Origin of the sequence: Achromobacter aegrifaciens, from assembly GCF_902859965.1 — a bacterium.
GTDB classification, from domain to species: domain Bacteria; phylum Pseudomonadota; class Gammaproteobacteria; order Burkholderiales; family Burkholderiaceae_B; genus Achromobacter; species Achromobacter aegrifaciens.
Map to the genome: position 1 here is coordinate 2205543 of NZ_CADIKO010000001.1, position 56250 is coordinate 2261792.

55 protein-coding genes (2 of these 55 running past the window's edge) are annotated in these 56250 nt (G+C 66.8%); 15 read left to right on the forward strand and 40 right to left on the reverse strand.

Going from position 1 to position 56250, the window contains the following annotated elements; all coding sequences use genetic code 11:
• The 9 genes from HV793_RS10270 to HV793_RS10310 form a co-directional block, all read right to left on the reverse strand.
• Nucleotides 1-128, reverse strand: partial view of a VOC family protein gene (locus HV793_RS10270; RefSeq protein ID WP_054458926.1) — the start only. It extends 364 nt beyond the left edge of the window; the window shows 128 of its 492 coding nt (coding positions 1-128); the start codon lies at nt 126-128; its stop codon lies beyond the left edge, outside the window.
• The gene (locus tag HV793_RS10275; RefSeq protein WP_175213085.1) at nt 125-2308 is read right to left on the reverse strand and encodes an alpha-ketoacid dehydrogenase subunit alpha/beta; all 2184 of its coding nucleotides are present in this window, start codon (nt 2306-2308) and stop codon (nt 125-127) included. Before HV793_RS10275 ends, HV793_RS10270 begins: the two co-directional genes overlap by 4 nt.
• 38 nt (nt 2309-2346) lie before the next feature.
• Entirely contained in the window at nt 2347-3135 is a 789-nt protein-coding gene (locus HV793_RS10280) for an SDR family NAD(P)-dependent oxidoreductase (RefSeq protein ID WP_054458930.1), read from the reverse strand.
• A 34-nt stretch (nt 3136-3169) separates the two neighbouring features.
• Nucleotides 3170-3889 (reverse strand): ABC transporter ATP-binding protein, encoded by a 720-nt coding sequence (locus HV793_RS10285; protein ID WP_175213086.1) that lies wholly within the window; start codon nt 3887-3889, stop codon nt 3170-3172.
• Nucleotides 3886-4638: an ABC transporter ATP-binding protein gene (locus tag HV793_RS10290; RefSeq protein ID WP_054458933.1), complete on the reverse strand. Its 753-nt coding sequence runs from the start codon at nt 4636-4638 to the stop codon at nt 3886-3888. The genes HV793_RS10285 and HV793_RS10290 overlap by 4 nt, the downstream gene beginning before the upstream one ends.
• Nucleotides 4635-5903, reverse strand: a complete 1269-nt coding sequence (locus HV793_RS10295) for a branched-chain amino acid ABC transporter permease (protein WP_175213087.1) — start codon at nt 5901-5903, stop codon at nt 4635-4637. The genes HV793_RS10290 and HV793_RS10295 overlap by 4 nt, the downstream gene beginning before the upstream one ends.
• Nucleotides 5900-6841 carry a branched-chain amino acid ABC transporter permease gene (locus tag HV793_RS10300; RefSeq protein ID WP_054458937.1) on the reverse strand — a complete coding sequence of 314 codons (942 nt, stop codon included), beginning with the start codon at nt 6839-6841 and terminating at the stop codon, nt 5900-5902. The genes HV793_RS10295 and HV793_RS10300 overlap by 4 nt, the downstream gene beginning before the upstream one ends.
• 167 nt (nt 6842-7008) lie before the next feature.
• Nucleotides 7009-8244 carry a branched-chain amino acid ABC transporter substrate-binding protein gene (locus HV793_RS10305; RefSeq protein ID WP_175213088.1) on the reverse strand — a complete coding sequence of 412 codons (1236 nt, stop codon included), beginning with the start codon at nt 8242-8244 and terminating at the stop codon, nt 7009-7011.
• A 42-nt stretch (nt 8245-8286) separates the two neighbouring features.
• Nucleotides 8287-9105, reverse strand: a complete 819-nt coding sequence (locus HV793_RS10310; RefSeq protein ID WP_119450286.1) for a shikimate dehydrogenase family protein — start codon at nt 9103-9105, stop codon at nt 8287-8289.
• 240 nt (nt 9106-9345) lie between these two features.
• Here HV793_RS10310 and HV793_RS10315 point away from each other — a divergent pair, with 240 nt between their 5' ends.
• The gene (locus HV793_RS10315; protein WP_013396517.1) at nt 9346-10083 is read left to right on the forward strand and encodes an SDR family NAD(P)-dependent oxidoreductase; all 738 of its coding nucleotides are present in this window, start codon (nt 9346-9348) and stop codon (nt 10081-10083) included.
• Between the two features lie 107 nt (nt 10084-10190).
• On the forward strand, nt 10191-10937 hold the full coding sequence (locus HV793_RS10320) for a FadR/GntR family transcriptional regulator (RefSeq protein WP_054458942.1): 747 nt from the start codon (nt 10191-10193) through the stop codon (nt 10935-10937).
• Nucleotides 10938-10970: 33 nt separating this feature from the next.
• Here the strand turns inward: HV793_RS10320 and HV793_RS10325 are convergent, their stop codons facing one another.
• The 6 genes from HV793_RS10325 to HV793_RS10350 all read right to left on the reverse strand — a co-directional run bounded on the left by HV793_RS10325 (nt 10971) and on the right by HV793_RS10350 (nt 16263).
• Nucleotides 10971-12308, reverse strand: a complete 1338-nt coding sequence (locus HV793_RS10325) for an NAD(P)H-dependent oxidoreductase (protein WP_054458944.1) — start codon at nt 12306-12308, stop codon at nt 10971-10973.
• 71 nt (nt 12309-12379) lie between these two features.
• On the reverse strand, nt 12380-12940 hold the full coding sequence (locus HV793_RS10330; RefSeq protein WP_175213089.1) for a 5'-3'-deoxyribonucleotidase: 561 nt from the start codon (nt 12938-12940) through the stop codon (nt 12380-12382).
• Nucleotides 12941-12987: 47 nt separating this feature from the next.
• Nucleotides 12988-13539 carry an RNA 2',3'-cyclic phosphodiesterase gene (thpR, locus tag HV793_RS10335; RefSeq protein WP_225590533.1) on the reverse strand — a complete coding sequence of 184 codons (552 nt, stop codon included), beginning with the start codon at nt 13537-13539 and terminating at the stop codon, nt 12988-12990.
• Nucleotides 13540-13565: 26 nt separating this feature from the next.
• Nucleotides 13566-14312: a chemoreceptor glutamine deamidase CheD gene (cheD, locus tag HV793_RS10340; protein ID WP_175213090.1), complete on the reverse strand. Its 747-nt coding sequence runs from the start codon at nt 14310-14312 to the stop codon at nt 13566-13568.
• Nucleotides 14313-14599: 287 nt separating this feature from the next.
• Complete coding sequence (locus tag HV793_RS10345) at nt 14600-15508, reverse strand: cell division protein FtsX (RefSeq protein WP_175163493.1); 909 nt, start codon at nt 15506-15508, stop codon at nt 14600-14602.
• On the reverse strand, nt 15505-16263 hold the full coding sequence (locus HV793_RS10350) for a cell division ATP-binding protein FtsE (protein WP_054458951.1): 759 nt from the start codon (nt 16261-16263) through the stop codon (nt 15505-15507). Before HV793_RS10350 ends, HV793_RS10345 begins: the two co-directional genes overlap by 4 nt.
• Nucleotides 16264-16554: 291 nt before the next feature.
• Between HV793_RS10350 and HV793_RS10355 the strand changes: the two genes are divergently transcribed.
• The 6 genes from HV793_RS10355 (at nt 16555) to HV793_RS10380 (ending at nt 22773) form a co-directional block, all read left to right on the forward strand.
• The gene (locus HV793_RS10355; RefSeq protein WP_054458953.1) at nt 16555-17571 is read left to right on the forward strand and encodes an amino acid ABC transporter substrate-binding protein; all 1017 of its coding nucleotides are present in this window, start codon (nt 16555-16557) and stop codon (nt 17569-17571) included.
• A gap of 130 nt (nt 17572-17701) precedes the next feature.
• Nucleotides 17702-18892 (forward strand): amino acid ABC transporter permease, encoded by a 1191-nt coding sequence (locus HV793_RS10360; protein WP_054458955.1) that lies wholly within the window; start codon nt 17702-17704, stop codon nt 18890-18892.
• A gap of 1 nt (nt 18893) precedes the next feature.
• A complete protein-coding gene (locus HV793_RS10365; RefSeq protein WP_054458957.1) occupies nt 18894-19994 on the forward strand; it encodes an amino acid ABC transporter permease in 1101 nt (366 codons plus the stop codon).
• Between the two features lie 60 nt (nt 19995-20054).
• Nucleotides 20055-20795, forward strand: a complete 741-nt coding sequence (locus HV793_RS10370) for an amino acid ABC transporter ATP-binding protein (protein ID WP_042795434.1) — start codon at nt 20055-20057, stop codon at nt 20793-20795.
• A gap of 166 nt (nt 20796-20961) precedes the next feature.
• Entirely contained in the window at nt 20962-21978 is a 1017-nt protein-coding gene (locus HV793_RS10375; RefSeq protein ID WP_175213091.1) for a Bug family tripartite tricarboxylate transporter substrate binding protein, read from the forward strand.
• A gap of 432 nt (nt 21979-22410) precedes the next feature.
• Nucleotides 22411-22773: a glyoxalase superfamily protein gene (locus tag HV793_RS10380; RefSeq protein ID WP_054458962.1), complete on the forward strand. Its 363-nt coding sequence runs from the start codon at nt 22411-22413 to the stop codon at nt 22771-22773.
• Here the strand turns inward: HV793_RS10380 and HV793_RS10385 are convergent.
• From HV793_RS10385 to gtdA, 12 genes are all read right to left on the reverse strand, one after another.
• The gene (locus tag HV793_RS10385) at nt 22770-23462 is read right to left on the reverse strand and encodes an ABC transporter ATP-binding protein (RefSeq protein WP_175213092.1); all 693 of its coding nucleotides are present in this window, start codon (nt 23460-23462) and stop codon (nt 22770-22772) included. The two genes, HV793_RS10380 and HV793_RS10385, sit on opposite strands and share 4 nt — an antisense overlap.
• Nucleotides 23462-24214, reverse strand: a complete 753-nt coding sequence (locus HV793_RS10390; RefSeq protein ID WP_054458966.1) for an ABC transporter ATP-binding protein — start codon at nt 24212-24214, stop codon at nt 23462-23464. Before HV793_RS10390 ends, HV793_RS10385 begins: the two co-directional genes overlap by 1 nt.
• Nucleotides 24207-25175: a branched-chain amino acid ABC transporter permease gene (locus tag HV793_RS10395; protein WP_054458968.1), complete on the reverse strand. Its 969-nt coding sequence runs from the start codon at nt 25173-25175 to the stop codon at nt 24207-24209. Before HV793_RS10395 ends, HV793_RS10390 begins: the two co-directional genes overlap by 8 nt.
• An 11-nt stretch (nt 25176-25186) precedes the next feature.
• Nucleotides 25187-26101 (reverse strand): branched-chain amino acid ABC transporter permease, encoded by a 915-nt coding sequence (locus HV793_RS10400; RefSeq protein WP_082401347.1) that lies wholly within the window; start codon nt 26099-26101, stop codon nt 25187-25189.
• Nucleotides 26102-26163: 62 nt separating this feature from the next.
• Complete coding sequence (locus HV793_RS10405) at nt 26164-27339, reverse strand: ABC transporter substrate-binding protein (RefSeq protein ID WP_054458970.1); 1176 nt, start codon at nt 27337-27339, stop codon at nt 26164-26166.
• 29 nt (nt 27340-27368) lie between these two features.
• Nucleotides 27369-28580, reverse strand: coding sequence for a 3-hydroxybenzoate 6-monooxygenase (locus HV793_RS10410; protein ID WP_054458972.1), 1212 nt, complete (start codon nt 28578-28580; stop codon nt 27369-27371).
• 18 nt (nt 28581-28598) lie between these two features.
• Nucleotides 28599-29951, reverse strand: a complete 1353-nt coding sequence (locus HV793_RS10415) for an FAD-dependent oxidoreductase (RefSeq protein WP_054458974.1) — start codon at nt 29949-29951, stop codon at nt 28599-28601.
• A gap of 46 nt (nt 29952-29997) precedes the next feature.
• Nucleotides 29998-30987, reverse strand: coding sequence for a Bug family tripartite tricarboxylate transporter substrate binding protein (locus tag HV793_RS10420; protein WP_175213093.1), 990 nt, complete (start codon nt 30985-30987; stop codon nt 29998-30000).
• Nucleotides 30980-31363: a chorismate mutase gene (locus HV793_RS10425; protein WP_054458979.1), complete on the reverse strand. Its 384-nt coding sequence runs from the start codon at nt 31361-31363 to the stop codon at nt 30980-30982. Before HV793_RS10425 ends, HV793_RS10420 begins: the two co-directional genes overlap by 8 nt.
• Nucleotides 31360-31998 (reverse strand): maleylacetoacetate isomerase, encoded by a 639-nt coding sequence (gene maiA, locus HV793_RS10430; RefSeq protein WP_054458981.1) that lies wholly within the window; start codon nt 31996-31998, stop codon nt 31360-31362. The genes HV793_RS10425 and maiA overlap by 4 nt, the downstream gene beginning before the upstream one ends.
• A gap of 17 nt (nt 31999-32015) precedes the next feature.
• The gene (locus HV793_RS10435; RefSeq protein WP_175213094.1) at nt 32016-32714 is read right to left on the reverse strand and encodes a fumarylacetoacetate hydrolase family protein; all 699 of its coding nucleotides are present in this window, start codon (nt 32712-32714) and stop codon (nt 32016-32018) included.
• Nucleotides 32715-32792: 78 nt separating this feature from the next.
• Nucleotides 32793-33845, reverse strand: coding sequence for a gentisate 1,2-dioxygenase (gene gtdA / locus HV793_RS10440; protein ID WP_175213095.1), 1053 nt, complete (start codon nt 33843-33845; stop codon nt 32793-32795).
• Between the two features lie 167 nt (nt 33846-34012).
• Between gtdA and HV793_RS10445 the strand changes: the two genes are divergently transcribed.
• Complete coding sequence (locus HV793_RS10445) at nt 34013-34948, forward strand: LysR substrate-binding domain-containing protein (RefSeq protein WP_054458988.1); 936 nt, start codon at nt 34013-34015, stop codon at nt 34946-34948.
• Nucleotides 34948-35493: a hypothetical protein gene (locus HV793_RS10450; protein WP_175213176.1), complete on the forward strand. Its 546-nt coding sequence runs from the start codon at nt 34948-34950 to the stop codon at nt 35491-35493. Before HV793_RS10445 ends, HV793_RS10450 begins: the two co-directional genes overlap by 1 nt.
• Nucleotides 35494-35696: 203 nt before the next feature.
• On the opposite strand, the gene HV793_RS10455 is transcribed toward HV793_RS10450, so the two are convergent.
• The 13 genes from HV793_RS10455 to mpl all read right to left on the reverse strand — a co-directional run bounded on the left by HV793_RS10455 (nt 35697) and on the right by mpl (nt 52819).
• A complete protein-coding gene (locus HV793_RS10455) occupies nt 35697-36530 on the reverse strand; it encodes a symmetrical bis(5'-nucleosyl)-tetraphosphatase (protein WP_054458990.1) in 834 nt (277 codons plus the stop codon).
• Nucleotides 36527-37705, reverse strand: a complete 1179-nt coding sequence (lptG, locus tag HV793_RS10460; protein WP_054458992.1) for an LPS export ABC transporter permease LptG — start codon at nt 37703-37705, stop codon at nt 36527-36529. The genes HV793_RS10455 and lptG overlap by 4 nt, the downstream gene beginning before the upstream one ends.
• A 79-nt stretch (nt 37706-37784) precedes the next feature.
• Nucleotides 37785-38507 (reverse strand): monofunctional biosynthetic peptidoglycan transglycosylase, encoded by a 723-nt coding sequence (mtgA, locus tag HV793_RS10465; protein ID WP_054458994.1) that lies wholly within the window; start codon nt 38505-38507, stop codon nt 37785-37787.
• A 5-nt stretch (nt 38508-38512) separates the two neighbouring features.
• The gene (aroE, locus tag HV793_RS10470; RefSeq protein WP_054458996.1) at nt 38513-39376 is read right to left on the reverse strand and encodes a shikimate dehydrogenase; all 864 of its coding nucleotides are present in this window, start codon (nt 39374-39376) and stop codon (nt 38513-38515) included.
• Nucleotides 39373-40272 (reverse strand): TonB family protein, encoded by a 900-nt coding sequence (locus HV793_RS10475; RefSeq protein WP_119450721.1) that lies wholly within the window; start codon nt 40270-40272, stop codon nt 39373-39375. The genes aroE and HV793_RS10475 overlap by 4 nt, the downstream gene beginning before the upstream one ends.
• 129 nt (nt 40273-40401) lie before the next feature.
• Nucleotides 40402-41490 carry an ABC transporter ATP-binding protein gene (locus tag HV793_RS10480; protein ID WP_119450718.1) on the reverse strand — a complete coding sequence of 363 codons (1089 nt, stop codon included), beginning with the start codon at nt 41488-41490 and terminating at the stop codon, nt 40402-40404.
• On the reverse strand, nt 41483-43255 hold the full coding sequence (locus tag HV793_RS10485) for an ABC transporter permease (RefSeq protein WP_175181757.1): 1773 nt from the start codon (nt 43253-43255) through the stop codon (nt 41483-41485). The genes HV793_RS10480 and HV793_RS10485 overlap by 8 nt, the downstream gene beginning before the upstream one ends.
• Before the next feature lie 144 nt (nt 43256-43399).
• Complete coding sequence (locus HV793_RS10490) at nt 43400-44497, reverse strand: ABC transporter substrate-binding protein (protein ID WP_054459002.1); 1098 nt, start codon at nt 44495-44497, stop codon at nt 43400-43402.
• A 152-nt stretch (nt 44498-44649) separates the two neighbouring features.
• Nucleotides 44650-47136, reverse strand: a complete 2487-nt coding sequence (locus HV793_RS10495; protein WP_054459004.1) for a sensor histidine kinase — start codon at nt 47134-47136, stop codon at nt 44650-44652.
• Nucleotides 47123-47794, reverse strand: a complete 672-nt coding sequence (locus tag HV793_RS10500; RefSeq protein WP_054459006.1) for a response regulator transcription factor — start codon at nt 47792-47794, stop codon at nt 47123-47125. Before HV793_RS10500 ends, HV793_RS10495 begins: the two co-directional genes overlap by 14 nt.
• Before the next feature lie 1045 nt (nt 47795-48839).
• On the reverse strand, nt 48840-50744 hold the full coding sequence (locus HV793_RS10505; RefSeq protein ID WP_175213096.1) for a ribonuclease catalytic domain-containing protein: 1905 nt from the start codon (nt 50742-50744) through the stop codon (nt 48840-48842).
• A gap of 72 nt (nt 50745-50816) precedes the next feature.
• Nucleotides 50817-51419, reverse strand: a complete 603-nt coding sequence (locus HV793_RS10510; RefSeq protein ID WP_054458319.1) for a YqiA/YcfP family alpha/beta fold hydrolase — start codon at nt 51417-51419, stop codon at nt 50817-50819.
• 29 nt (nt 51420-51448) lie between these two features.
• Nucleotides 51449-52819 (reverse strand): UDP-N-acetylmuramate:L-alanyl-gamma-D-glutamyl-meso-diaminopimelate ligase, encoded by a 1371-nt coding sequence (mpl, locus tag HV793_RS10515; protein WP_175213097.1) that lies wholly within the window; start codon nt 52817-52819, stop codon nt 51449-51451.
• 94 nt (nt 52820-52913) lie between these two features.
• Here mpl and HV793_RS10520 point away from each other — a divergent pair, with 94 nt between their 5' ends.
• The 5 genes from HV793_RS10520 to prmA all read left to right on the forward strand — a co-directional run.
• The gene (locus HV793_RS10520; RefSeq protein ID WP_054458322.1) at nt 52914-53447 is read left to right on the forward strand and encodes a TlpA family protein disulfide reductase; all 534 of its coding nucleotides are present in this window, start codon (nt 52914-52916) and stop codon (nt 53445-53447) included.
• An 89-nt stretch (nt 53448-53536) separates the two neighbouring features.
• Nucleotides 53537-53971, forward strand: a complete 435-nt coding sequence (aroQ, locus tag HV793_RS10525; RefSeq protein WP_013391376.1) for a type II 3-dehydroquinate dehydratase — start codon at nt 53537-53539, stop codon at nt 53969-53971.
• Nucleotides 53972-54058: 87 nt separating this feature from the next.
• Entirely contained in the window at nt 54059-54517 is a 459-nt protein-coding gene (accB, locus tag HV793_RS10530) for an acetyl-CoA carboxylase biotin carboxyl carrier protein (protein ID WP_175213098.1), read from the forward strand.
• 9 nt (nt 54518-54526) lie between these two features.
• Nucleotides 54527-55873 (forward strand): acetyl-CoA carboxylase biotin carboxylase subunit, encoded by a 1347-nt coding sequence (gene accC, locus HV793_RS10535; protein ID WP_054458326.1) that lies wholly within the window; start codon nt 54527-54529, stop codon nt 55871-55873.
• A gap of 103 nt (nt 55874-55976) precedes the next feature.
• Nucleotides 55977-56250: the beginning of a 50S ribosomal protein L11 methyltransferase gene (gene prmA / locus HV793_RS10540; RefSeq protein WP_054458328.1), read on the forward strand. Its footprint extends 656 nt past the window's final position; 274 of the gene's 930 nt are visible here — the first part of the coding sequence; its start codon is at nt 55977-55979; its stop codon lies beyond the right edge, outside the window.

Here is a 56250-nt window from a genome sequence, read left to right on the forward strand (position 1 = left end):
GCCGGCACGCTCACGCGGTTGACGAGCTTCAGGCCCAGGACGCCGGTATAGAAGGCCAGCAGCGCGTCCAGGTCGGCGCAGCAGATGCCGACTTCCATCGGCACGGTCATGTGCAGGGATGCGCTCATGCCTGTTCTCCCAGGTCGGCCAGCACGTCGGCCAGGCCGGCCATGACTTCCTCGGTGTCCGCGAAGGCGGCGCGCTCCAGCACCTTGGAGATGCTGGGCGAAGCTTCGCCGCCGGTCACGCGCTTGACTGGCTGGTCCAGCCAGTCGAAGTAGCGGCGCTGGATCTCGTCGGCCAACATGGCGCCGTAGGAGGTGCCGCGCGCGCCTTGCTCCACGATCAGCACGTTGTTGGTCTTCATGATGCTGGCGCCGATGGTGTCCCAGTCCAGGCTGGCGCGGTCCAGCGTGCGCAGGTCGATGACCTCGGCGTCCACGCCGGCGGCTTCCGCCGCCTTGAGCGCGCGGCTGACCATGGACAGATAGGTCAGGATGGTGACCTTGCCGCCCTCGCGGCGCACGCGAGCCTTGCCAAACGGGATCGCATAGTCCAGGTCGTCCGCGGGCACCTCGCCCGAGGAGGCGTACAGGTCCACGTGCTCGATCACCAGCACCGGGTCCTTGGAGGCCAGCGCGGTGTTCATCAGGCCGACGTACTCGTAAGGCGTGGACGGCGCGACCACGCGCCACCCGGGCGCGGTGGCGAAGATGCCGGCCGGATCCATCGAGTGCTGCGAGCCGTAGCCCGTGCCCATGGCGACCTTGGTGCGCAGCACGAAGGGCACGTCGATGTCGCCGCCGAACATGTGGCGGGCCTTGCCGATCTGGTTGAAGATCTGGTCGGCCGCGACCCACATGAAGTCGGGGTACATGAATTCCACGATAGGGCGGTAGCGGCCGTCCATGGCCAGGCCGCCGCCCAGGCCGGCGAAGGCGTTCTCGGAGATCGGGGTGCCCAGCACGCGGTCGGGATACTTGTCCTTCAGGCCGCGCGTGGCCCCGTTGGTGCCGCCCTTCAGGCGGTGCACGTCTTCGCCCAGCACCACCACGCCGGCGTCGGTTTCCATGCGGCGGTCCAGCACGTCGGCCACCGCGTCCACGAACTTGCGCTCGGCGGACTGGCCTGCGTAGTCGGCGGCTTCCTGGTAGCGCAGGCCGGCCAGTTCCGAGCCGTCGCTGCGCAGGCCCACGTCGCGGAAATCGGGGCTGGGCCAGAGGTCGGCGCGCACGCGGCGCTTGCCGCCGTCGGCGGCTTCGGTCAGGCGGCCGGAAACGTCCTTCATGACGTCCTTGCAGCGCTGACGCAGGGCGTCCACTTCGGCTTGCGTGATCAGCTTGCGGGCGATCATTTCCGTGGCGATCTTGTCCAGTGGATCGCGGCGGCGCCATTGCGCTTCCTCGTCCTTGCTGCGGTAGCCGAAGGCGCTGCCAGGGAACGGGCCGTTCTGGTGGAAGAAACGGTACACGTCCACTTCGACGATGGTGGGGCCGTTGCCCGCGCGCATGTGCGCCACGGCTTCGGACATGGCCAGGTGGACCGCCAGCGGGTCCATGCCGTCCACCTTCCACGACGGGATGTTGAAGGCCAGGCCGCGCGCCGACAGACGCGGTTCGGCGGTGGACTCTTCGACCGTGGTGGACACCGCGTAGCGGTTGTTCTCGATGAAGAAGCACAGCGGCGTCTTCCAGGCCGCGGTCAGGTTCATGGTTTCCAGCACCGAGCCAATGTTGACCGCGCCGTCGCCGAAGTAGGTCACGGCGACGCGGTCGGTGCCGGCATGCTTGTGCGCCCAGCCCGCGCCGGCGGCCAGCGGCACGCCGCCGCCGACGATGGCGTTGGTGCCCAGCGCGCCGGCTTCGAGCCAGCGCAGGTGCATGCTGCCGCCACGGCCGCGGCAGTAACCCTGGGCCAGGCCCATGATCTCGGCCAGCGTCTTCTGCAGGACTTCATCGATGGCGGGCGTGAGCGGATCGAGCGGGTCCAGGCCCAGCGGGGCGACGTGCTGCAGCGCCTTGGCCAGGAACTGGTGGTGGCCGCGGTGCGAACCGTTGATCTGGTCGCCGGCGCCCAGCGCCAGCACGGAACCGACCGCGCCGCCTTCCTGGCCCACGGACGAGTGCGCGGGGCCGTGCACCAGGCCTTCGGCGGCCAGGTCGAGCACGGCTTCTTCAAAGGCGCGGATCCAGTGCAGCTGGGTCAGCATGGTGCCCAGCAGGGCCGGGTCCGCCTGTTGCCAGTCCTTGGCGTCTACCGTCAGTTGCCGCCAGGGCGCTTGGGACTCAAGCGGTTGGTGGGTGGCCATGAGTGAATCTCCAGAGATGTGTGTATGCGTTCTTGCGATTAGAGGTAGCTGTAGCGGCTCCAGCCGCCGTCGGCCACCAGGGTGTGTCCGTTGACATAGGCGGCCTGGCGCGAGGCCAGGAACACCGCCAGGTCCGCCATTTCGGCGGGTTGCGCCAGGCGGCGCAGCGGCGTGCGCTGCTTGAGGCGTTCGGGGTCGAGCCGGCCGCGCGCGGCCAGGTCGCGCACCAGGTCCGTTTCCACGTAGCCCGGCGCCAGCGCGTTCACGCGCACGCCCATGGGGCCCCATTCCACGGCCAGGGTCTCGGTCAGCAGCACCACCGCGCCCTTGGTGGCGCAATAGGCGGCGCGGTCGGGCGCCGCCACCACGCCGTACATGGAGGCCAGGTTGATGATGCTGCCGGCGCCAGCGGGCACCATGCGGCGGCCGGCGGCCTGGGCGCACAGGAACACGCCGGTCAGATTGATGTCCACGGCGCGGCGCCACTCGTCCACGGTGACTTCCAGCGTGGGCTTGTTGGCGGAGACGCCGGCGTTGTTGACCAGCACGTCGATGCGGCTCCAGGCCTTTTCGACCTGTGCGAAAGCCTGCTCGACCGCGTCGGCGTCGGTGACCGACGCTTGCACGGCCAGCGCCTCGCCGCCCAGGGCAGTCAGGCCGGCGACGGCTTCGTCCAGCGCCGTGGCGTCCATGTCCAGCAGCGCCACGCGCGCGCCCTGGCGCACGAAGGCCTGCGCCGTGGCCAGGCCGATGCCCTTGGCGCCGCCGGTGATGACGACGCTCTGGCCGCGCAGGTCGGGATGGATGACTTCCGGAGTTTGGTCCAAGATGTTTGCCTCTTAGCGATGTATATGCCGGCGCTCAGACCGCCAGCCATTCCTGGACCACGTCCTGGCGCTCATGCAGCTGCGCGGGCGGTCCTTCGAAAACGATGCGGCCATGGCCCATCACGCTGACGCGGGTGGAGACCTTCAGCGCGATGGTCAGCTTCTGCTCCACCAGCACCACGGACACGCCGCGCTTGTGGATGTCGCGGATCACGTCGGCGATCACTTCCACGATCTTCGGCGCCAGCCCTTCGGTGGGTTCGTCGATCAGCATGACCTTGGGGTTGCCCAACAGTGAACGGCACATGGTCAGCATCTGCTGTTCGCCGCCCGACAGGTTGCCGGCCTTGGTGCCGCGGCGTTCCTTCAGGCGGGGGAAGTAGTCGAACATTTGCTCGGTTGACCAGTAGGGCGAGTCGTCGCGCTTGGGCTGTTCGCCCATGCGCAGGTTTTCGTCCACGGTCAGGTTGGCGAACACCTCGCGCTCTTCCGGTACGAAGCCCAGGCCGGCGCGGGCGATCTCGAAGGGACGTTTGTTGGTGATGTCGCGGCCTTCGATGGCGATGCTGCCGCCGGTCACGTCCACCAGGCCCATGATGCTTTTCATGGTGGTGGAGCGGCCGGCGCCGTTGCGGCCCAGCAGGCTCACGACCTCGCCGCGGCCCACGGTCAGGTCGATGCCGTGCAGGATGTGGCTCTTGCCGTAGTGGGCATGCACGCCTTGCAGGCTCAGCAAGGGGGATTGCGTCGTCATACCGTTTCCTCTCCCAGGTAGGCTTCGCGCACGCGGGCGTCGCCGCGGATGTCGGCCGGCGTGCCGGTGGCGAGGATCTCGCCGTAGACCAGCACGCTGATGCGGTCGGCCAGCGAGAACACCACCTGCATGTCGTGCTCCACGATCAGTAGCGTGCAGTCGCGGGTCACGTCCTTGATCAGTTCGACCGTGTAGTCCACCTCGTGCTGGGACATGCCCGCCATGGGCTCGTCCAGCAGGATGACCTTGGGGCGCGAGGCCAGCGTCATGCCGATTTCCAGCGAACGCTGTTCCGAGTAGTTCAGGTCGCCGGCGGCGGTGTCCTGCTTGGCGGCCAGGCGCACTTTCTCCAGCAGGCGGTCGACGTCTTCGTTGACGGCGCGGTTGCGGGCGATGGGACGCCAGAAGTTGTAGACCAGGCCGTGCATGCGCAGCACCGCCAGTCGCAGGTTTTCGCGCACGGACAGACGCGGGAACACATTGGTGATCTGGAACGAGCGCGCCAACCCCAGGCGGTTGATGCGCTCCGGCGGCAGGCCGCCGATGGAGCGCGCACGCAGGCTGATGTCGCCCGAGGTCGGCGCGAACGAGCCCGACATCAGGTGGAACAACGTGGACTTGCCGGCGCCGTTCGGGCCGATGACGGCATGGCGTTCGCCGGCCTCGACCTTCAGGTTCACGCCGCGGATGATCTGCGCGTCGCCAAAGGACTTGCGCACGTCGGTCAGGGTCAGGATTTCGTGGCTCATTGTGCAGCCTCCAGCGCGGGAGCGGCTTGTTCGTCGTCGCGCCACAGGGCCAGCGCCCAGCGGCAGGCGGCGAGGCCTGCCAGGAACAACACCAACGGAATCAGCCAGGTCGACAGCGCCAGCGGCGCCCAGTCGTGGCCGAATAGCGGAATGTCGGGCCAGCCGGCCCCGGGATTCATGGCCAGCAGCGACCGGTAGTCGCGGGCGAACATGCGTTGCAGCAGCTCCACCGTGAAGACCGTGGCGCAGGTCAGCAGCAGGCCGCCTGCCACCGAGACCGCGGCGCGCGGCAGCCAGTTGCCCAGGCCGCGCTCGCGCAGCGAACGGGCGGCGCCCTGCACCAGGCCGACCAGGCCGTCCGGCACGAACAGCATCACCAGCACGAACAGGATGCCTTGGTACAGCAGCCAGGAGCGCGTGATGTCGGCCAGCGTCTGCGACAGGAAGGTCAGGATGGACGCGCCCAGCACCGGACCGAGGAAGGCGTTGACGCCGCCGATGTAGGCGAACAGCACCGCGTCGGTGGACAGCTTGACGTCGAACAGCACGTAGTTGCCGGCTTCGATGTTCAGCGCCTGCAGGCCGCCGGCGATGCCGGCGAACATGGCGGACAGCGCGAACACCAGGGTCTTGAGCGTGTGCGGCCGATAGCCCAGGTAGCGCAGGCGGTTGGCGTTTTCGCGCAGGCCCAGCGTCAGCCGGCCCAGCGGCGTGCGAGTGAGGCCGTAAAGCGCGGCCAGCGACACCAGCACCCAGGCCAGCACCAGGAAATAGACCTCGATGTCGGAACCGAAGGTGAAGCCCCAGGCCGGCATGCGCATGGCGGACACGCCCGCCTCGCCGCCGAACACGCCCTTGAGGTGCGGCGCCAGCGCATGCAGCAGCTCGGCCAGCGCCAGCGTGATCATGGCGAAATAGACGCCGGCGCGCATGGTGGCGAACCAGCCCGCGACCAGGCCGAACAGCAGGCCGGCCACGCCGCCTGCCAGCGGCATCAGGGGCGTGGGCAAGAGGCCCGCGCCGCCCAGCGCGTTCATGGCATGGATGGTGGCGAAGGTGCCCACGCCGAAGTAGGCGGCGTGGCCGAAGGACAGCATGCCGCCCTGGCCGGCCAGCAGGTTGAAGGCGCAGGCGAACAGCGCGGCGATCAGCATCTGCACGGCCGCCACCAGCTGGCCCGGGGGCAGCAGCCAGGGCAGCGCGCAGAGCGCGGCCACGCACAGGACGAGGAGCAGGAGGACGGAAGTACGGCGGGTCTGGCTCATGCCTGTTCTCCCTTCAGGCCCGAAGGCTTGACCAGCAGCACCACCAGCATCAGCAGGAAGGGCAGGGTGGCCGCCAGGCTGGAAATCTTCACGGTCATCAGGCCGCCCACGCTTTCGGCCCATTCCCCGGCGCCGAACAGGCCGAACAGGGTCGCCAGGCTGGCGTCGATGCCGACCGAGAACGAGCTGATCAGACCGATCAGCAGCGAGGCGATCATCGCGCCTTCGAGCGAGCCCAGGCCGCCCACCACGACAACCACGAACACCAGCACGCCCAGTTCCAGCGCCATGTTCGGATTGGTGGTGTAGAAAGCGCCCGCGACCGCGCCGGCCAGGCCGGCCATGGCCGCGCCCACGCCGAACACGCTCATGAACACCAGCGGCACGTTATGGCCCAGCGCTTCGGCCATGCGCGGGCGGTAGATGGCCGAGCGCACCACGATGCCGACGCGGGTGCGCGACAGCAGCAGATAGATAACGGCGAACATCGCCAGCGACACGCCGCCCATCAGCAGGCGGTAGAAGGGGTAGTCCGCGTCGAACACGCGGAAGGCCGCGAAGTTGAGGAACTGCGGCACGCGGTAGTCGACCGGAAAGTCGCCGTAGAACAGCTTGATCAGCTCCGCCACGATGAAGGCCAGGCCGAAGGTCACCAGCAGTTCCTGCGCATGGCCGAACTTGTGGACGCGGCGCAGGAAGTAGCGCTCCACGCCCATGCCCAGCAGGCCGGCGATGATGGTGGCCAGGACCAGCGCGGTCCAGAAGCCGGTGACGGGCGTCAGGGTGTAGGCGGCATACGCGCCTATCATGTAGAACGAGGCGTGCGCGAAGTTGAGCACGCCCATCATTCCAAAAATCAGTGTCAGGCCTGCCGACACCATGAATAGCAGCAGGCCGTAAATCACGCCGTTCAACAGCGAGACGGTAAAGTATTCCATGTCCGCTCCAGGATTCTTGCGCTAAGACGACGGACGTCTTGCGAGCGATGCGCACCAGGGTTTTTCCGGCCCGCGCCGGGGGTGCGCTTATTGATCTGCGACGAATGGATGGGCAAGCGCGTCCGTGGCGCCATGCGCAAGCTGGCGACGGACGCGCTTGCAACCCATCAGTTCGGCCGCTGCATCTTGCAAGTGGCTTGCGGCGGCGCCGACACGTCGGCCGCGGCCAGCACCTTGACCGGCTCGAAGCCCATGTCGGTGCCGTCGGCCTTGTACTTGGCGTTCTTGCCGACCTTGGACACCACCATCGGCAACTGCACCTGGTGGTCTTCCGCGCGCATCGTGTAGGTGCCCAGCGACGAGGTGTAGGTGACCTTCTCCAGCGCGCCGGCCAGTTGCGGCACGGACAGCTTGCCGTCTTGCGGCTTCACCTGCTTGAGCGCTTCGCCCAGGAAGCGGATGCCGATCACGGTCTGCGGCTCGGTATAGCTGGGGTAGTGGCCCGTCTTGGCCTTGTAGTCCTCGGCGAACTTGGCGCCTTCCTCGCCCGCGGCCTCGATGTTGTACGGATGGGCGATGTAGTGGCCCAGCGCGACTTCGCCGGCATTGGCCAGGTTGCCCACCTGGTCCAGGAACACGGTGGCGAAACGGACCTTCAGGCCGGCGGCCTGCGTGGCCTTCATCAAGAGCAGCAGGTCGTTGGACCAGTTGCCCGTGATCACGGTGTCGGGCGTGGCCGAGCGGATGCGCGCCACGTAGGGGGCGAAGTCCTGGATCTTGTTGACTTCGTGCAGCGTCTTGCCGACCACTTCATAGCCATACTGCTTGGCAAAGCGCTCGGTGGCGCCTTCCATGTCCTGGCCCCAGGAGTAGTTCTGGTTGATGGCGTACACGCGCTTGCCCAGCGTGCCGTCGGCCGACATGACCGAGGCCAGCGCCTTCACGCGCAGGTCGGCGTTGGTGGTGAAGCGGAAGTGGTAGAAGTGGCACTTCTGGCCGGTCAGTTCCAGCGCCTCGCCGCCCACGTTCAAGAACACGACTTCCTTGCCCGGGTTGCGCAGGTTGTGCTTGCGCACGTCTTCGGTCAGCTGGCCCGAAATCGCCGACGAGGACCCTTGCACCAGGATCTGCACGCCTTCGGCCGCGGCTGCGCGGAAGCGGTCGGACGCGCCCACCGGGCCGCCCTGGTTGTCGAACTCGACCAGTTCCAGCGGCTGGCCGTTCCAGCCGCCGGCGGCGTTGATGCGGTCCAGCTCATACTTGACCGCGGCGCGGAACATCAGGCCGGTCGAGGCCTGCGGGCCGGATAGCGTCTCGATCAGGCCGATCTTGATGGGCGCGGCCTGGGCCGATGCGGCGATGCCGGCCAGGCACAGCAGGCCAGTGGTGAAAGCCAATTTCATGCGTGTCTCCTCCGTGGGACGGGAGTGTGGTGAATCTGTTGATCAGGCAAGCGCGCGGGCGGGCTTGCGCGGCTCTTCTATGCCCAGGAAGCGGGCAATTTCGGCAATCTGCCCTTCCAGCATGTACAGGCCCGGATGCGTGCGGCAGCCGCGCGCGGCGGCGGCGCGCAGCAGGGGCGTGTCGACGCGGCTCATGACGGCGTCGGCTACGACGGTGCCGGCGGCAAGCGCGTCCAGCTGGAAGGGCAGGGGATCGGTGTCGTTCAGGCCCAGCGAGGTCGCGTTGATGGCGATGTCGCAAGCCTGGGGCGCGGCGCTGGCCACGCTGATGGCCAGGCCGGGATATTGGCGGCTCAGATGAGCGGCGAAGGAGAGCGCCTTGTCGGCGCTGCGGTTGTACAGGCGCAGGCTGGCGGGGCCGGCGTCGGCCACGGCACAGGCGATGGCCTTGCCCGCGCCGCCCAGGCCGGCCAGGTAGACGTGGCGGCCGGCCGGATCATGGCCCTGGCTGCGCAAGCCGGCGACGAAACCCAGCCCGTCGAAGTTGCCGCCGGTGAGCACGCCGTCGCGCAGGCGCACCGCGTTGACCGCGCCGCTTAGCTGGGCCGAGGGCGTCAGCGCGTCGCACAGGGCGGCGGCATTTTCCTTGTGGGGCACCGTCACCACGATGCCGCCCAGATTGGCCAGCCCGCGGATGCCGGCGAACAGGCCGGGCAGGGCGTCGGGGGCCACATGGAACGGGACCATGACCGCGTCCACGCCGCGCTCGCGCAACAGGGCGTTGAGCCGCTGGGGCGTCTTGACGTGCGCGATCGGGTCCGCCGCGATCGCGAAAACGGTAGTGCTGCCGGTGATTTCCACCTGTTTGTCCCCTGCCTGGGTAGCGGCTTGCCGCCGTGTCGTTCCCGACTCTCTTGCCTGAAAGCGCCAGTTGCTTTACGCTTTCGGAATAAGTTGTCAGGCAACTTTATTAAGTTGTCCGATAAATCATAGGGCAAGCGTTTTTCCCGTGTCAAGCGGCGGTTTCGGGAGTCCAATCGGAATTCCAGGGTCCGCCGGAAAGGCGCTCAGCCCGCGTACGAGCGTGCTACAGGAGACAGAATGATTTCGTTCGAAGGAAAGGTTGCCGCCATCACCGGCGCGGGCAATGGCATCGGCCTGGCGACGGCGCGGCTGATGGCGGCGCATGGCGCGCGGCTGGTGCTGACCGACATCGATAACGCGCGCCTGGAAGAGGTGGCGGCCGAGCTGGACCCCAGCGGGCAGCGCGTCTACACGCGGGCGCTGGACGTGTCGGCGTCGGCCGACTGCGAACGCGTGTTCGAGGCGGCGGCCAAGCATTTCGGCGGGCTGGACCACCTGGTGCATTGCGCCGGCATCTATCCGGAGCAACTGGTCAAGGACACCAGCGACGAGGCCTGGCGCACGCTGATGCGCGTGAACCTGGACGGCACCTTCTATGTATGCCGCGCCGCCCAGCGCCATTTGCGCCACGACGGCTCCATCGTGTTGCTGACCTCGCTGGCGGCCCAGCGCGGCAGCTATGCGCACGCGGCCTATTCGGCTTCCAAGGGCGCGGTGCAGAGCTTCACGCGCAGCCTGGCGCTGGAGCTGGCGCCGCAGATCCGCGTGAACGCGGTCGCGCCGGGCATCATCGCCACTTCCATGACGCAGGACCTGATCGGACAGAAGGGCGCGCAGCTGCTGGAAAGCACGCCGCTGCGCCGCTACGGCACGGCGGAGGAAATCGCCGGCTCCATCGCGTTCCTGTGCTCGCCGCTTGCCGGTTTCGTCACCGGCGAGGTCATGCAGGTCAACGGCGGCATCTATATCGCGTAAAGTCCCAGGATGGCGCGCCTGTCCATGCCGCGTCCGGTCCGCCAGGCATTCCCATAAACAAGAGGCGGCGCGTCTGCGCGCCGCCCGCAAGTTTCCACCATTCGACCATGCAGCCCAACCAAGAACAGGATCCGCCGCGCGCCGCGCCCAAGAGTTCGCTTTCGGCGGCGCTGGGCGACGCGTTGGCGGAGCAAATCCGCCAGGGGACGCTCGCACCCGGCGATCGCCTGCCCACGGAAAAGCAGCTGACGGAAACCTATTCGGTCAGCCGCGCCGTCGTGCGCGAAGCGCTGGCGCGCCTGAAGTCCGAAGGCCTGATCACGTCGCAGCAAGGCAGCGGAGTGTTCGTCGATCCGAACTTCCAGAAGAACGCGTTCCGCATCGCCGCGCCCACCCCGGGCGACAACCAGGAACTGGAACATATCCTGGAGCTGATGCTGTCCATCGAAGTCACCGCCGCGCGCTACGCTGCGCAGCGCCGCACCGACGCGGATCTGAAGAAGATGCGCCAGGCGCTGGTGGGCATGGAATACGCGCTGCTCAACGACAAGCTGGGCGACGAAGAGGACTACCAGTTCCACCATGCCATCGTGCAGGCGACCCATAATCCGCACCTGGTAGCCCTGAACGATTACCTGGAAGCCAATGTGCGCCGGGTCATCCGCAGCGCGCGCAACAATACGGCGCGCATGTACACCGAACGCATGGCCGCGGTGCAGAGCGAGCATCAGGCGATCTTCGCGGCCATCGACGCAGGCGATCCGGACGCCGCCGGACGCGCCGCCGACCAGCACCTGCGCAACGCCGCGGACCGCTTGCGGCTGTTCCAGGCGGAGCGGCCGGCGCCGGTCTAGGGCGCCGGGGACTGCCTGCCGCGCGGGTAAGTCCTAGGCGAAGGTCTGTTCCATTTCGCGGCGGAACTGCACGGCCGTGGACCTTTCGTCGTACTCCACGTCGGCCCAGCGGATCGCCTGCGATTGGCGCACCGGGTTCTTCAACTTGACCTGGTGCGACAGGCCCAGCGGCAGATAGCCCTCGTCCACCGAATCGCGCGCCGGCATCAGCCGGCCGTACACCGTGTAGCCGCCTTCGCCGTCCAGGATCTGGCCGGCCGGCAGGTCGCGCTTGGCGGTGGCGACGACGTCGCCATGCCAGCCCGCGGGCGCGCCGGTGGGTTCGCGGCGCAAGCCCACGCTGGCCACGCTGATGCCCAGCTCCAGGCCGATCAGGTGATAGGGCTTGTACATGGCGGTGTAGTTGCCGCTGGGGTCCGTGACCAGGCCGTATTCCTTGAAGCAGCGGCGCACGTAGTCGCTGTCGGCGGCCAGGGTCACGTACACGCCCCAGCGCAGGTCGCGGAACACCGGGCGGCCGTCGCGCTCCAGCGAGGAAATCACCTCGACCTGGCCGCGATGGTGCAGGATGCCGCCGCTTTCGCGCGGCCGCAGCACGCGCGCCAGATCGTCCACGCCGCAGGGCGGGAAGTGCAGGCCGGATGGCGAGGGCAGCAAGCCCGTGGCGTTGGACACCGCGGCCATTTCGATCGCGCTCTTGGTGCCGTCCAGGAAACTGTTGAACATCTGCGCGTTGAAGTCGCCCGCCGCTACCATCTCGGCGGTGAAGCCGTAATAGGGCCAGACGGTGTCCGGCGTGGAGGTATGGAATTCCGGCAGATACTTGGTGCCCTTGCCCGCGGCCATGACCTCGAAGCCGCTGGCGCGGGCCCAGTCCACCATTTCGCAGATCAGGGCCGGCTGGTCGCCGTAGGCCAGCGAATAGACGATGCCGGCCTCGCGCGCGCGCCGCGCCAGCAGGGGGCCGGCCAGCGCGTCGGCCTCGACGTTGACCATGATGATGTGCTTGCCGTATTCGCAGCAGGCCAGCACGTGGCTGATGCCGGCGGCGGCCTGGCCGGTGGCGTCGATGACGATATCGACATCGGGACTGGCGATCACGGCGTGGGGATCGTCGCTGAAGTAGACCTTGCCGTTCTTCAGCGCATCATTGGTGCTGCTGGCGTTGAGCGCGCTGGCGGGCCAGCCCACCCGGGTTAGCGCCGCGCGGGCCCGGTCGGGCGCCAGATCGGCCACGGCGACCAGCCTCATTCCCGGCGTGCGCGGGGCTTGGCTCATGAACATCGCGCCGAACTTTCCGGCGCCCAGCAAGGCAACACGCAAGGGCTTGTGATCGGCTTCTCGCTGCTTCAGCAGGCGGTACAGATTCATGGCGCGGGCTCCTCCGGGGTGGGGGGTACTGCAACACAGAATAGTCCCAAATCGCGGCTACTGAACAGGACTCACTCGTCTGCCGTATACAGCTCTCCGGCCAGCACGTTGCGCCAGTTCTGCCAGCTGATGCGGGGGCGGTCCGACACCTCGCGGTTGTAGGGGGCGTCGAACAGGATGTGCTTCCAGCGCGGCTTGACCGCGCCTTCGATCAGGGGCTTGTCGTCGATCAGCAGGTGGCCGTGCACCAGGGTCTTGTCCTTGGTCAGGATCAGCCGGTTGGTCGCTTCGCGGCCCAGGTGTTTTTCCACCCACAGGTACTTCTCCGCCACGCAGTTCTCGAACTGCGACAGGGGCGAGGAGCAGATGCGCACGTCCATGCCCAGCGCCAGCAGTTCCTGTATGGCGTCCAGCGCGCCGGGCACCGGCGGCAGGTCGCGGATGAAGCCGGGCGCCGTGTAGATGGCCTCGGCCATGCCGCGCAGCTCGGGGGCGTAATCCTGGCGGATGTAGAAAGACTTGCGGTCCTCGAACGCCACCGGCGGGATGTCCGGATGGCGCGCGCGCCAGGCGTCGATGAAGGCGTGTTCGAAATCGGCGAGCACGCCGTCTTGGTCCAGCAGGATGATCATGGCGGTCCCGGGTGATGGCAACCGGCTGATTGTGCCAGAGCGGAACGTCAGGAGTCTTGCGGCCGGGACTGCGCCACGATGCGGTAGCGGCTGCCGCCCGATTGCGATTCGGAGGCGACCAGCACCATGCGGTCGTAGCGCCAGGGCAGGGGGGCGGGCGCTTCGGCTGGCGGACTGGAGTGCTCGATGTTGCGCAGCAGGGTGACGTGCGGGCGGAAGGGCTGCGGCGGCGCGGCCAGGCCAAAACCCGACAGCCATAGCCACAGATCATCGTGGGCGGCCTGCAGGCCTTCGGGCGTGTCGCCGGGACCGGCCCACAGGATGCGCTGGCGACCGAAGACGCCGTAGCGGTCCAGCATGATGTCCTCGGGGGCGAGGCGGCGTTCAGGTGTCGCCGCGGCCAGCTCATCGGCGAGCGCCGCGTCCACCGGCCCAAGGAAGGCCAGGGTCAGGTGCAGGGTTTCCGTGCGCATGGCGCGCCCGCCGCAGCTGGGCCGAGCCTGCTCTGCCCAGGTCGCGAGCTGGGCGGCCAGCGAGGGGGCGGGCCACAAGGCGTAGAACAGGCGGACGGTGGACATGCGCTGATTGTAGGGGCGCATGCGGCGCAATGCGCGTGCGCGGCCCTTCAGTCGCTTGTGGTTTCGGTGCGGCGCCGGCGGGTCAGGGCGGTGTCGAAACGTTCCACGCCTGGGCGGGCTGGACGGTCGAAGCGTTCCACGCCGGGACGGGCCGGGCGGTCGAAACGCTCCACGCCGGGACGGGTGAAGCGCTCGACGCGCTGCGGGGTTTCGGTCTTGGCCTGCACGCTCTGGGCGGCCGCCTGTTCGCGCTTGGCGATGATTTCCTCGGCGCGCTGATGATGCGGCGCCATCTTGCGGACCATCACCCGGCCGTCGCGCGGGAAGTAGTTGATGCGGCGCGCGTGCACGTCGCCCAGGTCTTGCGCCTTGACGGGAATGCCTTCGGTTCTGAGATAGTTCAGCACGAACTGGCCGTTGCGTTCGCCGATGTTCATCTGCTGCATGGCGGACAGCACGGCGCCGCCGCCGAATACCTTGGCTTCAAGCCGGTCGCGCGCCGCGCCGGCCTTCAGCAGTTCGTTGATCAGCACTTCCATGGCGAAGGCGCCATAGCGCATGGTGGCCGAGGCGGGCGACTGCATGTCGCCCTCAGGCAACATGAAATGGTTCATGCCGCCCACGCCCGTGATCGGGTCGTGGATACAGGCGGCGACGCAAGACCCCAGGACGGTCGAGATCATCAGGTCTTCGTGGGTGACGTAGTACTCGTTGGGCAGTACTTTCACCGCCTGACACTGGAACGCGCTGTCGAAATAGTGGCGCGTCGCACGGGCTTCAAGACGGGCGGCCATGGGACTCGATTAAGGGCAAGTACAACGATTGGGACACGAAGGTGGCAGCTCGAGAACAGAAATGTATCAAAGTATGTAAGAAAATGTCGCTTTATTCTTGCATACTCAAGCTTCCAGCGGGTGAATTGCTATGTAACGGGCGCAGTAATGTGTCCTGTTTTTGCAGCCCGGCCCAAAGCCGAAGACGCCCGCAGGCAGGCATGCAAGCATCCTACACAGGCGGGCGGAAGTCGTTCCCCGGATCACGGGGAAGAAGGGGCTTTATACGGAGCTTTAGGCGCTGCGCGTCAGAAGCGCGTGCTGCGGGTGACCGACCAGCGGGCCGACAGGGCGCCCAGGGCGGCCGAAGCCACCACCGCGCCGATCAGCACGGACGGGCCCGGAAGGTGCAGGGCGAATTCGGCCCCGTAGCTGCGGGCCAGCCCCACCAGGGCGTCGTTCAGTGGCGACAGCGCGACCGCCGCCACGCCGATGGCCAGAAGCGAGGCCACCGCGCCCGATAGCGCGCCCAGGTAGAGGAAGGGGCGGCGCACGAAGGATTCGGTGGCGCCCACCAGCCGCGCCACGCCGATTTCCTCGCGTTGCGACAGCGCCTGCATGCGCACGGTATTGAAGACCGTCGCCAGCACCACCACCGCCACGCAGGCGGCCAGGAAGGCCAGGCCGATGCGGGCAAAGCGCAGGATCGCCTCCAGGCGCTGCACCCAGGCGCTGTCCAGCTGCACCAGGTCTACGTGGTTCCATTGTTTCCAGGAGGCGGCCAGCTTGTCTGCCCGGCCGGCGAGGTTGTCGCCATCGGCCAGCGTCACCACCACTGCGTCCGGCAGCGGGTTGCCCGGCAGCACGGCCAGCGCCTGCTGCCAGGCCGGGTTGGCGCGCAGATCCGCCAAGGCGTCCTCGCGGCCCACCACGCGCACGGCGCGGACGTCGTCCTTGAATTCGTCCTGGATCCGTTTGGCCACGTCCGCGGCGGCGCCCGAGGGGGCGTCCACGCGCATGAAGACGGTGACTTCGGGGGTGACCGACATCTGGCGCGCCACCGGCTGGACCGAGACGAGGATGGCACTGCCCAACAGTGGCAGGGCCAGCGCCAGGGCCATGACCAGCAGGTTGGCCAGGGAGGAGAACGGTTGCTTGACCAGCCGGCGCAGGGTGACCAGCAGCGCGTAGCGGTGTTGCCGCAGCCAGGCGTTCATGCGGACTCTCCCGGGTAGGCGCGGCCGGACGCGGCGCCCGGCTGCTGCCCGATACCGGATTGTCCCGCGCCGGCCTCAGGCTGCGGCGTTGCGGAACCCTGGGAGTCGGCGAACTTGCCCGGGTCGATGCGCAAGGTGCGGGTGGCGTAGCGCGCCATGAGGTCCTGGTCGTGCGAGGCGATCAGCGTGGTCACGCCGACGCGGTTGAAGTCGCGGAACACATTCATGATGCGCTGCGCGTTGTCGTGGTCGAGGTTGGCGGTGGGTTCGTCGGCGATCAGGATGGCGGGCCGGTTCACGATGGCCCGCGCGATCGCCAGGCGCTGCTGTTCGCCGCCGGACAGTTCGATCGGATTCAGGTCTTCCTTGCCGGACAGCCCCACCTTGTCCAGGGCGGCGCGGGCGCGCGCCGCGGCCGAGTCCCAGGCGTGGCCCGTGACCGCCAGCGGCAGCATGACATTTTCGAACGCGCTGCGATCGAACAGCAGGTGCGTGTCCTGCAGGATCACGCCCACGGCGCGGCGCAGGTACGGCCGGGCGCGGGCGGGCAGCTTGTCCAGCCGCTGGCCGTTGACCTGGATCGACCCCCGGCTGGCGGGCTCCAGTCCGCCGATCAGCTTGAGCAAGGTGGACTTGCCCGCGCCGGACGGCCCGGATACGAAAACGAACTCTCCCGCGCTCACGCGGAAGTTGATGTCGGCCAGGATATTGCGGCCGCGACCATATGATTTGAATACGTGCTGGAATTCGATCATGGCGGCTGTCAGATGAAGCCGCAATAGTAACTCGGGGACACTAAGGTGGCCTAAACCGCCTGGACGATGCGCGGACAAATATTTGCGCGCAAGGCGTCCGGGCGCGTTTGTCCTGGCGCAAACAGTGCCCCCATTTTCGACAGGAAACAGCGTTTCATTTCACCCAGTGTCCCTATATTTCAAGGGAATTCCCGGATGCGCCGCGAGCGGCGCGGACGCTACCATCCGCCCCATACGTCGGCCCAACCCGGCCTGCGTTGCGACTTCGCTTTATCCCACACGGAGAACACGATGAAAGTACTGAAACTCGCTGCGATCGGCGCCGCTTTGTTCGCTGCATCCGCGGCTGCCAATGCGGGCGCAACCTTCGATAACGTCAAGAAAAAAGGGTTTGTCCAGTGCGGGGTTTCGACGGGCATCCCGGGGTTCTCCATCGCTGACAGCAAGGGCGAATACAAGGGCATCGACGTGGACCTGTGCCGCGCCATCGCCTCGACCATGTTCGGCGACGCCACCAAGGTCAAGTTCACCCCGCTGAACACGCAGCAACGCTTCACCGCGCTGCAGTCCGGCGAAGTCGACGTCCTCACCCGCAACACCACCGTCACGCTGACGCGCGACACCACGCTGGGCCTGATCGGCGTGGGCGTGAACTACTACGACAGCCAGGGCGTCATGGTCTCCAAGGACCTGAACGTCAAGAGCGCCAAGGAACTCAACGGCGCCACCATCTGCGTGCAGCCCGGCACCACCACCGAACTGAACCTGGCTGACTGGTTCCGCGGCCAGAAGATCGAATTCAAGCCGGTCGTGATCGACAAGTACGACGAAATCATCCGCGCCTTCTCGGCCGGCCGCTGCGACGCCTTCACCACCGACAAGTCGCAACTGGCTTCCACCCGCACCACGCTCGAGAACCCGGACAAGTACGTGATCCTGCCGGAAGACTTCTCCAAGGAGCCGCTGGGCCCCATGGTCCGCCAGGGCGACGAGCAATGGTTCAACATCGTGCGCTGGTCGCTCAACGCCATGCTCGAAGCCGAGGAATACGGCATCACCAAGGCCAACGTCGCGGAAATGGCCAAGAGCCCCAACCCCAACATCCAGCGCATCCTGGGCGTGACCCCGGGCATGGGCAAGAACCTGGGCGTGGATGACAAGTGGGCCTACAACATCATCAAGAACGTGGGCAACTACGGCGAAAGCTTCGAAAGCACGCTGGGCAAGAGCAGCGCGATGAAGCTGGAGCGCGGCTTGAACGCTTCCTACAAGAATGGTGGCTTGATGTACGGCTGGCCGGTGCGCTAACACACGGCTGCCTGGAAAAACGGAGCCCGGCGCTCCGTTTTTCCTCTCCCGCCCTCGGGCGGGTGGCAGGAGTGGGTGGCGCGGCCCTACCGGCTTCGCCGCCCGGTGTCCGACTTCTGTAGATTTACTCATGAATACTCCCAATAAAAGCGCGCCTGCATCGGCACCTCCCCGGCGTCTGAACTGGAACGATCCCGGGGTGCGCTCCGTGGTCTATCAAGTCCTGGCGCTGGCCGCGGTGGCCTGGGCCGTGTGGTTCCTGGTTTCAAACACCCTGCACAACCTGTCCGTGCGCAACATCGCCACGGGCTTCGGCTTCCTGGACCGCGAGGCCGGCTTCGCGATCGGCGAAACGCCCATCGCCTATACCCCTGCGGACACCTACGGCCGCGCCATCCTGGTGGGCCTGCTCAACACGCTGCGCGTAGCCGTCATCGGCATCGTGCTGGCGACCATCCTCGGTACGCTCATCGGCATCGGCCGCCTGTCCAAGAACTGGCTGGTCGCCAAGATCACCTCGGTCTATGTCGAGATAATGCGCAACGTGCCGCTGCTGCTGCAGCTGTTCTTCTGGTACGCGCTGATCACGGAAAACATGCCCGGTCCGCGCCAGGCGCACAATCCGCTGCCCGGCGTCTTCATCTCCAACCGTGGCTTGAAGGTGCCGGGGCTGGAAGGCAATTCGCTGGACTGGATGCTGGCCGGACTGGGCCTGGCCATCGTGGCGATCATCCTGCTGGGCCACTGGGGCAAGAAGCGCCAGGAGGCCACCGGCCGCGTGTTCCCGCTGGGCCGCGCCGCCATCGGCCTGCTCATCGGCTTTCCCATCATCGGCTGGCTGGTCAGCGGCGCTTCGCTGACCCTGGACATGCCGGAGCTCAAGGGCTTCAACTTCTCGGGCGGCCTGACCTTGTCGCCGGAATTCGCCGCCCTGATGGCGGGCCTGGTGATCTATACCTCGGCCTTCATTGCCGAGGTCGTGCGTTCGGGCATCCAGGCGGTCAACAACGGGCAATGGGAAGCTGCCGGCTCGCTGGGCCTGCGCCGCAAGCAGGTGCTGCGCCTGGTGGTGCTGCCGCAGGCGCTGCGCGTGATCATCCCGCCGATGACCAGCCAGTACCTGAACCTGACCAAGAACAGTTCGCTCGCGGTGGCCATCGGCTACCCCGACATCGTGTCGGTGGTGAACACCACGCTGAACCAGACCGGGCAGGCCATCGAGGGCATCCTCATCATCATGGCCGCGTACCTCACGGTCAGCCTGTCGATCTCGATATTCATGAACTGGTACAACAAGCGCATCGCGCTGGTGGAGCGTTGATATGAGCAGCACTTCGCATATCCCCGCCGAAGGCCTGCCGCCGCCCAGCACCCAGGTGGGCGCCTGGGCCTGGATCAAGTCGCGCCTGTTCTCCTCGCCGCTGAATATCCTCATCACGGTGCTGCTGGCGTGGTTCCTGCTGATGGCAGTGCCGGCGCTGGTGGAATGGGCCTTCATCAAGGCGAACTTCTCCGCGGCCAACGCGCAGGAGTGCCGCGCTTCCGGGGGCGCCTGCTGGGCGTTCATCATCGAGAAGCACCGGCTGATCCTGTTCGGCACCTATCCCTACGACGAGCAATGGCGTCCGCTGATCGCAACCATCATCCTGGTGGCCGTGATCGTCTGCAGCGGCATCCGCCGCTTCTGGAACTGGAAGCTCGCCGTCATCTGGACCGTGGGCCTGACGGCCGTGGCGCTCCTGATGTGGGGCGGCGTGTTCGGCCTGACCTACGTGGAAAACGCACGCTGGGGCGGCCTGCCGCTGACGCTGATCCTGTCCACGTTCGGCATCGCCTTCGCCTTCCCCATCGGCGTGCTGCTGGCCCTGGGCCGGCGCTCCAAGATGCCTGCCATCAAGGCGCTGTGCGTCGTGTACATCGAGCTGATCCGCGGCGTGCCGCTGATCAGCCTGCTGTTCATGTCCTCGGTGATGCTGCCGCTGTTCCTGCCCGAAGGCTTCTCCATCGACAAGCTGCTGCGCGCGCAGATCGCCATCATCATGTTCGCGGCGGCGTACATCGCCGAAACGGTGCGCGGCGGCTTGCAGGCGATTCCCAAGGGCCAGTACGAGGGCGCGGATTCGCTGGGCCTGAACTACTGGCAGCAGATGCGCAAGATCATCCTGCCGCAGGCGCTGAAGATCGTGATCCCGCCGCTGGTCAGCATTTTCATCGCGCTGTTCAAGGACACCTCGCTGGTGGTGATCATCGGCATCTTCGACCTGACGCTGGCGGCCAAGGCGGCCTTGTCCGACGCGGCATGGCGCGGATTCGGGGTGGAGGCGTACCTGTTCATTTCGCTCATCTACTTCGTCTTCTGCTTCTCCATGTCCAAGTACAGCCAGGCGCTGGAAAAACGCCTGGCCACGGGACACGCACGCTAGAACTTTGCAGCGCGTCCGCCCCGGGCGGACGCGCACCGCGATACTTACGGGAGTACAGGCATGTCTGATGCCATCATCAAATTGCAGGACGTGAACAAGTGGTACGGCCAGTTCCACGTGCTGCGCAACATCAACCTGGACGTCGCGCCGGGTGAGCGCATCGTGGTGTGCGGGCCGTCGGGCTCGGGCAAATCCACCATGATCCGCTGCATCAACCGCCTGGAAGAGCACCAGAAGGGCCACATCATCGTGGACGGCACGGAGCTCACCAACGATCTCAAGCACATCGAGACCATCCGCAAGGACGTCGGCATGGTGTTCCAGCACTTCAACCTGTTCCCGCACCTGACCGTGCTGGAAAACCTGACGCTGGGGCCCATGTGGGTGCTGAAGAAGCCGCGCGCGGAAGCCGAGGCCACGGCCATGAAGTACCTGGAGCGCGTGCGCATTCCGGACCAGGCCAAGAAATTCCCTGGCCAGCTCTCGGGCGGCCAGCAGCAGCGTGTGGCGATCGCGCGTTCGCTGTGCATGAGCCCCAAGATCATGCTGTTCGATGAGCCGACCTCGGCGCTGGACCCGGAAATGGTCAAGGAGGTGCTGGACGTGATGGTCAACCTGGCGCAGGAAAGCGGTATGACCATGATCTGCGTGACCCACGAAATGGGCTTCGCGCGCAAGGTCGCCAACCGCGTGATCTTCATGGACCGCGGCGAGATCATCGAGCAGAACAGCCCGGACGAGTTCTTCGACAATCCGCAGAACGACCGGACCAAGCTCTTCTTGAGCCAGATCCTGCACTGATGTTTCAAAACCGCCTTCGGGCGGTTTTTTCTTGGGGCGGCGGGTTGCTGCGACGGGGCAGCGGCGTGAACAGCCGGGGGTTCTGCTGGTATCTCTTTGTTACGCCTTATTCCTCGCTGCGGTATGCTACTGACCGCTATTGATCCGAAGCGAGGAGAACAACATCATGACGCAGACCCCCCGCAGCGCTGTGCGCCGCGCCCTGGTGCGAGGCGCCGTGGCGCTGGCCGCCACCCTGCCTTTCGGCGCCCCGGCGCTGGCCCAGGCCACCGATTTCCCGACCAAGCCGCTGCGCTTCGTCGTGCCTTACCCGCCTGGCGGCCCGCTGGACACCATGGCCCGCATGCTGGCCGAGAAGGTGCGCGGCTCGCTGGGCCAACCGGTCATCGTGGAGAACCGTTCGGGCGCGGGCGGCAACATCGGCGCCGACCTGGTGGCCAAGGCGCCGGCCGACGGCTACACGCTGGTGATGGGCGCGGTCGCGACCCACGCCATCAATCCCTGGCTGTTCGCCAATCTGCCGTATGACCCGGTGAAGGACTTCGCGCCGGTGACCATCGTGGCCTCGGTGCCCAACGTGCTGGTGATGAACGTCGAGTTCGCGCAGAAGAACAAGATCGAGAAGCTGGCCGATCTGATCGACTACGCCAAGAAGAATCCGGGCAAGCTGAACTACGGTTCGGGCGGCAACGGCAGCGCGGGCCATCTGTCGGGCGAGCTGCTGAAGGCGCGCGCGGGGATCAATGTCGAGCACATTCCTTACCAGGGCGCGGCGCCTGCGCAGTTGGCGCTGCTGTCGGGACAGTCGGATTTCATGTTCGACAACCTGGCGGCTTCGGCGCCGCTGATCAAGGACGGCAAGGTCAAGGCATTGGCCGTGACGACTGCCAAGCGTTCTTCGCTGCTGGCGGATGTGCCTACGGTGGAAGAGTCGGGGATCAAGGGCTTTGACCTGGGGACCTGGTTCGGGGTGTTCACGACGGGCGGCACGCCGGCGCCGGTGGTGGCTAAGCTGAACAAGGCTTACTCGGAGGCGATGCAGCAGGCGGATGTGAAGCAGCGCTTGCTGACGATGGGGTCTGAGGCTGCGCCGATGACGCCTGAGGCGTTTGCTGAGTTCGTTAAGGGGGAGAAGGCGAAGTATCAGGAGATTGTGAAGATCTCGGGGGCTAGTTTGAATTGATGTTTGTTTAGCGCCGGGTGGTTCTTTAGACGCCCGTCGCGTCGGCGGCCCGCGGTGTGCGGGGCTGCGATTGCGGTCCGGAGCGTTCGCTCCGGACTTGCCTCGGCGGCCCCCCCTTCGTCATCTTCGTCACCGCCTGCGGCGGTTCCTTCAGATTCCCTCGGGCTTATCGACGCCCCGCACACCGCGGGCCGCCGACGCGACGGACTCCGGCGGTTGAAACTTGACGTCGGCTGGGGCGATTGGGGTTCTTCTGGTTCTTGCCGACATCTGTGTGGGGGGCGTGTCTTGCGGGGCCCGCCCCAGGCCGGCCGCGCGGGCGGCCTTTTGGGGCTTACGCGGTGGCTTGCGTCGTGATGCTGTGTGCGTTGCGCTTTGCGGTGCGGCTTGTGGTCTATGCTGAGAGTCCTTGCTTACTGACCAGAGGGCGTCATGCACCTGCAAGCTGCCATTCCCATTCTGCGTATTTTCTCCGTCGAAAAGGCGCGCGAGTTCTATCTGGATTTTCTCGGGTTCGAATGGGACTGGGAGCATCGCTTCGAGCCGGGCATGCCGCTGTATGCGCAAGTGCATCGCGGTGACCTGACGCTGCACCTGAGCGAACACCACGGTGATGCCACGCCCGGATCCGCGGTGTTCGTGCGGATGCGGGGCGTGGACGAGTTCCAGGCCGAGGTGAATGCCAAGGGCTATGGCTATATGCGGCCCGGCGTGGAAGAGATGCCGTGGGGGCGGGTGATGGCGGTCATCGATCCGTTCGGGAATCGGTTGAGCTTCTGCGAATCATCCGACTAGACGCCCAGGTAGCGCTGCGCGAGTTCGGGCTGCGCGGCGAGCTCCGCGGGGCTGCCTTGCCAGACCACGCGGCCTTTTTCCAGGACGTGGTGGCGGTCGACGAGCGTCGCCATTTCCTTCAGGTTCTTGTCTATCACCAGGATGGTCTGGCCTTCTTCCTTCAGGCGGCGCAGGCAGTTCCAGATTTCGTGGCGGATCAGCGGCGCCAGGCCTTCGGTGGCTTCGTCCAGGATGAGCAGGCGCGGGTTGATGAGGAGGGCGCGGCCGACGGCGAGCATTTGTTGTTCGCCGCCGGACAGCGTGCGGGCGGATTGGGCGCGGCGTTCCTTCAGGCGCGGGAACAGGTCGAAGACGCGGCCGACGTGCCAGCCGGCGCGGGTGTTGCGGGCGGTGGCGATCAGGTTTTCTTCCACCGACAGCGAGCCGAAGACGCGGCGGCCTTCGGGTACCAGGCCGATGCCCAGCTGGGCGATGCGGTGCGGGGCCTGGCCCGCGATGGGTTGGCCGTCGAGCAGGATGCTGCCGCCCTGGGCGGGCAGCATGCCCATGATGGTCTTGACGGTGGTGGTCTTGCCCATGCCGTTGCGGCCGATCAGGGATACGACCTGGCGCGCGGCGATGTCCAGGTCCACGCCGAACAGCACTTTGCTCGCGCCGTAGCCGGCCTGCAGTTCCTTGAGTTGCAGCATCAGTCCTCCTCGCCCAGATAGGCGGCGCGCACGTCGGGATGGTGGCGCACCTCGTCCGGCGTGCCTGTAAAGATGGTCTTGCCGTAGACCAGCACGGTGATCCGGTCGGCCAGGGCGAAGACGGCGTCCATGTCGTGTTCGACCAGCAGGATGGCGTAGCGGCCCTTCAGCTCCTGCAGCAGGGCGGTCATGCGTTGGGATTCCTCGGCGCCCATGCCGGCCATGGGCTCGTCCAACAGCAACAGCGAGGCATCCAGCGACAAGGCCATCGCCAGTTCCAGCTGGCGCTTTTCGCCGTGGGCCAGTTCCGAAACCCGTACGTGGGCGCGGCCGCTCAGGCCGACGCGTTCCAGCGCCTCTCTGGCGGGTTGGCGCAGTTGCGGCAGGCGGCGGGCGTTCTTCCACAGGTTGAAGCCGCCGGGGCTGTGCGCCTGCACCGCCATGGCGACGTTGTCCTCGGCGCTGAAGGCGGGGTAGAGCTGGCTGATCTGGAACGAACGCGCCAGCCCGGCCGCGGGCCGCTTGTGGGCGGGCATGCGGGTGATGTCGCGGCCATCCAGCAGGATGTCGCCCGAGTCCGGCAGGATCTCGCCGCTGATCTGCGACAGCAGCGTGGTCTTGCCCGCGCCGTTGGGGCCGATGAGCGCATGCAGTTCGCCGGGCCGGACCTGCAGGTTGACGCCTTGGGTCGCGCGCACGGCGCCGAAGGATTTCTGCAGGTCGCGGATTTCCAGCTTGGGATGATCAGTCATGGTGCTTGCCTCCCACCAGCCAGCCATAGACGCCGCGCTTGCCGAACAGCACCACCAGCACCAGCACAGGCCCCAGGATCAGCATCCAGTGTTCGGTCCAGGCGGTGGCGACCTGTTCCAGGCCCAGGTACACGGCCACGCCCAGTACGGGGCCAAAGATGGACCCCATGCCGCCCAGGATCACCATGGCCATGAGTTCGCCGGACTTCTGCCAGGACGACATGTCGGGGCTGACGAAGAGCGCGTAGTTGGCCCACAGGGCGCCCGCCAGCCCGGTGCCCGCGGCCGACAGCACGAAGGCGGTGAGCCGGTAGCGCAGCGGTGCCAGGCCCAGTCCGATACTGCGGCGCGGATTCTGCTTGATGCTTTGCAGCGCCATGCCGAAGGGCGAATTGACGATGCGGCGGCAGGCCAGGATCCATGCCGTCATGAGCGCCAGGCAGACGTAATAGAAGGCGGTGGGGTTGTTCATGTCCAGGCCGGGCAGGGTGTTGCGCGTGTCGATGGACAGGCCATCGTCGCCGCCGTAGACCATCAGGCCGACCAGGATGAAGTACAGCATCTGTCCAAAGGCCAGCGTGATCATGATGAACTGCACGCCCGAGGTCCGCAGCGACAGAAAGCCGACCACCAGGCCGGCGAGAGCGGCGGCAGCGATGGCCAGCGGCCACATCACCAGCGCCGCGTTGCTGCCGCTCCAGCCGAACAGTGTGTCGCCCTGGCTCAGGTGAAAGCCCGCGATGCCGATCACATAGCCGCCCAGCCCGAAGAAGGCGGCATGGCCGAAGCTGACCATGGCGCCGTAGCCCAGAATCAGGTCCAGGCTGACGGCGGCGATGGCGTAGATGAGAAAGCGGGTCATCAGGTTGATCAGGAAGCTCTCGCCCGTGGCCGACGCGATGGCCGGCACCAGCACGAACAGCAGCAGTCCAATCGTGTTGACGATGGTTTTTCTGGTCATGGGTATCGTTCCTATCGCTGCGCGGGCACCAGGCCGCGCGGCTTGAACAGCAGCACGATGGCCATCAGGATGTAGATGCTGGCCGAAACCAGGCTGGAACTCGCCGAGTCCGACAGCTCCGGCGGCAGCAGCCGCGACATCCAGAACGGGATGTAGGCGCGCCCCAGCGCATCGGTCATGCCTATCATCAGAGAACCGACCAGCGCGCCGCGCACCGAACCCACGCCACCCACCACGATAACCACGAAGGTGGTGATGAGGATGCGCTCGCCCATGCCGATCTCCACCGCCAGGAGCGGCGCGGCCATCACGCCGGCAAAGCCGCAGAGCAGGGCGCCTAGCGTGAAGATCAGCGTGAACAGGCGCTGGATGTTCACGCCCAGCGCGTCGACCATTTCGCCGTCGTCGGCGCCCGCGCGTACCAGCATGCCGACGCGCGTGCGCGAGATCAGCAGCCACAGCCCCAGCGCCACCAGCACGCCAGCGCCGATAAAAGCCAGCCGCATGAGGGGATAGTTCAGGCCGGGCAGGATCTCCACCGAGCCCGACAGGAAGGGCGGGATGTCCATGAAGGGCGGGCTGCGGCCGAACAGCACCGTCACCATCTCGTTGGTGAACAGCGTCAGGCCCAGCGTGGCCAGCACCTGGTCCAGGTGGTCGCGGCGGTACAGATGGCGGATCACCAGCAACTCCACCACCAGGCCATAGAGCGCCGCGCCCGCCAGCGCCGCCAGCAGCGCGGCCAGGAACGATCCGGTGGCCGCCGCGGCGCTGGCCGCGCAGAACGCGCCGACCATGTAGAACGAACCGTGCGTCAGGTTGATGACGTTCATGATGCCGAACACCAGCGTCAAGCCCGCCGACAGCAGGAACAGCAATGCGCTGTACTGCAGGCCATTCAAGACCTGCTCCAGGAACATCAGCATTGGGGACTCCTCGTGGAGTGGACCCGGCGGACTGCGCGCAATCCGCCGGGCGTCGTGCGGACTTACATCTTGCAGTCGGCGGCGTGCACGTCGGTATGGTCGCGGGCGATGACCTTCAGGTTCTTGTAGACCAGCTTGCCGTCGGGGCCGGCCTCGATGTGCAGCAGGTACCAGTCCTGGATCGGGTGCTGGTTGGGGCCGAACTTGAACTTGCCGCGCACGCTGGGGAAGTCGGCGCGGCGCAGCGCGTTGCGGAAGTCGTCAGCGCGGCCGGTGATGTCGCCGTCCACGGCCTTCAGTGCGGAGCCGATCAGGTTGGCGGTGTCGTAGGCCTGGGCCGCATAGGCGGTGGGCGCGCGGTTGTAGGCCTTGGTGAAGGCTTCGACGAAATGCTTGCTCTGCGGGTTGTCGAGATCCGCGCTCCACAACGAGCTCAGGTAGAAGCCCTTGCCGGCATTGCCGGTCGCGGCCAGCATGCGGTCGTCCATCGAGTAGATGGGCGTGATCATGCGGATCTTGTCGGCCAGGCCGGAGTTGGCGAATTGCTTGGTCAGGTTGATGCCCGCGCCGCCGGGGTGGAACTGGAAGATGGCGTCGGGATTGAGCGAGCGGATGCGCGCCAGTTCCACCGAGAAGTCGGCCTGTTCCAGCTTGGTGTAGATCTCGTCGGCGATCTCGCCCTTGTAGGTGCGCTTGAAGCCGGCCACCGCATCGCGCCCGGCCTGGTAGTTGGGCGCCATGATGACCACGCGCTTGGCGCCCAGCTCGTTGGCGGCAAGGCCCGCGGTGTCGGCGTAGGAGTCGTTCTGGAACGCCACCGAGAAGTAGTTCGGGTTGCAGGCCTTGCCGGCGTAGTTGGAGGGGCCCGCGTTCAGGCTGACATAGAAGCCGCCCGCGTTCAGCACGGTCGGCCCCACGGCCGCCATGACGTTGGAGAAGTTGATGCCCGTGAACAGCCGCACGCCGCCCTGCACCATCTTGTCGGCGATCTGCTTGGCGTTGGCGGGCTTGAGCGCGTCGTCCTCCACGCGCACATTGACCGGCACGCCGCCGAGTTTGCCGCCGCCTTCCTTGACCGCCAGCATGAAGGCGTCGCGCTCGTCTTCGCCGATGTAGCCGGCGGGCGTGGACAGGGTGCCGATGAAGCCGATGTCGACCGGCTTTTGCTGCGCGCCGGCCGCGAACGCGGTCAGCGCAAGCACGAGGGCGGCGCTGCCGCGGATTGCGGTTTTTCTCATGGTTGTCTCCTTGGGTGCCTGCATTTTTTCTATTGAGAGGATTGCCCCGCGAGGCAGTTTTCCACCTTCCAGCCATACAGCCACTGCAACGCGTCGTAGAACTGGGACTGGCTGCGGCCGGTCCACAGCATGTTGCGCACGGTGCGTTCGACGCCCCGCGCGTGATAGAGCCTGCCCATTTCGCGCGTGGACCACACCACCCGCGCGCTGCGCGGGATGCGGACGGATTCGTACAGGCGGAACGCGGCCTCCAGGTCTTGGCCGCATTGCTTCACGGCTTCGCCCAATGTCACCGCGTCCTCCAGCGCCATGCAGGCGCCCTGGGCCATGTATTGCGTCATGGGATGGGCGGCATCGCCCAGAATGGTCACGCGCCCCTGGCCCCAGCGTTCCACGGGCTCGCGGTCGGCGGTGGCCCAGCGCTTCCAGGACGTGGGGCGGTCCAGCATCTGGTGCGGACGCGGGTGGATGCCCTGGAAGTAGGACAGCACTTCTTCCTTGCTGCCCTCGCGCACGCCCCATTCTTCCTGTTCGCGGCTGTGGAAAGTCACCACCAGGTTGTATTGCTGGCCGCCGCGCAAGGGGTAGTGCACCAGATGGCAGTGCGGGCCAGCCCACAGCACGGGGGCGTTGATGCGCAGCTCCTCGGGCATGTTCTCGCGTTCGACCACGGCGCGGTAGACCACGTGGCCGGTCACACGCGCCGGGTCGCCTACCATGCGTTCGCGGATCACGGACTTCACGCCGTCCGCGCCTACTACGGCGTCGGCGCGATAGCGGTTGCCCTGGGTGTCCACGACTTCCACGCCCTTGTCGTCCTGCGACATGGAGGCGATCTGGGTGGAGGTGCGAAAGCTGATCAGCGGATTCTGCTGCACGGCCTCCAGGATGGACAGGTGAATGTCGGCGCGATGGATCACGGCATAGGGGCCGCCGAAGCGCTCGCGGAAGGCCTCGCCGGTATCGATGCGCACCACTTCGCGGGCGTCCACCGCGTCCATCATGATGATGTGGTCGGTAAACACGGCGCGGGCGCGCGCGGTCTGGCCCACGCCCAGGGCGTCCAGCGCCGCGAAGGCGTTGGGACCGAGCTGGATGCCGGCGCCGATTTCGCCGATGTGCGCGGCCTGCTCCAGCAGCTGCACGGCGATGCCTTGCCGGGTCAGCGCCAGCGCCGCGGCCAGGCCGCCGATGCCGCCGCCCACCACGATCACGGATTTATCGGTTTGCGTTGCGTTCATGTATGGCCTCCGCGCCGTTCAGTCCTGGCCGCCCAGGAACACGCCTTGTTTCACCAGCTGCGCCTGCAAGGCGGAAATGGGCACGTCACCGGGGGCGATGCCGGCGCGCAGCGCCATGGCAGCCGCTGTGCCCGCGGCCTCGCCCATGACGAAGCAGCTGCCGCTTACGCGCGCCGCCGACTGGCCTTCGTGCGTCATCGAGGCGCAGCGCCCGGCCACCAGCACATTGCCCGCCACGCCCGGGGCGCGTTTGGGCACCATCATGCGGAATGGCAGCTGGTTATAGCCGCGGGACTCGGGGATCGGCGGCCAGAGCCATTGCACGTCGCCGGCCGTGTGCATTTCCAGCGGCCAGCCATTGACGCCGATGCTGTCCGGAAAGTCGGCGCAGCCCAACACGTCTTCCTTGCTCAGAACGGCCTCGCCCACGATGCGGCGGGTCTCGCGGATGCCCAGCTGCGGCGCGATGTCCAGCACATAGGCGTTCTCGAAGCCCGGCACCTTGGCGCGCAGGAAGGCGAGGTATTGCACGATCTGGCGGCGGCCTTCGAGTTCGCCGGCCGACAGGGAATCGGCGTCGGTGCCGTCGGCCGCGCTGCCGTCGGCGTTGGCCAGCTGGGTCACGTTGACCCGCCACTCGTAGTCGTGTTTTTGCGGGCGCACGATGGCGCCGCGGCGCGGGAAGGTGAATTCGCCGCTGGCCGCGGCCTGGTCCATCAGCTGGGGGATGGTCTTCCAGGCTTCCTGCGCGCGGGCGCCGTCGACATTGCCGACCTTGAACATCAGCGTGGGATAGAGCATGCCGCCGTGCTCGTCGCCTTTCTCGAAGGGCAGGCCGCCCCATTGGGCGATATCGGCGTCGCCCGAGCAATCGATATAGACCTTGGCGCGCACGGCGCAGCGGCCGGACTTGGTTTCCAGGAAGAGCGCATCCACGTTGCCGTCGGCGCCGCGCGCCAGGCCGGTGGCCAGCGCATGGAACAGCACCTGTGCGCCGCTGGCCTGGACCAGCCCGTCGGCGGCGCACTTGAAGGCCGAGATGTCATAAGCCTGGGCGTGGATCTTGCCCAGGATCAGGTGAGGCTCGTTGAGCCCGTCCATGGCGCGCATGCGGTCCAGCAGGTCGTCCGTCATGCCGTGGACCACCTGGCGGATGTCGCCCCGGATGTTCGCGTGCAGGCCGCAGAAGTTGGATACGCCGGCCGCCGTGCCCATCCCTCCCAGGAATCCGTAGCGTTCCACCAGCAGCACGCTGGCGCCGTTGCGCGCGGCGCTGGCGGCGGCCAACAGGCCGGCGGGGCCGCCGCCCAGCACGACGACCTCATATTCGCCGTAGAGCGGAACCTGGCGGGCGGGTTCGGTGATGAGCATCCCGTGTTCTCCTTGTTTGGGTTGCGCGGCGTGGCCGGGCGCCGGTTTACTGGCCCTTGATGCCCAGCTTCTTGATGAGCGGCTCCCAGCGCTTGAGTTCGTCGTCCATGTAGGCGCGGAACTCGGCGGGCGTGGTGCCGGCGGGATCCATGAACTGAGCCTGCAGGCGCTTGGTGACCTCGGGATCACGGATGGCCTGGATCAGCGCGTCGGACAGCTTCTTCTGGATGTCGGCGGGAACCTTGGACGAGATCACGAAGCCGATCCACGCCGAGCCCTCGATGCCCGGCACGCCGACTTCGGCCAGCGTCGGGATGTCGGGCAGCAGGGCGGAGCGCTTGGAGGAGGTGACGGCCAGGGCCTTCAGGCGTCCATCCTTCACCATGGGCATGACGGCGATGGGCGGCAGCGCGGCGAACTGCGTGTCGCCGGACAGCAGCGAGGTCAGCGCCGCGGGCGACGAGGGATAGGGCACGTGGGTGGCGCGCGCGCCGGTCTGCTGCAGCATCAGTTCCACGGCCAGGTGCGACACCGTGCCGGCGCCCGTGGAAGGGAAGTTGTACTTGTCCGAATTCTTCTTCAGCGCTTCCAGCAACTGGCCGATGTTGTCGATGCCGGCCGAGGAGGGCACGACCAGCACATTGGGCTGGTGCACCGCCAGCGTCAGCGGCGCCAGGTCGGTCGCCGGCGCATAGGGCAGCTTGTCGAACAGCAGAGTATTGTTGACCAGCGGGCCGGTAATGGACACGCCGAAGGTATAGCCGTCGGGCTTGGCGTTGGCGATGGCATAGGTGCCGATGTTGCCGCTGGCGCCCGGCTTGTTCTCGATGACGATGCTCTGGCCCAGGATGGCGCCGGCCTTTTCGCCAACGATGCGCGCCACCTGGTCGGGGCTGGAGCCCGGGCCGAAGGGCACAATGGCCTTGAGCGGCTGGGCCGGCCAGGCCTGGGCCTGCGCGGCGGCCAGCGGCGCAAGCGCGGCCAGTCCCAGGATCAGGGCATGGGCGGCGATACGGCGCGCGTAGGGCTTATGCATGGGTGTCTCCGAGATCCTTCATGGTGTTGAAGTAGGTTTGTTCGTTGGCGATGAAGGCCGCGACCATGGCGCGATAGGTGGCGTCCACCACCTGGTCCAGGTTGGCGAAACCCTGGTTGTGGCGTTCGGCCAGCAGGCGCGCCTTTTCGAAGACCTGGGCCTGGCGGGCCGGGGCGCTGACCTGGAAGGCGTCGCGCTTGAAGCGCGCGGCGTCCTTCACGTACATGGCGCGTTCGGCGATCAGGCGCACGATCTCATCGTCCAGCCTGTCGATGTTGGCGCGCACTTCCGCCAGGTTGGCGCATAGCGGGCGGTAGGCGGGATCGGTGTATTCGCGCAGCGGCGCGCCCTGGGTGTCGGGTTCCTGGTTGCTCACTTGGTGTAGTCCGGTTGCTGGGTGGGAGCCGCCTGCTGGAAGGCGGGCTGCGCATTGCAGTGTTCATAGACGCGCATGGCGCGCGGATAGGCCGACAGGTCGCAGCCCATGCGCTGGGCGTTCGCCATCTGCGGCACCAGGCAGCAGTCCGCCAGGGTGGGCGCGTCGCCGTAGCAGTAGGCGCCATGGCCGTGGCGCGCCAGCAGCGCTTCCACAGCCGTCATGCCCTCGCGGATCCAGTGGTGATACCAGGCGTTCTTCTGTTCTTCGCTGGCGCCCAGCACGTCCTGCAGATAGCGCAGGATGCGCATGTTGTTGACGGGGTGGATGTCGCAGGAGATGGCGTCGGAAAGCTCCAGCACGCGGGCGCGCTCCAGCGTGCCGGCGGGGATCAGGCGCGGCTCGGGATGGGTGGCGTCCAGGTAGTCGACGATGGCCAGCGACTGCGACAGCTGGGTGTCGCCATCGATCAGCAGGGGCACGCCCGCGGAAGGATTCTTGGCCACGTAATCCGCCGCGCGCTGCTCCTGCTTGCGCAGGTTCACAGGCAGATACTCGTACGGCAAACCCTTGAGCGCCAGCGCGATGCGCACGCGATAGGAGGTGGAACTATTGAAGAAGCTGTGCAGTTGCATGCGGGTTCCTGGAAGGTTCACACCATCTGCACGCTGAGCGTGCCCAGGCCGTCCACGCCGCCGACCATCTTGTCGCCGCGCACCACCGGACCCACGCCTTCGGGGGTGCCGGTGTAGATCAGGTCGCCGGCTTCCAGGCGGAAGTACTTGGACAGGTAGGCGACGGTTTCGGCGACGGACCAGATCAGCTTGCCGATGTCGCTTCTTTGCTTGTCGGCGCCGTTGACCTGCAGCCAGATGGCGGCCAGGTCGATGTTCTTGACCGCGCCGGCAGGATGCAGGGGGCCGATGGGCGCGCTCAGGTCGAAGGCCTTGCCCAGTTCCCAGGGCCGGCCGGCTTCGCGCATCTTCATCTGCAGGTCGCGGCGGGTCATGTCCAGGCCCACGGCATAGCCCCAGACGTGCTGCAGCGCGTCGTCGACGGCGATGTTGGCGCCGCCCTTGCCAATGGCCGCCACCAGTTCGATCTCATAGTGCAGATTGGCGGTCTCGGAAGGATAGGGCAGCGACAGGGTGCTGCCTTCAGCCACCGGCACCACGGCGTCGGCCGGTTTGCAGAAGAAGAACGGCGGTTCGCGGTCGGGGTCGAAGCCCATTTCGCGGGCATGGGCGGCATAGTTGCGGCCGACGCAATAGACGCGGCGCACGGGGAAGCTGTCCTGGCTGCCGGCAACGGGCACGGCGATGGGAGCGGCGGGGTCGAAGACGAAAGACATGGGTCACCTTTGAGGAATGCGGGGCGGGGCCTGGCGCGGCCCCGGCCTGATACGGAAGTGGAGGGAGCGCGCCGGCCTTTAGCCGACGCGCGCTTCGCGCCACACGCCCAGCGCGTCCTGCACGGGGCGGTCGGAATAGCTGAACAGGGTGGCGTCGTCCAGCGCGGCCAGCTGCACAGGCTGCCAGGACGGCGCGACGAAGACGTCGCGCGGGCCGAAGTGGAATTCCTGGTCGCCGATGCGCGCGGTGCCGCGGCCTTCGACCACGCTGTAGACCGTGGAGTCGGTGCTGCGGTAGGTCTTGCCCTGGAATCCGGAGGGCAGGAACTGCATGAAGGTCGCCATGGTCGGCATGGGGTAGCCGCCGGTGGCCGGATTCAGGTAGCGCAGCTTCACGCCGTCCCAGGGGTCCAGTTCGCCGTGGCGGTAGAGCTGGTCCAGGGCTTCGCGGCTGCGTTCATAGGGGTAGTTGAAGATGGGCGATGTGCCGCTGGAGGTCTGGTGGCGCACGGGCGCCATGTTGTGGCCGTAGCGCGCCATGCTGTCGCCCTCGGGGCGGGTCACGGGTTGTGTGGCCGAGGGATAGTTTTCGGCGAAACCCGCGTCCAGGAAGCGCAGCAGCGGAATGTCCAGGCCGTCCAGCCAGACCACAGGCTCGCCGCCTTCGGCGGTTTCGGCGTTGCCATGGTCATGCCAGGTCCATGACGGTGTGATGATGAAGTCGCCGGGGTGCATGGTGGTGCGTTCGCCGTTGACCGCGGTGTAGGCGCCGCGGCCTTCGACGATGAAGCGCAGCGCCGACTGCGTATGGCGGTGGCTGGGCGCGATTTCGCCGGGCAGGATCAGCTGCAGGCCCGCATACAGGCTCTGCGTGATGCTGGCCTGGCCGGGCAGGCCGGGATTCTCCAGGATGAGCACGCGCCGCACGGCTTCTTCCGCCGTGATGAGCGAGCCGGACGCCATGACGTCGTCGCGCACGTCTTCGTACTTCCAGATGGCGGGGACGCAACGCGGCGCGGGTTCGCGCGGCACCAGGTTGTGCAGCGACTCCCACAAGGGAGCCATGTGTTTTCTGGCGATGCGTGCGTAATAGGCGGCGCGGTCCGCGCCGGGGGTGTGACCGTCGGGCATGCTTGTCTCCGGAATGTCCGGCTGGCGCCGGCTTCGCGTGGCCGCCGCGTGGCTCGCGGCTGGTCCTGATATGGAGACGATTATGCGTAAGGAGCTATGTGTTTTGAAATGAATTTATCTTATTATCCATACCAATAAGAATATACATAGACGAGACGAGGGCCTGCATGGACTGGACCCACCGGTTGCGCCTGCGCAATCTGAAAATGCTGCTCAGCCTGGCCCAGACCCGCAACATCAGCCATTCGGCGGCGATGCTTAATACGACGCAGCCGGGCTTGTCCAAGTGGCTGAAGGATCTGGAAGACGACATCGGGCTGCCGCTGTTCGAACGGCACGCGCGCGGCCTGCGGCCCACGCCGCACGGCGACGTGCTGATCGCGCATGCCCAGCGGGTGGAGGCGCAACTGGATCGCGCCAGCGCGGACATGGCGGCCTTGCGCGAGGGCGGCGGCGGCCGGGTGGTGATAGGCGCGTCGGGCGCGTCGGCGTCGGACACCGTGCCGCTGGCGGTGATGAAGCTGCTCGAGCGCATGCCGCAGGCCCGCGTGAAGCTGGTGGAGGGTACGACCGACCAGTTGCTGGCGCAGTTGGCGCAGGGCGACCTGGACATCGTGGTGGGGCGTTCGGCGCCGGAGCATCACGACCCGGCGATCCGCTTCGAGGCCCTGTACCTGGAACCCATCCACCTGGTTGCGCGGCCGCGCCATCCGCTGTTCGCGATCGAGCAGCCCTCTTGGCCAGACCTGCTGTCTTACCGCTGGATCCTGTGGCCAAAAGGCACGCCTATCCGCAATGCGGTGGACGCGGCGCTGGCGGCGGCGGGCCAGGCGCCGCCGCCGGACCACGTCGAATCGAATTCGGTGACCATCAATCTCACGTTGATCAATAACAGCGACATGATCGGGGTGGCTTCGCACCGGGCGGCGCTGCGGTTTTCGCAGATGCGGGCGATGCGGATCATTCCGGTGCGTCTGTCGGGCTTCGGGTCGGTGGCGATGTACTGGCGCGAGGATGCGTTCCGTCCGATCGCGGTGCAGGAGGCAATGGCGGCCTTGCGCAGCACGGTGGCGGAACATGCGCCGGGCGCGGCGAGGGCATGATGGAGGCGCCGCGGGCGGGCCTGAACGCGTTGATCGCGCAGTGCCGCAAGCTGGAGGCGGCGCTGCCGGATCAGGACCAACCGGCTGCGTCGGCGGCGATGCATCGCTTCGTGGCGGAGATGGATGCGCGTCGCGCGCCGCCGGGGATGTGGTCGCCGCTGGTGTTGGCGGTGTTGGTGATGACAGGCGGGCTGGGCGTGGGGATAGGTCTGCTGAGCCTGCTGCTGCGCGGCGCGGGGCCGGCGTTGGCGGCGTTCGCGCTGGTGCTGGTCTGTGCGGCGACGGCCCTGGCGTTGGCCATTGGCGTGGTGGCCTTCATGGGCGGGCATGCATTCGGCCTGGTGGTGCTGAAGCGGCTGGCCTTGGGCTTGATTGCTGTCGGCTTCCTGGGCGTGATCGCGTGGACGCAGGGAGATGTTCGGGCGGTGGGGCCGGTGGTGGCTTTGCTTGGCGGGTTGGGGGCTTGGCTGGTGCTCAATAGCAATGGGTTTTATGTGTTTGCGGGGTATCAGATGGCGCGGAGGTATATGGAGCGGCGGGGGTGATGGTTTGGTTTTTGAGGCTGTGGGTTCTTGAGGAGGCTGTAGGTTCTTAAGGCGCCCGTCGCGTCGGCGGCCTGCGGGGCGCGGGGCAACGATTGCGGTCCGGAGCGAAGGCTCCGGACCGCAATCGTGGGCGCCCGCCACTCAGGCGCCCGCGCCGACGGGCGGCCTACGAAGCACCTGGTGCGACGGAGCAAGCCTCAACCCTACTCCGACAACGGATCCTGAAACTGCGAACACTTCACCTGCACCAGCCTCCGATCCTGCAATCGCAAAGCCGTCAGCGACCCGCCCCAAACGCACCCCGTATCCAGGCAGATCACGTCCGGCCGCTGCAGCAACCCCAGCGTAGACCAGTGCCCGAACACCGTCGTGACGTTCCGCGTGGCGCGGTTGGGTACGTCGAACCAAGGTACCAGGCCGGTCGGCCAGGCGCCCGGCGTCACCTTGGTGGCGAATTCCATGTGGCCATTGGGCGTGCACAGGCGGATGCGTGTCAGCGCGTTGATGATGACCCGCATGCGCTTGCCGCCCTTGTGGTCTTCCTTCCACGTGGCCGGCTCGTTGCCGTACATCTTTTGCAGCGCCTTCTGCCAGTTCGGCCCGCGCAGGGCGTCCTGGACTTCGCCGGCCAGCGCCAGCGTCTTGGCCACGTCCCATTTGGCCAGCGTGCCGGCATGGACCAGCAGGTGGTTCTGTTCGAAGTGGGCCAGCGGGCGAAAGCGCAGCCAGTTGATCAGGTCGGCCGCGTCCGGCGCGCGCAGGACGTCCTCGAGCGTGTCCGATTTGGACGGCTTGCGTACCCCCGCGGCGGTGGCCAGCAGGTGCAGGTCATGGTTGCCCAGCACCGAGGTCGCGCGGTCGCCCAGGTCGATGATGCGGCGCAGGGTTTCTAGCGATTCGGGACCGCGGTTGACCAGGTCTCCGGCGAACCAGAAGCGCGACTGGGGGTCGCCGACCAGTTCGGGGTGGGACAGCAAGCGATCCAGCGGCGAGCAGCAGCCCTGCACGTCGCCGATCATCCAGATACTGCCGTTCATGCGGGACTTTTGCTCCAAGGCCAACGTTGTTGCGCGATCCGCGTGATGGTGTGGCGGTACTCCATGTAGCCCATGGCGCCCAACGCCACGATCATGGCGCCGATGTTCGGACCCAGGGCGGTCAGCCAGGCCGGCCATTTGCCCAGCATGCCCACGTTCAGGGCCAACTGGTTCAGCATGAAGAAGCCTACGCCCAACAGGATGCCGATGAAAACCTTGGCGCCTACGCCGCCGCGGCGTGTCTGCATCAAGCCGATGGGAGCGGCAATGGTGATCATGACCAGCAGGGTGAACGGATACGCCAGTTTGCGCCACAAGGCGACGACCTGTCGACCATATTGCAGCTGGTTGTTGCGCAAATAGTCCACATAGTCCAGCAGCGTGGCGATGGACATGCGTTCAGGGGTCAGCACGCGGGCCAGCAGGCGCTCGGCGCTGAGCGTGGTGTCGATATTGCGCTCGGGCACCTTGACCACGGTGGCGGGCGGGTTCTTGGGCGGACGCGCGTTGGCCAGCGCCTCGGCGGCGTCGTCGTCCAGCCGGGTTTCGGTGACGTCCTTGAGCAGCAGGTCGCCCTGCGTGAACAGGCCGGTCGGCGCGGTTGACAGGGCGGACAGCGTCTGATCCTTCTTGAATTCGTAGAGGATCACGGAGTTGACCTGCCCGTCGCCCTTGAGTTCGCCGATGTTGATGATGCGGGTGCCGCCGTTGGCGGTGGGTTCCTTGAACCAGTAACCGCTCTTGAGGCGGTCGCCGCCGGCCTTGCCGCGGAACAGCAGGTTGGCCTCGCCGGATTTGATTTCGGCCCAGGGCGTGACGTACTCGGACAGCAGGCCCGCTCCTATCATCAGCGGGATCGTGACGATCCAGAGCATGCGCAGCAGCTTCATGCCGCTGACGCCGGATACCCGCAGGATGACCAGTTCGTTGCGCTGGGCCAGCCCCGCCAGCGCCAGGATGGCGCCGATCAGCAGGCCGATGGGCAACAGGTCGTAGAGACGGGTCGGGATCGCCAGGGCCTGCATGTACAGCAGGGCCATCATGGAGAACTTGTCGCCGACGTTGTCCAGATCGTCCACCAGCGCGAAGAACGTGAAAAGGCCCAGCAGGGCCATGAGGACCACTGCGCAAGAGCGATAGATCTCGCGGGCCAGGTAGCGACGTGCGGTACGCATGAAGAAAAGGAGGAACGCCTAAACCCGAAAGCTTAACAAATCCCGCCGCTCAGGGTGGGGCCGGAGGGCCGGATCCGTGTCAGGGGATGTCGACCATCTGCATCCGCCGCGTCAGGACGCCCACCCGGGAGTTCAGGTACCGGGTATTGCGGTGGGCGTCATAGAAGCGCGGGTTGGGCAGCATGGCCGCCAGCCGGGCCGACTGGCTGGCCCCGAGGTTGGCGGCGGAGGTATTGAAATAGTGCTTGGCGGCGGCCTGGGCGCCGAACACGCCTTCGCCCCATTCCGCCACGTTCAGATACAGCTCCAGGATCCGTTCCTTGCTCATGACGTGTTCGATCATGTAGGTGAGTACGAGTTCCTGGCCCTTGCGGATGTAGCTGCGGGAGCTGGACAGGAACAGGTTCTTGGCCAGCTGCTGGGTGATGGTGGAGCCGCCGCGCATCTTGCTGCGGCCGGCTTCCTGTTGCTTCTGGTTGTATTCCCAGGCCTTGCGGATGGCGTCCCATTCGACGCCGTCATGTTCAGTGAAGTTGGAGTCCTCGGACGCCACGACCGCGCGCTTGAGGTTGCGGTTGATCTTGTCGTAGGGCACCCATTCGTACTTCAGCTCGAAATCGGGGTTGCCGTCGCTCAGGCGGGATCGTTCCTCGCGCATGATGGCGCTGCTGCCCGGGGGGCGGTAGTTGTACCAGACCACCTGGGCGAACAGCCAGAACTGATAGAGCAGCACCAGGCACACCAGCGCCATCAGCGCGCCGCTGATGATCCGGAACCAGGAGCGGCCCTTGCGCGTCGCCATGCCGTCTATTGCCCGGCCTTGAGCGCCTCGCGCAGCGCGGCCAGCACGGGGGCGGGGTCAGGACGCACGCCATGCCAGATGTAGAAGCTTTCGGCCGCCTGACCCACCAGCATGCCCAGGCCGTCGGCCGCAAGTGCGGCGCCGTCGGCTTGGGCCTGTTGCATGAAGGCGGTGGGCTGGGCGCCGTACATCATGTCGTAGGCGGCCGCGCCGGGCGCATAGAGGCCCGGGGGCAGGTCCGGGGCGGCGTTCTGCAGGCCGCTGGCGGTGGCGTTGATGACCAGGTTCCAGCCGCCGGCAAGGGCGGCGTCCGCCAGGCTGCCGCCCGTGACCGCGGTCTGCGGCGACACGCCGCTCTCGCGCCAGGAAGCGGCCAGTTCTTCCGCCTTGGATGCGGTGCGGTTGACGATATGGATGCGGGCGCAGCCGGCTTCGGCCAGCGGCTGCAGCACGCCGCGGGCGGCGCCGCCCGCGCCGACCAGCAGCACGGACGCCCCGGTCAGGCGCACGCCCAGGCGCAGCAGGTCGGACACCAGGCCCACGCCATCGGTATTGCAGCCATGCCAGGCGCCGTCGCGCCAGGACAGGGTGTTGACCGCGCCGGCGAGGCGGGCGCGGCTGGACAGGCGACCGGCAGCCAGGGCATAGGCGTCCAGCTTGAAGGGCACGGTTACGTTCAGGCCCAGCCCGCCTTCGGCGACGAAGGCGGCGACCGCCTGGGCGAAGCCGTCCACCGGAGCCAGCAGGCGCTCGTAGCGCAGCGGCTTGCCGGTCTGTTCGGCAAACATGGCGTGGATCTGGGGCGAGCGGCTGTGCGCGATGGGGTTGCCGATGACGGCGTATCTGGCGAGAGGGGGCGCCTCGGTCATGGGGCTTGTGTTTCCAGGGTGTCGTTGACGAAATGCCAGGTGCGGGTGATGACCAGCACGTCCGTGTCGCGCGCGATATCGGGCGGGAACGGCGGGAAGGGGGCGGCCAGCTGGACGATGCGGCGGGCCGCCTGGTTCAGCACGGCATGCGGCGAAGGCTGGTCGATCTCGACGTTGGCGATGCTGCCGTCGGCGCGCACCGACACCGTGATACGCAGGGATCCGTAGATGCGGCCGCGGGCCTCGTCCGGGTAATGCTGGGTGCCGACCGTTTCGATGCGGGTGCGCCAGGCGTCGAGGTAGGCGGCGTAGCGCGAGGCCTCGGCGGAAGGCGCGACGAATTGCTTGCGCGGTTCGGCGCTGTATTGCTGGACCCGCGCCGCCAGGGCGGCCACCTGGGCGCTCTGGATGATGCTGGCCTGGTCCTCGGCGTCGCGACCGAGGTCGGCGCCGTCGGGCCAGGGGTTGACGGCCTGGCGCTCGGCGCCAGCCTTGTCAGCGGCGCGCAGCTGGGTCATCAGGCGGGTCTGTTCGGCTTCCAGCTGCACCTGGCGGCGCCGCATGGCCTCCAGCACGATGGTTTCGGCCGATTCGCCGGTGCGGGGCAGCGGGGTGGTGGACATGCCGCGTTCGGCGTTGCCGCCGCCGGTCATCTGGTTCTGGGCCTGCGCGCGCGGGGTTTCCGGGGGCGTCTCGCTGCGGGCATTGAGCAGCACGACTTCCAGGCTGGTGGCCGGCGGGCGCGAGAGCGCGGGCGCGCCGAAGCGCCACGCCAGGGCGCCGGCGTGCACCAACAGCGATATCGCGATGCCGATGCGCAGGTAATGCTGGGCGGGTGCGCCCAGCCACCGCAGGTAACGGCTCAGCGAGGAGGGGGAATCAGCGAGGCGTTGCACGTGCGCATTGTAGAGCGAGTCCAGGTCTGCCGGGCGCCAGTAGCGGCTCACACGGAAAGCCTAGGCCTGGCGCGCGTAAGCCCTGGGCCCCGGGTCTGTAACAGACCGGGGCGCAGGCCAGCAGGCGCCTCAGCCGACCGTGCGGGGGAAGACCCAGACTTTGCTGGCGGGCAGCGACAGCCGGCAAGGGCCGGGCTCGCGCCCTTCGGGACCGTAGGCGCGCAGGGCCAGGGTATGGGCCGGGTCGGCGTCGGGGGTGCGGAACAGGTACTCCCAGCGGTCGCCCAGATACATGCTGGTCAGGAGCGGCATGTCGACGTGGTTGCCGTCGGGGTCGTCCGCCAGCCGTACCTGCTCCACCCGGATGACGGCGGTGCCGTCCTGGCCTTGGGCCACCCCCGGGCTGGCCTTGCCCCACAGCGACCAGCCGCGCCCTTCGATGCGGGCCTGGCCATCGCGCACCTCGGTGACCTTGCCGTCCAGCCGGTTGTTGCTGCCCATGAATTCGGCGGTGAACAGGGTGGACGGGGAGCCGTACATTTCCTGCGGCGTACCCTGTTGTTCGATCTTGCCGTTGTTCAGCAGCAGGATGCGGTCCGAAATCGCCATCGCTTCGCTCTGGTCGTGGGTCACCATCAAGGCCGACAGGCCGAGTCGGATGATCAGCTCGCGCAGGAAGGCGCGGGCCTCCTCGCGCAGCTTGGCGTCCAGGTTGGACAGCGGTTCGTCCAGCAGGATGACGGGCGGGCTGTACACCAGCGCCCGGCCGATGGCCACGCGCTGCTGCTGGCCGCCGGACAGGGCGTGCGGATGGCGCTGGCCCAGCTTGCCCAGGCCCAGTTGGTCCAGCACGGCCTGCACGCGTTCGCGCACCTCGGCGCCGGGCACCTTGCGCAGCTTGAGCGGGTAGGCCACGTTCTCGAACACGGTCTTGTGCGGCCACAGTGCGTAGGACTGGAACACCAGGCCCAGGTTGCGCTCTTCGGCCGGGACCTCCTTCCTGGCCGCGCCGTCGTAGACGACGCGCTCGCCGATGGTGATGCGGCCGCGCTTGGGGCCTTCCAGGCCGGCCACGGCGCGCAGCAGCGTGGTCTTGCCGCTGCCCGAAGGGCCCAGCAGCGACACCACTTCGCCTTGGCGCAGCTGCATCGACACGCCCTTGAGCACCGGGTTGTCGCCGTAATCCAGGTGCAGGTCTTCTACAGAAAGCTCAATCATGAAGTTTGACTCCGAATCGCAGGGCGACGCCCAGGCCGATCACGACCAGAACGATATTGATGAAGGAAAGCGCGGCCACGATGTCGATGGCGCCCGAGGCCCACAGCGACACCAGCATGGAGCCGATGGTTTCGGTGCCGGGCGACAGCAGGTAGACGCCGGTGGAATATTCGCGCTCGAAGATCAGGAACATCAGCAGCCAGGAACCGATCAGGCCGTACTTGGCCAGCGGCACCGTGACGTGGCGGGTGACCTGGCCGCGGCGCGCGCCGGCGCTGCGGGCGGCTTCTTCCAGCTCGGGGCCCACTTGCAGCAGGGTCGAGGAGATCAGCCGCAGGCCATAGGCCATCCACACCACCGTGTAGGCCAGCCACACGCTGAAGATGGTGCTGCGCATGGCGCGCAGCCATTCGATGAAGTTCTCGCGCAGCCATTCCGCGAAGGGCAGGGCCGACAGCCAGCCGCCTTCGTCCAGGGCGTTGTCCAGCCACATCGGCACGAACAGGAACACCCACAGGAACGCCAGGCCGGCCAAGAGGCCCGGCACCGCGCGCGGCACCAGCACGCTGTAGTCCATGAAGCGCGTGACGTTGTCCGGCTTGCGGTGCATGGCCAGGCCCACGAACATGTAGCAGAACACGGCCAGCGCGCCGCCGAACACACCGATGGCCACCGAGTTGACGATGGCGCGCATCAGGTTGGGCTGAGAGAACACGGTGCGGAACGCATCCAGCGACAGCACGTCCAGCAGCGACACGCCCATGCCCCAGTTGGACACGAACGCGCGCAGCAGCACGCCCAGCAGCGGCACCACGATGGTCACCAGCAGCCAGAACGCCACCACGCCGCCGGCCACCCAGCGCCACTTGCCCAGCGGCAGGGCACGGGCGCGCGAGGCTTTGCCCTTGACCGTGACAAAGCGGTTGGCGGTGCGCATCAGGCGGCGCTGCAGCATCACCAGCGGGATCGTCATGCAGATCAGCACCACGGCCACGGCGGCCATCAGGTGATAGGACGGGATGCCCAGCTTGTTGGTGAGCTTGTACAGATAGGTCGCCAGCACCAGGTTGCCTTCCGGATCGCCCAGCACCAGCACCAGGCCGAACACCTCCAGCCCCAGGAAGAACAGCAGCACGGTGGCGTACAGCATGGCCGGACGCACCATGGGCAGGCTGACCGACACCATCACGCGCAGCGGCGAGGCGCCGGACACGCGCGCGGCTTCCTCGACATCGGAACCCATGCTGCGCAGCGCCGACGAGATATACAGGTAGGCGTGCGGCACGTGAGTCAGGCCGGCGATGATGACGATGCTGGTCAGCGAATAGACGTTCCAGGGCACGAAGCCCAGGATGTTTTGCGCCCAGGTCGAGAAAAAGCCCACCGGGCCCGCGGCCACCACATAGCCGAAGCCCAGCACCATGGGAGACACGAACACCGGCACCAGGATCAGCGGCTCGATCCAGCGGCGGCCGGGCAGGTCCGTGCGTATCATCAGGAAGGCCAGCATGCCGCCCAGCGGGATGGCGATGACGGCCAGGCCGAAGGCCAGGATGAAGCCGCTTTTCAGGGCCTTGTAGAAATCGGGGTCCGCGAAGATGAAGCGGAACGCGTCCAGGCTGAAAGTCTTGGACGGCGTGAAAAAGGGCGCGGACAGAAAGCTCTGGATGATGATGAACGACAGCGGCACGTAGATGGCCAACGCCGTGATCAGCACCACCACGCCGCGGGGCAGGGACTGCCATTTCGAGCGCAATGACTGCATGGGGAATCCTGTGTTCTTGAATGGCGCGAAGGTCGCGCGGCCGGGTCGGGGGCGACCGCCCCGGCGGCGGTCAGGGGGACTGCGGCGCGCTGCCGTCCCCTACGCGCGAGGCGGCCCGGAACCGTGGCTCCGGGCTGCGCGGCATTACTTGCCAGCCGCGGCGCGCCAGTCCTTGATGAACTGCAGGCGCTTGTTCTGTTCCAGGTAGTCCAGCAGCGTTTCGTTGACCGGAATCGGCTTGAGCGAGGCGCCCAGCTTCTTGGTCATGCCGTCCACATCGTTGTCGCCTTCGATGTCGTCGCGCACGGAGGCCAGGTCGGCCTGGTTCGCCAGGATGGTCTGGCCTTTCTGCGACAGCATGTAGTCCATCCACAGCTTGGCGGCGTTGCGGTTCTTGGCCTTCTTGCTGATGAAGGCCACGCGCGACAGGACAAGCGCGTAGTCGGTCGGGTAGGCCACGCCCAGCGACGGGTCGCTCTTGGCGCGCGTTTCGGCGTAGGAACCCAGGATGTTGTAGCCGATCAGGTTTTCGCCGGAGGACACGCGTTCCATCATGGTGCCGGTGGACGACTGCACGATCAGGCCGCCTGCGGCGATGCCCTTGAGCGTTTCAAAGTACTTGGGGTCGTTGACCTTGTCCTGCACCGCCAGCATGAAGCCCACGGCCGACTTCTCGATGTCGTAGGTGGTGACCTTGTTCTTGAACTTGTCCGGCTGGCTGGCGATCAGCTTGGCCAGGGCGCCGTGCGTGGTGGGCACTTCGGCGGCGGGGATCAGGCGCTTGTTGTAGATGAACACGGCCGGTTCGTAGGTCGTGCCGTAGGCGGAATCCTTCCACACCGCCCAGGCCGGCAGCTTGCTGACTTCCGGCGACTTGTACTGCAGCGCGTAGTCGCTGGCCAGCTTCAGCGCCGAGTCCATCGACGAGCTCCAGACGACGTCGCCGCTGGTGCCGCCCGCCGCCTGCTCGCTGATGTAGCGGTTGTAGAGCTCGGTGCTGTTCATGTCGTTGTATTCGACCTTGATGCCCGGATACAGCGCTTCGAAGCCCTTGATGACGGGGCCAGCGGCCTTGGTATCGGTGGTCGAATAGATGACGACCTTGCCTTCCTTCTTGGCGCCGTCCAGGATCTTCTGGTAGTCGGCCGGGTAGCCGGCCGGCACTTGCTGCGCAAAGGCGCTGCCGGCGGCAAGGGCGAATGCAGCGGCGCAGGCGGCCGCCAGTTGGGACTTGGCAAGCATGGGTGTGTCTCCGATGAGTCTTGTGGTTGGAGCGGGATCCGTGTCCAGCTTGCGGGCATCTTAGGAGCCGGCGTCTGTCGTCGTCCTGTCATGGCGGCAGGATGCGTCTAGGGGAAATCCCTGGGCGGCGTGGGCGCGAGCGCGTTCGATCCTTACGGCCGCGCGGGCGTGTCCGTCACCAGCCGGATCCAGTTCTGCACGAAGCGCGAATGGCGGCGCTGGTCCAGGCCGACCAGCAGGGCGGGGCTCAGCACCACCGGCTGCACGATGCCCTGGGAACGCGCCAGCACCGCTTCGGAGGTCCAGCGGCCAGGCGTGTCTTCCATGATGGAGCCGAGCGCCGCATGGCTGGACGCCACCTGTTGTCCGGCCGGCGACAGCAGCCAGTCCACCAGCGCCCGGCCCAGCTCCGGGGTGGGCGCGGTGCGCGCGATCAGCACCGAGCGCGCCAGCACCAGCACGTAATCCTGCGGAAAGACCACGCCGATGGGCGCGCCCGCGGCCTGCCGCGACAGCGCGTAGGAGCCGAGGATGTTGTAGCCGATGTCGATCTGGTCGTTCTCGATGGCGTCCAGGATCTCGGCGCTGGTGGCCGACAGGCGCACGCCGGCCTGGCCCATGGCGTTGGCCAGGCCCCAGAAGTTCGACGACACCAGCTCGTCCTGCTCGGCCAGCAGATAGCCCACGCTGCTGGCTGCGATGTCATAGGTGCCGATGCGGCCGCGCAGCTTCGCGGCGTCGCGTTCCAGCAGGCGCAACAAGTCCTGGCGCGAGCGCGGCACGGTGGCTTCGGTATAGCGCTTGGGGTTGTAGACGATGACGGCCGGCTCGAAGGTGAAGCCATAGACCTCGTGGCGCCAGATGGCCCAGGAGGGCAGCTTGGCGGCGTAGGGCGAGGAATAGCTCAGCGCATAGCCGTCGTTGGCCAGCCGGATCTGCAGGTCGGAGGCCGAACTCATCAGCACGTCCACGTCCTTCAACTGCCCGGCGACGGCCGCTTCGTAGAGCTCGCGGCTGCCCATCTCGCGGTACACCACGGTGACGTCCGGCCGTTGCGACTGGAAGCCCTGGATCAGCGGCGCGACCACCGGCGTGTCCGTGGGTCCGGCGATGGTCAGGACCCGGGACGTGGGCTGCGGCGCGGGGTAGCGGGTGACGACTTCCGCGATGTCGGCGGCGCGTACCTCGGCGGGGGCCGAGCCCAGCAGCAGGCCCGCCATGCACAGCGCGCCCAGGCAGGCGGCTGCTGCGCGCCCCGGCGCGGAACGCGCCAGCGGCAGGATCACGCGCGCCGTCAGGCCGCCGCCCGGACGGTCCTGCAGCCAGAGCGAACCGCCGTGGGCGGCCGCCACCGAGCGCACGATGGAAAGCCCCAGTCCCGACCCGGGCTGCGTTTCGCCGGCGCGGCCGCGGGTGAAGCGCTGCTGCACGGCGTCCTTTTCGTCGTCGGCCACGCCCGGCCCGCGGTCCGACACGGTGAGCGCCACGCGAAAACCCGCCACGGGCGTGGCCTGGATGTCCACGGGGCCGTCGGGCGCATAGCGCAGGGCGTTGTCCACCAGGTTGCGCAGCATTTCGCGCAAGGCGACCCGGTCGCCGGCGATGCGGGCGCGGCGGACCTCGGGCGCGATCTCGATGCGCAGGCGCTGCGCTTCCAGCGGGCCGATGCGGCGGCGCGTTTCGTTGACGGTCTCGGCTACGCCCACCAGCGTGCGCGATCCCTTGCCCAGGCGGTGCGTGATGGTGGCATCCATCAGCAGCTGATTGATCAACTGGCTGGCATGGGTGGCGTTCAGATGGATGCGTTCGAGGCGCGCGTGCAGCCTTTGCTGATCGGTTTCTTCCAGGGCGACTTCGGCTTGGGCGCGCAGCGAGGCCAGCGGCGTACGGACCTGGTGGGCGGCATCCGCCACCAGGGTGTTGAGCGTGCCCATGACGCCGGACAGGCGCTGCATGAAGGCGTTCAGCGCTTCGACCAGCCGTCGCACTTCTTGCGGCACAGGCGTCACCAGCGGCGCCAGGTCGTCGGGCGCGCGGCTGCGCAATTCGCGCTCCACCACGGCCAGCGGCGCGAAGGCCCGTTGCACCCCGAACCACAGCAGGCCCAGCGCCACGAGGGACACCACTACCAGCGGCAGTGCGGTGCGCCCCAGGATCTCGTCGGCCAAGGCCTCGCGCGAGCCTAGCGTCTCGGCCACTCGCACCGTCACCCAACCCGCATGCTGGCTGGCGGACACCAGCCGGCCTACGGTGGCGACGCGCACGGGTTCGTCGTGATAGCGCAGATAGGCGAACACCGGCGTGGCCGACTGCGCCAGCGGCATGCCGGGCGCCAGGTCGTCGTAGCCCGTGATGAGGCGGCCGTTCGAGGTGCGGGCCTCGTAGAACACGCGCTCGCCGCCGGACAGCATGGCCAATGAGGACACCGGCGGTTCGACGGTGACGTTGTTGTCTTCGATCTGCACCGAGCCGGCGATGGTCAGCGCCGACGCCGCCAGCAGCCGGTCAAACGCCTGTTCCGCCGCGCGCTGCGCGTAGCCGCGCAGGAAGAACACCAGCCCGATCAGCGCGCAGGCCAGCAGCAGCACGCCCAGCGCGAAGACACGGCGGCGGATGGAAAAGTTTTCAGGGTTCTTCATGGCTGCGGGCCTGATAGCCGACGCCGCGCACGGTGACGATATCGATCGAGGCGCCCGTAAGCTTCTTGCGCAGCCGCGATATCAGCAGCTCCAGCGCATTGAGCGTGCCGTCGTCCAGGTCGAAGAGCTGGTTCATCAGCCGTTCCTTGGCGACGGTCTGGCCCAGCTTGCCGAGCAGGATCTCCAGCAGACGAAATTCGCGCCGGCCCAGCTCCAGAGGCGCGCCGGCCACGCTGACATTGCGGTTGGCAAGGTCCAGGCTGAGATTGCCATAGACGGTGACGCTGCTGGTCTGGCCGGCGGGGCGGCGCATCAGCGCGCGCAGCCGGGCTTCGAGTTCGCGCAGGTCGAAGGGCTTGACCAGATAGTCGTCGGCGCCCAGGTCCAGCATGTCGATCTTGTCTTCGATTTCGGAACGTGCGGTCATGACCAGCACGGGGGCTTCCAGACCGGCGGCGCGCAATTCCCGGATGACGGTGAAGCCGTCCTTGCCGGGCAGGTTGATGTCCAGCACCAGGGCGTCCCAGGTCTCGTCCAGGCCCCAACGCAACGCCGCCACGCCGTCGCGTACCCATTGCACGCTATGGCCGGCGAAACGCAGCTTGCTTTCCACGGCATCGCCGAGATCGAGATTGTCCTCGACCAGCAAAATGCGCATGTGTTGTCTCCGTGTCTTTTGTGGCTTTCGGGGGAGTGTAAAGGGCTGGGATGGTTCTGTGGGTTTGGGGTTTGGTGCTTGCGGTGGTGGTAGGTTCTTAAGGCGCCTGTCGCGTCGGCGGCCTGCGGGGCGCGGGGCAACGATTGCGGTCCGGAGCGTTCGCTCCGGACTTGCCTCGGCGGCCCCCCCCTTCGTCATCTTCGTCCAGGCCTTCGGCCTTCCCTTCAGATTCCCTCGGGCTTATCGACGCCCCGCGCCCCGCAGGCCGCCGACGCGACAGGCTCGGCTGGTTGAAACTTCACGGGCGCTGGGACGGGCGGTGTGCTTGGCGTTCTGGCCACGGATAGTGGGTGGTGGCGTGTCTTGCGGGGCCCGCCCCAGGCCGGCCGCGCGGGCGGCCTTTTGGGGCTTACGTGGCGTCTTGCGTCGCGTGATGGCGCTACGCGCTGGTGGAGGGGGACGTTCTCGTGGTGACACGCATGGCAAGTGAGAACCGGGTCTGGGTTTGGTAGGGCGCTGCGTTGGGGGCGATGGCCAAGTGCACGGGGCGGCCAGTAATCGTCACTTCAACGCGGATGCCGGATGGGTGGCGCGCGTCCGGATCTGCATGCGCAAGCGGCTGTCCGTCGCGCGCCACCCATAACCGCCATCCCCCAAGAGCTGGAGACCAATAGCAAACCATTCGTCGCATACGCGCAAGCGAACACAATCGAAATTCAGAAAATCACGTATGTCATTCACGGCCGCCCGCGCGGCCGAGAATGACGGGCAGCACAAGAATCGCCCCTGACCACGGCTCTAGCAGCGCATCAGTCCAAGATTCAAGCAGCCCGTCGGCGCGGGCGCCTGAGGGGTGGGCAACCTCGATGCGCCCGAGGGAATCTGAAGGGAAGGCCGAAGGCCTGGACGAAGATGACGAAGGGGCAGTCCGGAGCGAAGGCTCCGGACCGCAATCGTGGGCGCCCACCCCTCAGGCGCCCGCGCCGACGGGCGGCCTACGAAGAAATCGCAGCGCATCGCCCAAAGACGCCGGAGCAAAAGAAACCTACTCCTGCCCACCCACAGCCGGACTGATCTCTCCGATATACCGGCAATCCAGCTCCAGAGACAACTCATCCATCCCCAGAATATCAATCTCCACCGCAGTCCCCCGCTCCAGCTCCGGCATTCCCCCCACCCGAGTCACCAGCGGCGCATTAGCGAACCGCACCAGATCCTCGCGCAGCACGTGCGCCACCGTGCGGGTCACGTTGTGCTGCTTCAGCCAGCGCAGGCACCAGTAGCGTTCCATCGCGCTCTGGAACTCCGCCCAGGCCGCGTATTGCGCATCGAAGGCGCCGATGATGGCGAACAGGTCCGCGTCGCGCGGCTTGAAAGGGGCGACCAGGCGGGCGGACACGCCGTGCTCGACCGCAGCGATCAACTGCCACTGGTTCACCAAGTCCACATAGCGGCGCAGCGGTGAAGTGCTCCAGGCGTACTGCGGCACGCCGATGGCCTCGTGCGGCAGGGCCTGGGTGCTCATGCGCACGCGGCCCGCCTGTTGCGAGCGGTAGATGCCCGGCACGCCATGCTGGTGCAGCAGGCCGCCCCAGAGGTTGTTCGCCAGGATCATGTATTCCGCCACCATGCGGTCCAGCGGCGCGTTGCGCTGGCGCGGCACCAGGCGTACCGGCGTGTCGGGATCGTCGGGGTTGCCGTCCAGGTAGAAGCTGTACTCCACCCGCGAATTGTTTTCCGGCTTGCCGCGTACGTTTTCGCGTTGCGCCGACAAGGCCTGCGCCAGCTTCCATAGCGGGCGCAGCCAATGGCCGTAGGGCAGGTCGGCCGACGGATCGGACAGGCTGGCTTCCGTGACCTGGGCGTCCAGCATGTTATGGCGCAGATTCTCGCGCACCACGATACGTTCAAGGCGGGTTTCCGATTCGATGATTTCGCCGGTTTCCGGATCGGCCACCACGTACAGGGACAGCGCCGGCACTTCGCGGCCGGCGTCCAGCGAGAATGCCTGGATGATGCTGTCCGGCTGCATGGGGATCTTGTCGCCCGGCATGTAGACGGTGGACAGGCGCGCGCGCGCCAGCTTGTCGAAATCGCTGTCGCGGGTCACGGTAATGCCCGGGGCCGCCACGTGCACGCCGACGCGCAGGCGGCCGTCGGGCAAGGTGGAGACGGACAGCGCGTCGTCGATTTCCGTGGTCGTGACGTCGTCCACCGAATAGATTTCGGCGTCGGACAACGGCAGCTCGCGGTCGATGGCAGGCAGTTCCAGATCCGGGAACGCCAGTCCGCGCGGGAAATTCACCGCCAGGAAACGGCGCTTGTGCAGCGCCAGCGCATGCGGCCAGGCGCCCAGTTCCAGCAGCAGGCGGTCGGGGCTCTTGCCCAGCTTGGCGCAGGCGGCGTCCAGCGCCTTCCATTGCTGCGAATTCTTGTCCGGGCGGATCAGCAGCGACTCCGCGGCCTGGGCGATGGGCTCGGGCAGGCGTCCGGCAGCCATTTCATCCACCCATTCCTGCTGCTGCTCGGCCTGGCGCTGCTTTTTCTCCAGCGCGGCCAGGGCGGCGGCCAGAATGTCCGGCGGGGCGGGGCGGTAGCGGCCCTTGCCGCGACGGTGGAAGTACGCCGGCGCGCCGTGCAGGCGCATCAGCAGCGCGGCCTGTTCCACCGGCGTGGGCGCGTGGCCGAAGTAGTCGGCGGCCAGCGCGGGGGAATCGAATTCATCCTGCGGCGCGCATTCCCACAGGAATTGCAGGTCCAGCGTTTCGGCGGTCGCGGCCGCCTGGATCATCAGCGCGGCCGGTTCGGGCGCGGCGAAGTTGAACAAGGTGTTGGCGCGCTTGATCTTGCTGCGCTTGCCGGATTCCGATTCCACCTGCAGGCTGGCGTCGGTCTCGGACAGGATATTGCCGGCCTTGAAGCTGCCGTCGTCTTCGTAAAACACATACATGGTGGGGATCGTCCTGGGCGGCGCGCACGCGCCGCCTTGCGCTGCTTATAGAGTGTAGAAGTCTGATACTGATTATTGGGGGCGAACCTGCTTGTCGCCAAGGGCGAATTCAAGCACTTCGGGCATCCAGTCCGCAAAATCGGACAAACCGTGGTCGCTGCCTTGCACGATGCGCTGGCGGCAGCCCGCGTAGCGGTCGCGCATCTCGCGCCAATCCAGCACCTCGTCGCCGGTGGCCGCTACCAGGAGGTAGCGGTCGGGCTGGGAGATGCGGGGGACATGGATGGCGGCCAGTTCGTCCACGTATTCGGGCAGGAAGACGAACGGCGCGTCGGAATGATACATGCGGTGCTCGCCGATCTGGGTGGCGAGGTCGCGGGCGGCCTCGACCGCCGGATTCAGCAGCACCGCCTTGCAGCCCAGCTGTTCGGCCAGCCAGGTGGCATAGAAGCCGCCCAGCGACGAGCCGATGATGGTCAGCGCACGGGGCGAGTCCGCGCCTGCCAGCTGGCGCCGGGCGATGTCCAACGCCTGCGCGACGGCTTCGCGCGGGCTGGCGGGCAGTTGCGGGCAGGCCCAGGCCGCCGACAGGCCGCGTTCGGCCATGGCGTCGGCCATCATCCGGGCCTTGAAGGAGGTCGGCGAGGAACGGAAACCGTGCAGATAAAGAATCATGGCTCGCCTTTGCGGTGTCTTTGCCGGAATCAGCCGCGCGCCTGCAAGGCGTCCAGCAGCTTGCCGTGCACGCCGCCGAAGCCGCCGTTGCTCATGACCAGCACCTGGTCCCCCGGACGCGCCGCGCCCGCCACGGCGGCGACCAGCGCGCCGATGTCATCGTAGCTGGAAGCGCGGTCGCCCAGGGGCGCCAGCACTTCGGCCGGATTCCAGCCCAGGGCGTGCTTGCCGGAATGGGCGCCGAAGCAGAACACCAGATCGGCGTCGGCCAGGGCCTCGGGCAGGCGGGCGGCCATGGTGCCCAGTTTCATGGTGTTGGAGCGCGGTTCCAGCACGGCCAGGATACGGGCCGGCCCGACCTGGCGGCGCAGGCCTTCCAGGGTGGTGGCGATGGCGGTGGGATGATGCGCGAAATCGTCGTAGACCTTGATGCCGTTGACCGTGCCGCGCAGTTCCATGCGGCGCTTCACCCCCGCGAAGCGACTCAGGGCCTCGATGCCCTGGGTTGCCGGCACGCCCACGTGTTCGGCGGCGGCCAGAGCCGCCAGCGCGTTCATGCGGTTGTGCTCGCCCGTCAGGTTCCAGCGCACGGTGCCGGCAGTCACGCCGCCGCGCAGCACGCTGAATGCGCCCTCGGCATCCGGAGCCGTCGCCTGCCAGGCGCCATCGGCGCCGAACGTGACGGTTTCGGACCAGCATCCGCGCGCAATCACGCGGTCCAGCGCGGCGCAGTGGGCCGGGCGCACGATGCGGCCCGATCCAGGGATGGTGCGCACCAGATGATGGAACTGGGTCTCGATCGCTGCCAGATCGGGGAAGATGTCGGCGTGATCGTATTCAAGATTGTTCAGGATGGCCGTGCGCGGACGGTAGTGCACGAACTTCGAGCGCTTGTCGAAGAAGGCGGTGTCGTACTCGTCCGCCTCGATCACGAAGGGGCGGCGCGACGGATCGAAGCGCGCGGACACGTGCAGGTCCTGTGCTACGCCGCCGATCAGGAAATTGGGCGCGAGCCCCGCGGCTTCCAGCACCCAGGCCAGCATCGAGCTGGTGGTGGTCTTGCCGTGGGTGCCCGCCACCGCCAGCACGTGCTGGCCGGGCAGGATGTTGTCGCCCAGCCATTGCGGGCCGGACACGTAGCGCGCGCCCGAATCCAGGATGGCCTCCATCAAAGGATTGCCGCGGCTGACCACGTTGCCGATCACGAAGAGATCGGGCTTGAGCGCCAGCTGTTCGGCGCCGAAGCCTTCGATCAGCTCGATGCCTTGTTCGGACAGTTGCGTGCTCATGGGCGGGTACACGCCCGCATCGCAACCAGTGACCTTGTGGCCGGCGGCGCGCGCGATCAGCGCCAGACCGCCCATGAACGTACCGCAGATGCCAAGAATATGCAGGTGCATTGAAAACTCTCCTGTCCTGCATTGTATATATATAGAGTGGCGGCCAGCCGCGGCCCGCGCGGCGCAAACCTGCGGCAGCGGTTATGATCGCGCCATGAATCGACGCCTACTTCTTTCCGCCGGCGTGGCCATAGCCGCCACGGTTGCGGGCGGCTACACCCTGATGGGCCGCAAGACCTCGACGCCCTCGGCCGCAGCCGATGCCGGCGATCCCGTCGCCGCCCTGATGCAGATGCCGCTGCCCGACCTGAACGGGGCGTCCCATACGCTGGCGGGCTGGAAAGGCCAGCCCATCGTGGTCAATTTCTGGGCAACCTGGTGCGCGCCGTGCGTCCGAGAAATGCCCGAGCTCGACGTTTTGCAGAAAAAGTACCCGCATGTACGATTTGTCGGCATTGGTGTCGATTCGGCTGCGAATATGCAAAAATTTGTCGAGAAAGTACAGGTTTCCTACCCCTTGTGGGTGATAGGGGCCGGCGCCATCGATACATTGCGTAAGCTGGGAAATCCCAGCGGCGGCCTGCCTTTTACTATTGTTTTCAATGCAGATGGCGGAATTAACCGGAAGATATTGGGTGAAATCCAGCCCGACGACCTGGATCGCACCCTATCTGGTTTAAAGGCGTAAGTCTGTTGGACAAATAGTAGGAATTGGCGTAAAAAGCTGGTTTATCGGCTGTTTTGCCAACAATTGGCAAACCACTCATTGGCAAGCGCATGGCGCAAAACATACTGGTATTGCATGGCCCGAACCTGAACCTGCTCGGCACCCGAGAACCTCACATCTACGGCAGCCTTACGCTGCAACAGATCAACGAGGGACTTGAGCTGCTCGCAGGCGAACTGGGCGCCACGCTGACAGCGTGGCAAGGCAATCACGAAGGCGCGCTGGTTGACCGCATCCAGGCGGCCCGGCAAGACGGCACCGACTTCATCATCATCAACGCGGCGGCATATACGCACACCAGCGTCGCAATTCGCGATGCGCTGGCTGGGGTCGCGATCCCATTTATTGAAGTACATTTGTCCAATCTGTATAAGCGAGAGCCCTTCAGGCATCACTCTTATCTGTCCGACTTGGCGGTAGGCCTCATCAGCGGCCTGGGCGCGGATGGCTACGAGGCGGCTCTGCGTTACGCAGTACGGCACTGATCTCGCACCAAACCACAGCATTTACATCTTATACGGCGCGGACCCGACGCTGGGACGTCGCCGACACTATCTCGGGAAGCAGCTTCTATGGACCTCCGAAAACTCAAAACCCTGATCGACCTGGTGGCTGAATCGGGCATCGCCGAGCTGGAAATCACCGAAGGCGAAGGCAAGGTGAGGATCGTCAAGTTCTCGCAGACCTTGCAACCGGTCGCCTACCACCACCCCGAAGCCGGCGTGCCGGCGGCGCCGGTGGCCCAGACCGTCGCTCCGGCCGCGCCCGCCGCCGCCGAAGCTGCGCCGGTGATCCAGGGCCATGTCGTGAAGGCTCCGATGGTCGGCACGTTCTATCGCGCGCCGAACCCGGGCGCCGCGCCGTTCATCGACGTCGGCGCCACGGTGAAGGAAGGCGATCCGCTGTGCATCATTGAAGCCATGAAGCTGCTCAATGAAATCGAAGCCGACAAGTCCGGCGTCATCAAAGAAATCCTGGTCGAAAACGGCGAGCCCGTCGAGTACGGTCAACCCCTGTTCGTCATTGGCTGATAGCTGAAAATGTTCGAAAAAATCCTGATCGCCAATCGGGGCGAAATCGCCCTGCGCATTCAGCGCGCTTGCCGCGAGCTGGGCATCAAGACCGTGGTGGTGCACTCCGAAGCCGACCGCGAAGCCAAGTACGTGCGCCTGGCCGATGAATCGGTGTGCATCGGGCCCGCGCCGTCGCGTGAAAGCTACCTGAACATGCCGGCCATCATTTCGGCGGCCGAAGTCACGGATTCCGAGGCAATCCACCCGGGTTACGGGTTCTTGTCCGAAAATGCCGACTTCGCCGATCGCGTCGAAAAGAGTGGCTTCGTCTTCATCGGTCCGCGTCCCGACACCATCCGCCTGATGGGCGACAAGGTCAGCGCCAAGCGCGCCATGATCGAAGCCGGCGTGCCGGTGGTGCCGGGTTCGGAAGGCGCTTTGCCCGACGATCCGCAGGAAATCGTCCGCATTGCGCGCGAAGTCGGGTATCCGGTCATCATCAAGGCGGCAGGCGGCGGCGGTGGCCGCGGCATGCGCGTGGTGTACACCGAGGCTGCGCTGCTGAACGCCGTCACCATGACGCGTTCCGAAGCGGGCGCCGCGTTCAACAACCCCGAAGTCTATATGGAGAAGTTCCTGGAGAATCCGCGCCACGTGGAAATCCAGGTGCTTGCCGACGGCGGCCGCAACGCGGTCTGGCTGGGCGAGCGCGACTGCTCCATGCAGCGCCGTCACCAGAAGGTCATCGAGGAAGCGCCGGCGCCCGGCATCGCGCGCCGCCTGATCGAGCGCATCGGCGACCGTTGCGCCGACGCCTGCCGCAAGATGGGCTACCGCGGCGCGGGCACGTTCGAGTTCCTGTATGAAAACGGCGAGTTCTATTTCATTGAAATGAACACCCGCATCCAGGTCGAACACCCGGTTACCGAGCTGATCACCGGCGTGGACCTGGTCCAGCAGCAGATCCTGATCGCCGCCGGCGAAAAGTTCACGCTGCGCCAGCGCGACATCACCTTCAAGGGCCACGCGATCGAATGCCGCATCAACGCGGAAGATCCGTTCCGCTTCGTGCCCAGCCCCGGCCGCATCACCAACTGGCACACGCCGGGCGGCCCGGGCGTGCGTATCGATTCGCATGCGTTCAACGGTTATTTCGTGCCGCCGAACTACGACTCGATGATCGCCAAGGTCATCACCTACGGCGACACGCGCGACCAGGCACTGGCCCGCATGCGCACCGCGCTGTCGGAAATGGTGGTGGAAGGCATTTCCACCAACATCCCGCTGCATCGCGAAATGCTGCAGGACGCCCGCTTCATCGAAGGCGGCACCAGCATCCATTACCTGGAACACAAGTTGGCTCAGCGTCCCTGACCGCGATCCGGGGGCTTTCCGCTCCCGGGCCGCTCCTGTTTTGTTTTACGGTCAACGGGCCGCGGCGCAAGCCGCGGCCCGTTGACCAGATGGAAGAATCATCATGCGTGAACTCGTGCTCCATTGCCTGGAGGCGCAGGCCGAAGCCCTCTCGGATGCCCTGCTGGAAGCAGGCGTGCTGTCGGTATCTGTCGAAGATGCCGACCTGGGCACCGACGACGAGCGTCCCTTGTTCGGCGAACCGGGCACCGAGCCCGACGTGCAGGCCTGGGACCGCAACCGCGTCGTCGCCCTGCTGCCCGACGGAGCCGATCCCGCGCAGATCATGGAAGAAGCCGCCGCCGCGGGCGAACTCGATCCCGCCGTGTTCGAGGGCT

Coding starts and splice junctions, on each gene's coding strand:
- HV793_RS10275 (WP_175213085.1), bottom strand. CDS start 2,308: ATGGCCACCCACCAACCGCTTGAGTCCCAAGCGCCCTGGCGGCAACTG.
- HV793_RS10285 (WP_175213086.1), bottom strand. CDS start 3,889: ATGACGACGCAATCCCCCTTGCTGAGCCTGCAAGGCGTGCATGCCCAC.
- HV793_RS10290 (WP_054458933.1), bottom strand. CDS start 4,638: ATGAGCCACGAAATCCTGACCCTGACCGACGTGCGCAAGTCCTTTGGC.
- HV793_RS10295 (WP_175213087.1), bottom strand. CDS start 5,903: ATGAGCCAGACCCGCCGTACTTCCGTCCTCCTGCTCCTCGTCCTGTGC.
- HV793_RS10300 (WP_054458937.1), bottom strand. CDS start 6,841: ATGGAATACTTTACCGTCTCGCTGTTGAACGGCGTGATTTACGGCCTG.
- HV793_RS10305 (WP_175213088.1), bottom strand. CDS start 8,244: ATGAAATTGGCTTTCACCACTGGCCTGCTGTGCCTGGCCGGCATCGCC.
- HV793_RS10315 (WP_013396517.1), top strand. CDS start 9,346: ATGATTTCGTTCGAAGGAAAGGTTGCCGCCATCACCGGCGCGGGCAAT.
- HV793_RS10320 (WP_054458942.1), top strand. CDS start 10,191: ATGCAGCCCAACCAAGAACAGGATCCGCCGCGCGCCGCGCCCAAGAGT.
- HV793_RS10325 (WP_054458944.1), bottom strand. CDS start 12,308: ATGAATCTGTACCGCCTGCTGAAGCAGCGAGAAGCCGATCACAAGCCC.
- HV793_RS10330 (WP_175213089.1), bottom strand. CDS start 12,940: ATGATCATCCTGCTGGACCAAGACGGCGTGCTCGCCGATTTCGAACAC.
- thpR (WP_225590533.1), bottom strand. CDS start 13,539: ATGCGCCCCTACAATCAGCGCATGTCCACCGTCCGCCTGTTCTACGCC.
- cheD (WP_175213090.1), bottom strand. CDS start 14,312: ATGGCCGCCCGTCTTGAAGCCCGTGCGACGCGCCACTATTTCGACAGC.
- HV793_RS10345 (WP_175163493.1), bottom strand. CDS start 15,508: ATGAACGCCTGGCTGCGGCAACACCGCTACGCGCTGCTGGTCACCCTG.
- HV793_RS10350 (WP_054458951.1), bottom strand. CDS start 16,263: ATGATCGAATTCCAGCACGTATTCAAATCATATGGTCGCGGCCGCAAT.
- HV793_RS10355 (WP_054458953.1), top strand. CDS start 16,555: ATGAAAGTACTGAAACTCGCTGCGATCGGCGCCGCTTTGTTCGCTGCA.
- HV793_RS10360 (WP_054458955.1), top strand. CDS start 17,702: ATGAATACTCCCAATAAAAGCGCGCCTGCATCGGCACCTCCCCGGCGT.
- HV793_RS10365 (WP_054458957.1), top strand. CDS start 18,894: ATGAGCAGCACTTCGCATATCCCCGCCGAAGGCCTGCCGCCGCCCAGC.
- HV793_RS10370 (WP_042795434.1), top strand. CDS start 20,055: ATGTCTGATGCCATCATCAAATTGCAGGACGTGAACAAGTGGTACGGC.
- HV793_RS10375 (WP_175213091.1), top strand. CDS start 20,962: ATGACGCAGACCCCCCGCAGCGCTGTGCGCCGCGCCCTGGTGCGAGGC.
- HV793_RS10380 (WP_054458962.1), top strand. CDS start 22,411: ATGCACCTGCAAGCTGCCATTCCCATTCTGCGTATTTTCTCCGTCGAA.
- HV793_RS10385 (WP_175213092.1), bottom strand. CDS start 23,462: ATGCTGCAACTCAAGGAACTGCAGGCCGGCTACGGCGCGAGCAAAGTG.
- HV793_RS10390 (WP_054458966.1), bottom strand. CDS start 24,214: ATGACTGATCATCCCAAGCTGGAAATCCGCGACCTGCAGAAATCCTTC.
- HV793_RS10395 (WP_054458968.1), bottom strand. CDS start 25,175: ATGACCAGAAAAACCATCGTCAACACGATTGGACTGCTGCTGTTCGTG.
- HV793_RS10400 (WP_082401347.1), bottom strand. CDS start 26,101: ATGCTGATGTTCCTGGAGCAGGTCTTGAATGGCCTGCAGTACAGCGCA.
- HV793_RS10405 (WP_054458970.1), bottom strand. CDS start 27,339: ATGAGAAAAACCGCAATCCGCGGCAGCGCCGCCCTCGTGCTTGCGCTG.
- HV793_RS10410 (WP_054458972.1), bottom strand. CDS start 28,580: ATGAACGCAACGCAAACCGATAAATCCGTGATCGTGGTGGGCGGCGGC.
- HV793_RS10415 (WP_054458974.1), bottom strand. CDS start 29,951: ATGCTCATCACCGAACCCGCCCGCCAGGTTCCGCTCTACGGCGAATAT.
- HV793_RS10420 (WP_175213093.1), bottom strand. CDS start 30,987: ATGCATAAGCCCTACGCGCGCCGTATCGCCGCCCATGCCCTGATCCTG.
- maiA (WP_054458981.1), bottom strand. CDS start 31,998: ATGCAACTGCACAGCTTCTTCAATAGTTCCACCTCCTATCGCGTGCGC.
- HV793_RS10435 (WP_175213094.1), bottom strand. CDS start 32,714: ATGTCTTTCGTCTTCGACCCCGCCGCTCCCATCGCCGTGCCCGTTGCC.
- gtdA (WP_175213095.1), bottom strand. CDS start 33,845: ATGCCCGACGGTCACACCCCCGGCGCGGACCGCGCCGCCTATTACGCA.
- HV793_RS10445 (WP_054458988.1), top strand. CDS start 34,013: ATGGACTGGACCCACCGGTTGCGCCTGCGCAATCTGAAAATGCTGCTC.
- HV793_RS10450 (WP_175213176.1), top strand. CDS start 34,948: ATGGAGGCGCCGCGGGCGGGCCTGAACGCGTTGATCGCGCAGTGCCGC.
- HV793_RS10455 (WP_054458990.1), bottom strand. CDS start 36,530: ATGAACGGCAGTATCTGGATGATCGGCGACGTGCAGGGCTGCTGCTCG.
- lptG (WP_054458992.1), bottom strand. CDS start 37,705: ATGCGTACCGCACGTCGCTACCTGGCCCGCGAGATCTATCGCTCTTGC.
- mtgA (WP_054458994.1), bottom strand. CDS start 38,507: ATGGCGACGCGCAAGGGCCGCTCCTGGTTCCGGATCATCAGCGGCGCG.
- aroE (WP_054458996.1), bottom strand. CDS start 39,376: ATGACCGAGGCGCCCCCTCTCGCCAGATACGCCGTCATCGGCAACCCC.
- HV793_RS10480 (WP_119450718.1), bottom strand. CDS start 41,490: ATGATTGAGCTTTCTGTAGAAGACCTGCACCTGGATTACGGCGACAAC.
- HV793_RS10485 (WP_175181757.1), bottom strand. CDS start 43,255: ATGCAGTCATTGCGCTCGAAATGGCAGTCCCTGCCCCGCGGCGTGGTG.
- HV793_RS10490 (WP_054459002.1), bottom strand. CDS start 44,497: ATGCTTGCCAAGTCCCAACTGGCGGCCGCCTGCGCCGCTGCATTCGCC.
- HV793_RS10495 (WP_054459004.1), bottom strand. CDS start 47,136: ATGAAGAACCCTGAAAACTTTTCCATCCGCCGCCGTGTCTTCGCGCTG.
- HV793_RS10500 (WP_054459006.1), bottom strand. CDS start 47,794: ATGCGCATTTTGCTGGTCGAGGACAATCTCGATCTCGGCGATGCCGTG.
- HV793_RS10505 (WP_175213096.1), bottom strand. CDS start 50,744: ATGTATGTGTTTTACGAAGACGACGGCAGCTTCAAGGCCGGCAATATC.
- HV793_RS10510 (WP_054458319.1), bottom strand. CDS start 51,419: ATGATTCTTTATCTGCACGGTTTCCGTTCCTCGCCGACCTCCTTCAAG.
- mpl (WP_175213097.1), bottom strand. CDS start 52,819: ATGCACCTGCATATTCTTGGCATCTGCGGTACGTTCATGGGCGGTCTG.
- HV793_RS10520 (WP_054458322.1), top strand. CDS start 52,914: ATGAATCGACGCCTACTTCTTTCCGCCGGCGTGGCCATAGCCGCCACG.
- aroQ (WP_013391376.1), top strand. CDS start 53,537: ATGGCGCAAAACATACTGGTATTGCATGGCCCGAACCTGAACCTGCTC.
- accB (WP_175213098.1), top strand. CDS start 54,059: ATGGACCTCCGAAAACTCAAAACCCTGATCGACCTGGTGGCTGAATCG.
- accC (WP_054458326.1), top strand. CDS start 54,527: ATGTTCGAAAAAATCCTGATCGCCAATCGGGGCGAAATCGCCCTGCGC.